Genomic DNA, 56,463 nt, shown 5'->3' on the forward strand with positions numbered 1-56,463 from the left:
CGGGTTCGGCCGCAGGGTTTGACCTGTCCAACGCGCCGGGCGGCCCTGCCACGGCGCTCCCACTCACCCCTGTCACCCAGTTGATCGACGCCTATCGCGAGCACGGGCATCGGCGCGCGCGGCTGGACCCGCTCGCACGCGTGCCCCTGCCCGACGTGCCCGAGCTTCGCCTGCGGTTTCACGGCCTCGACCCGGCGCAGAAGCGCGATCCTGCCAGCGCGGTTCTGCCCACCGCGACGACGATGCAGGAACTCGAATGGCAGCTCAAGCGCGTGTACTGCGGCACCATCGGCCTCGATTGCGGCAGCGTGCGCAAGCGCCAACGCCGCGCATGGCTCTACGCGCGCATGGAGGCAGAGCTGCCGGCACCGCCGCTCGCACCTGACCAGAAGCGCTCGCTGCTGCGCCGGCTGGTGGCGGCAGAGATGTGGGAGCGTCTTGTTGGCGGCACGTTCGCGCATGCCAAGCGGTTCTCCCTGGAGGGCTGCGAGAGCCTGGTGCCGCTGCTCGATACGCTGGTGGAGGAGGGTGCCGGCCACGGCGTGCGGCAGGTGTTTGTCGGCATGCCGCATCGCGGGCGCCTGAATACACTTGTCAACGTGATGGGGTTTGGGGCGCGCGGCATGCTCGATCGGCTCGATCCGGATTCGGACATCGCATTCACCCAGCGGGATCTGCCGTATCACCTTGGTGGCGTTGCGCGCCGGATGGTGGGCGGCGACGAGGTGGCGCTGGTGCTGGCGCCGAACCCCTCGCATCTGCAGAGCGTGTACCCCGTGGTGTGTGGCATGGCGCGCGCGCATGTGGACGAGCACCCCGGCACACCGTGCCTGCCCGTGATGGTGCATGGCGATGCGGCGTTCGCGGGGCAAGGCGTTGTCATGGAGACACTGAACCTGACCCGCCGCAGCGGCTACACGGCAGGCGGTGTCGTGCACGTGATCGTCAACAACCAGATCGGCTTTACAACGCCCAACCTGATGGACGTGCGTGCGCACGACTACTGCACCGACGTGACGCGCATGGTTGACGCGCCGGTGCTGCACGTCAACGCTGACGACCCGGAAGCCGTCATGCGTGCCGCACGCATTGCCATTGCGTACCGCATGGAGCATGGCGCCGATATCGTCATCGATCTGATCGGCTATCGCCGCCTTGGACATTCGGAGCACGACACGCCCGCCGTGACACAGCCCGCGCTGCACGCGGCCATTGCCGCGCATCCGACCGTCACGGAGCTGTATCACGCGGCCAGCGCGGAACCCGCCCGGCTGGCCGATCTGCGTGACGCGGCCGTGCGCGATTTGCACGCGGGCCCCGGTGCCGCCTGGGGTGAGGCCGACGCTTCGCTGCCGCACGGTGCGGCGCGCCGCCAGTTGCAGCCGTTGTCATTGCAGCGCGTGCAGGCATTGACGCAGACGCTGACCACGCCCCCCAACGGCGTGCTGCTGCACGATGTCGTGCGCGGATTGTGCGAGCGCTGGCGCACGGCGGTATCGAGCGACACACATACGGTGGATTGGTGCCTCGCTGAAAACCTGGCCCATGCCACGCTCCTGGGAGACGGGCAGAGCATCCGGTTGTCCGGCATGGACGTCGGACGCGGCACGTTCATGCATCGGCACGCGGTGTGGCATTCCCAAGCAACGCTGTCCAACGAAGGCCGACGGTACGTTCCGTTGCAGCACGTGGCGCCGTGCCAGGGCACGTTCGACATCGTCAACTCGCCGTTGTCGGAAGAAGCAGCGTTGGGCTTCGAATACGGCTACAGCGTGCAGACCCGGTCGCGGCTGACGTTGTGGGAGGCCCAGTTCGGCGACTTCGTCAACGGTGCGCAGGTCTTCATCGACCAGTACATCGCTTCGGGCGAATACAAGTGGGGCTGCCAGTCTGCATTGGCGATGTTGCTGCCGCATGGCCACGAAGGTGTCGGGCCGGAGCATTCCAACGGATTCCTGGGGCGTTTCCTGCAGCTTTGCGCGGATGACAACATGCGCGTGGTCATGCCGTCGACGTCGGGCCAATGGTTCCACCTGCTGCGCGAGCAAGCCGCGCTGGCAACGCCCAAGCCGCTGATCGTCATGTCTCCGAAGACGCAGCTGCATGGCAACGGGCGTTCGCATTCGCGCGTGCAGGACCTGATCGACGGGTGCTTCATGCCGGTGCTGACGGATGCCTCGGTGGTCGACGGGCAAACCGTTACGCGGGTGGTGCTGTGCAGCGGCAAGTTCTTCTACGAACTGCAGGCGCAGCGCGAGCGGGAGGCTCGTACGGATGTGGCGCTTGTCCGCGTGGACCAGCTCTATCCGTTTCCGCAGGAGGCGCTCGCGGCTGCGTTGGCCGCATTCCCGAATCTGAAGGAAATCGTTTGGGCCCAGGAGGAGGATGCCAACCAGGGCGCATGGCGCTTCGTGCGCGAGGCGCTGGAGGCGTGTGTTCCGCAGGGGAGCCGACTGACCGGTGTGTGCCGCAGCGCGACACCATCGGGCGCGCATGCGTCGGTGCGCGCGCATCAGGCGGAGCAGCGTCGCCTGGTGGCTGCTGCGTTGGGCGCGTTGGGTTAGCCGGAAGCTGATGCGGGAGGCCCGACCGCGACCACCGTTTCAGACATCGGAGGTCGCGGTATGGGCGCGTGGTTGAAACGCCGGGCCGCGATTACGGCTCGTGGCGCAGATACCCTTCCTTGCTCGGATCGGGCATGAAGTACGTCACGATGAAGGACACCGCGCACAGCGCCGTCACGTACCAATAAAACGTCGATTCACTGCCGGCTTGCTTGAACCACAGCGCCACGTATTCCGCCGAGCCGCCGAACACCGCATTCGCAATTGCATACGACAGGCCCACGCCCATGGCGCGCACTTCGGGCGGGAACATCTCAGCCTTGATCAGGCCGCTGATCGACGTATAGAAACTGACGATGGCCAGCGCCAGCGTGATGAGGCCGAAGGCAGCAAGCGGCGTCGACACCGTGGCCAGCGCCTTCATGAGCGGCACTGTACCCAGCACCGACAGGGCGCCGAACAACAGCATTGAATTACGGCGGCCGATGCGGTCGGACAGCGCGCCAAATACGGGCTGCAGGATCATGTAGACGAACAGCGCGCCCGTCATCACGTTGGACGCAGTCTTGGTCTCCATGTGCGCCGTGTTGACGAGGTACTTCTGCATGTACGTCGTGAACGTGTAGAAGATCAGTGAGCCGCCGGCGGTAAAGCCGATCACGCGCAGGAACGCGCCCTTGTGCTGCCACGCGCCGCGGATCGTGCCGGCGTGCTCGACCTTGCGCGCGGAGGTCGTCTGCGTTTCGTGCAGCGACTTGCGCAGGTACAGGGCGATCAGCGCAGTGAGGGCGCCCACCACAAACGGAATGCGCCAGCCCCAGGCTTTCAGCTCAGCCGTCGTCAGCAGTTGCTGCAGGATGACGAGCACGAGGACGGCGCACAGTTGGCCGCCGATCAGCGTCACATACTGGAACGAGGCAAAGAAGCCGCGCCGGCCCTGCAGCGCCACCTCGCTCATGTAGGTTGCGCTGGTGCCGTATTCCCCGCCCACCGACAGGCCCTGGAACAGCCGCGCCACGAGCAGCAGGAACGGGGCCAGCGCACCGATCTGCGCATACGTCGGCAGCACCGCGATCAGCAGCGAGCCGCCGCACATCATCAGCACGGAGATCATCATCGCTGTGCGGCGGCCGTGCCTGTCGGCAATGCGGCCGAAGAGCCAGCCCCCGATGGGCCGCATCAGGAAGCCCGCCGCAAACACGCCCGCTGTGTTCAGCAGTTGCGTCGTGCGGTCACCGCTTGGGAAGAAGGCCGGTGCAAAGTACAGGGAGCTGAACGCGTAGACGTAAAAGTCGAACCATTCGACGAGGTTGCCCGACGACGCGCCGACGATGGCAAAGATGCGGCGACGTGTGTCGTGCGGGTCAACCGCATGCGGGGTGGCAGTGCTATCCATGAGGGCGTCTCGGTGTGGTTGTTCTGTGGGCAGCCTAAGCTGACCCTCAGAATTGTAGCGACATGTCGCAGGTTGTCGCGCCCCGGAGTTGCCCCGATGGGTGAGATGGTGTGTTGCGTCAGGCGTGCGGCAGGCGTGTAGAGGTCACGCAGAAACGGGTACGCTCCGGCCTTTTACACCGCGACCGCATGCAAGCGGATACCCAACGCCCGCATGACTTTGAGCACGGTGGCAAAGCTCGGATTGCCTTCTTCAGACAAGGCCTTGTACAGCCCTTCGCGCGTCATGCCGGTGTCACGGGCGAGTTGCGTCATGCCGCGCGCTCTGGCCACTACGCCCAACGCATGCGTGATGAATGCGGGGTCGTCGGCCGCTTCCTCCAGGCACGCGTCCAGATATGCGGCCATGTCGGCTTCGGTCTTGAGATGCTCTGCGGAATCCCACGGGCGAGTTTTGACGGGTTTGTCGGTAGGCATGGTCACTCCACGTCGAGATGGCGCGACAACTCAATCGCGCGTCGGATGTCGGCTTCCTGTGTCGACTTGTCACCGCCACATAACAGGATGATCAGCACTGCGCCACGCTGGGCGAAATACACCCGGTAGCCGGGGCCGTGATTGATGGGTAGCTCAGTGACACCCGCTCGGACAGGCTTCACATCACCCGGATGACCCAGCTGTAAGCGGTCGATGCGTACCTGGATACGGCGCTGCACAGTCTTGTCACGCAGCTTCGAAAACCAGGTGTCGAAAGCGTTGGTAGTGCGGATCGTCAGCATGCGGGGATGCTAAGGATCGCACTTCGATCTGTAAACTATAGTTCACAAATGGTCACAGCCGCAATGCCGAGCAGACTTGTTACCGCGCCCCCTGCCGCGCGTTGAACATCACGCGCAACCCGAGCGCCACCAGCGCCGCCGCCGTGCAAAACGCCATCAGGCCGGTCCAGCGGCCGTTCGTCCACGCCAGGCTTGCGCCATACGCGCCCAACGACATGCCGATAAACAGCGCCGTCATGAACACCGCGTTGATGCGGCTGCGCGCTTCCGGTGCCAGTGCATAAATGATCGTCTGGTGCGAAACCAGCGCGGCCTGCACGCCCACGTCAAAGACGAGCGTGCCGATCACGATGGCGATGAGCGATTGCGGAAACAGCGCCATCGCGGCAAACGTCACCGCCATGAGCAACGCGCCACCCGCTGCGATGTGGCCGGGCGCAACGCGGCCCGACAGTCGCCCGGCAATGCTCGCGCCCAGTGCGCCTGCGGCACCGGCAAAGCCGAGCAGCCCGGCTTGTCCCGTCGATAGCCCGAGCGTACCCGTCAGGTGCAAGGCCACGGTGGACCAGAAGCCCGAGAACGCGATGCCGATGAACGCCTGCGTGATGGCGGATGCGCGCAACCGCGGGTGCTGCGCGAACAGCGTGCCGAGCGAGCGCAGCAGCACAAGGTACGGCTGCCGCATGGTCGCGGGAGGTGCCACACCAAAGTGCGCGGCGCGCACGGCAATCGCCAGCCCGACGATCGCCACTGCCGATACGCCAAAGGCTGCGCGCCAGCCGAAGTGGTCCGCCACGATGCCGCTGAACACGCGCGAGCTGACGATGCCGATCAACAGCCCCGTCATCACCGTGCCGATGTTGCGATTGCGGTTGTGGTCGGTGCTGATGGCGGCGGCGCTGGGCACGAAGTCCTGCGCGATGGTGGCGGAGAGCCCCACCGCAAAGCCGGCCGCCGCCAGCAGTGGCAGATTCGGCGCGAGGCAGCTGGCGATGAGCGCCAACGTGAGCAGCACCGCCTTCCATAGGATGACGATGCGGCGGTCGTAGCGGTCGCCCAGCGGGCCGAAGAAAAAGATGCCGCTGGCGTAGCCCGCCGCCGTCAGCGTGGGCAGGACGCCCAATGCGTGCGGTGCGATGGCGAGGTCGCGGCCGATCAGGCCCAAGAGCGGGTGGTTCAGGTAGATGCACGCCACGCTGATGCCTGCACCGGCGGTCAGCAGGCGGATCAGCCCTTTGGTGTCAGGTGCGGCGGTGGCAGTGGCGGGCGTTTGGGACGCAGGCGAGGTCGACATGGGAACCTCATGGAGGAGATTGCTGCATCGCAGCGAAGCGGCGATGCTAACAACTTTCCTCTGCGCCTGCTGAGGGCCAATAACCTTGCTGTGGGTGGTGTCAGGCGCGCTGGCTGGCCGGGGATGCGGACGACGTGGGCGCCTCTTCCACGTCTTCGCTGTGACCGCCTTGTACGTCATGACCGGCGTTGTCGATCCACAGGCGGGCGCGGTCTTCGCCCACGCGCGACAGCTCCATGCGGTATTCGTAGCGGTCGGGCCGGTAGAGGCCCTGCAGCAGCTGCACGGGGCGCCCGCTCATCTCCCGCACGATGCGCTGGACGGACAGCAGCGGCGCGCCCACCGACACATCCAGATACTGCGCCGTCGCCACATCGGCCAACCGTGCAGACACCACCTGCGATGCACGATCGATCCGCACGCCCGAGCCCTCGATCAGCCGCAGCAGCGACTGGTTCGCCAGGCGGTCCAGCGTGAGCTTGCTCGTCACGTCCAGCGGCAGCCATGTGGTGATGAGTGCCATGGGTGTGTCTTCCAGGTGGCGCACACGCACAAGTTTCTTGATGGGCGTGCCGGGGGCGACTTCCAGGCATTTGGCTTCGTCGGGCGGGGCCAGTACATCTTCAAATTCGACGACGACGGCGGAAGTGCGCTCGCCCACGTCGATGATGTTCTGCAGCAGCGTCTGGGCGCCGCCGCCCATCGTCACCGGGTCATCGGGCTTGACGACAAACGTCCCCATGCCACGATGGCGGCGCACCAGACCTTCCTTGACGAGGTAGTCGAACACGCGCCGCATCGTGACCCGCGACGCGCCGAACTGGCGGGCCAGCTCGATCTCGCCCGGCATCGGGCCGTCGCTGAACCGGCCCTCAAGAATCTGTTGGCGCAGGACGACGTAGATCTGGTGGTAGAGCGGTACCACGGCATCAGGCATGGCAGTCGTGGTTCCGGGCGTGAGCAGCGTGGTCGAGGGCGAAGTCGGGAGGGGCGGCCATCAGGCAATGGCACATAGGCGCGGATGCGTCGGAAAGCCGGGTCGTACGCGGCCGTTTGCCCATTCATCCGCGACGATAGGGGGTTTTGCCGGACCTGTAAAGTTGTGTGTTACCCGTTGGCCGGCGGCGTATCCGCGGCCGTGGCGGCGGGCTTTTGCCCCTGGCCATAACGCGGATTGCGCTCGCGCATCGAGTTCTTGGGCGCAACCGGCTCGCCCAGCGCATTGACCAGCGCGACGTGGATCGGCGTGCCGCTTTCCCGGTCGCGCAACAACATGGGGCCCTCGCCATCGGGCGTGAGGTAGCGGTCGCCCCATTGCATGAGCGCGACGATGGCGGGCAGCAGGTCGACGCCCGCCCGTGTCAGCCGGTAGGCATCGCGCACGCGGTCGCCCGGCTCCTGGTACGGCACGCGCCGCAGGATGCCGTACGCCACCAGCGCCTTGAGCCGCGACGACAGGATCGCCGACGAGCACCCCGTGCGGCGCAAAAACTCATCAAACCGCGTCACGCCCGAAAACGCCTCCCGCAGCACGAGCAGCGTCCATTTCTCGCCGACGATCGAAACGGCCGCCGCAATCGAGCAGGGCTCTTCCATCGATGTCACGACCTCGGAGGCTGCTGGGACGGGGAAGGGTTCCGGAATTCTCATGGCAAAAGCATAGTCAATTCTGACTTTACTTGCAAAAGTCAGGGTTTCTGCTAATCTAGCTTCAAATTAGAAAGTCAGACGGCGATCCCGTACTGGCGGTCAATAACAACGATCCATCGCGTGAGGAGATCCCCATGCTTTACACCATCCACCGTTACCCCGCCGAATGGATCGACCGCTGGACCATGCACGACGGCTCCATCGCCACCGTGCGCCCGATTCTGCCGCAAGACGCCCCGCGTGAGGCCGCCCTGGTCGAGGGACTGTCGTCCGAGTCGCGCTATGCGCGCTTCCTCGTGGGCGGCGGCCGGCTGACCGACGAGATGCTCGCCGCCTATACCCAGATCGATTACGTGAACCACATGGCGCTGGTCGTGAGCGTTGCGCGCCCTGATGGCACCGGCGAAGACCTGATCGCCGACGGCCGCTTCGTCGTAGAAGACGGCGTGGCCGAGTTCGCCATCCTGGTGGCGGACGCGTGGCAGGGCAAGGGCGTCGGGCGACGCCTGTTTGCCACGCTGATCCGCGCAGCGCGGGTGTCCGGCGCGCGGGAAGTCTTCGGCGAGGTGTTGTCCATCAACCGCCGCATGATCAGCCTGGCGCGCGATGCGGGTTTCCGCGTGGCCAATGTGCCGGGCGACGCCACGGTCTGCACCGTGCGCCTGCCGCTCGCCCAGGCCGAAATGGCCGTGACGCCGTTCGCCTTCGCCTGATATTCGTCTTCGCGCGCCTGCACGCGATGCAGGTGGGCTTACCGTGTGTCTCTTTCGCCGCCGTTGGGCGGCTTCTTTTTTGCCTGATTCATCAAATCTAATGTTGCTCAGCGCAAAAAAACATCGCTTTTGTGCATCAGTGGATGCGCATAGACTCGTTCGCGTGGCCCGGTGCGTAAGCGGCCCCCCCGCTGCGTGCCGGTGCTGCCTGATTCCAACTCTTCGCGACCTGCGCCCCCACATGAGCAACGTCACGCCTGTGCTTGCCCCATTCCACCTCGCCTTTCCCGTGCACGACATTGCCGCGGCCCGCGCCTTTTACGGCGGCATCCTCGGCTGCCCGGAAGGCCGCAGCTCGCCGGACTGGGTGGATTTCAATTTCTACGGCCACCAGATCGTCGCCCATCTCGCGCCGGATGAAGTCGGCCACCGCAAGACCAGCGCCGTCGACGGCGACAACGTGCCCGTGCGCCACTTCGGCGTGGTGCTTTCCATGGCCGAGTGGGAAGCCGCCGCCGATAAGCTGCGCGCCGCCGGCATCGAGTTCATCATCGAGCCGCATATCCGCTTCAAGGGCGAAGTGGGCGAGCAGGCCACGATGTTCTTCCTCGATCCGTCGGGCAATGCGATGGAGATCAAGGCGTTTGCCAACATGGCATCGCTGTTTGCCAAGTGATGCGGCGCGGCGCGCGTATCCTTGCGCTTCTTCACTGATCCGCGTGCCCCATGCTTCGAGAACTCAAGACTTTCATTGCCGTCGCCCGGCATGGCACGTTTGCGGGTGCGGGCGAGCGCATCGGCCTCACGCAGTCGGCGGTGAGCGCGCAGATCCAGCGGCTGGAAGAATCGCTCGGCTTTCAACTCTTCGATCGCACGGGCCGCTCGGCCACGCTCAATGCCGCCGGGCGCGATACGTTGGCCTTGGCCGAACACATCGTCACGCTGTATGAGCGCCTGGGCGACCAGGCTGGCGGCAACGAGCAGCGCGGCCTCGTGCGCATCGGCGCGATTGCCTCAGTGCAGACGTCGTTCCTGGTGGATGCGCTGGTGCAGTTTCGCAGCGAATTCCCGCATTGCCGTGCGCGCATCGTGCCGGGTGTCTCGCTGGATCTGCTCGGCCTGGTGGATGCCGGCGAGATCGACCTCGCGGTGCTGATCCGCCCGCCGTTTGCGGTACCGGCCGATCTGGAATGGCGCACGCTGGTGGCCGAGCCCTTCGTGCTGCTGGTGCCTGCCGCCGTGCCCGGCGACGACTGGCGCGCGCTGCTCGCCCATCAACCGTTCATCCGCTATGACCGCCGCTCGTTCGGCGGCCGCCGCGTCGATCAGTTCCTGCGCGACCAGCGCATCACCCCGCACGACGTAATCGAACTCGACGAGCTGCAAGGCATGACGCAACTCGTGGCGCGCGGGCAGGGCGTGGCACTGGCCCCGCAGACCGCTGCGCAAGCCGCCTGGCCACCCGGCACGCGCGCCGTCAGCCTGGGCGACGCCACGTTCTACCGCGAGATCGGCCTGATCGAGCGCCCGCGCCATAGCCGCCAGCCCATTGCGGGGCGGCTTGCCGACTGCATTGACGAAGCCGCACGCGCCGAACGCACCTGAAGTCTCCATGGTGAGCGCGTGATATCCGGCATTCAGATCGCGCGTTGACCAAGCGTTATATCGGCTCGTATATTACGCCCGGTCATTCATCCACTTCCGGGTCTTTCATGCAACGTTTCTCGGTTCGTGCGCACGTGCGCGCCATTGGCCTGGTCGCTGCACTGTCGATGGGTTTTGCTGCGCCAGCACGGGCGGCGGACCTCGTTGTCTCTGCCGCCGCCAGCCTGACCAACGCCTTCAAGACGATCGCCCAGCAGTACGAAGCGCTGCATCCGGACACCAAGGTCGTGCTCAACTTCGGCGCGTCGGACGTGCTGATGCAGCAGATCGTGAAGGGCGCCCCGGCTGACGTGTTTGCCTCCGCCGACCAGGAAGCGATGAACAAGGCCGCAGCGGAGAAAGTCATCAAGACGGAGACGCGCCACGACTTTGTCGCCAACCAGTTGGTTCTGATCGTGCCGGCCGCGGCCACGGTGCCCGTGCACGCGCTGGCCGATCTGACGAGGCCCGAGGTGAAGCGCGTGGCAATCGGCAATCCGGCGTCGGTGCCGGTGGGCCGCTATGCCAAGCGTGCGCTGGAAGCGGCCAAGCTGTGGGAGCCGGTGGAGGCCAAGGCGGTGCTGGCGCAGAACGTGCGCCAGGCGCTGGATTATGTGTCGCGCGGCGAGGTCGAGGCCGGCCTGGTGTTCTCCACCGATGCCGCCATCGCCGCCGACAAGGTGAAGGTGGCGAGCCCCGTGCCGCTGAATGTGCCGCTCACCTACCCGATCGCTGTGACATCCGGCACGAAGCAGCCACAGCAGGCGGCCGACTTTGTGGCCTACGTGCTGTCGCCGGCGGGCCAGGCGGTGCTGGGTCAATACGGTTTCTTGAAGCCGTAATCACTCACGCCGTGGCGGGTTGGCCTGCGCGCTCGGCGTCTTTCTTGGGCGTGCGGTGAATGCGCAGCACCAGGAAGGCGCCCGCCACGCACAGCCCACCAGAGATCATCGAGGCAAGCGTGTAGTTGCCCAGCGAGGCGCGCATCATGCCTGCACCCAGCGTGGCGAATGCCGCGCCCAATTGGTGCCCCGCGACGATCCATCCAAACACGATGGGCGCGGCGGCCTTGCCGAACACGTCGTTGGTCAGGCGCACGGTGGGCGGCACGGTGGCAATCCAATCCAGGCCGTAGAAGACGGCGAACACCGGCAGGCCGAAGAACTCAAAGCCGAACGCATACGGCAGGTAGATGAGCGACAGCCCGCGCAGGCCGTAGTACCAGAACAGCAGCACACGGCTGTTGTAGCGGTCGGACAACCAGCCCGACAGCGTGGTGCCGACCAGATCGAAGATCCCCATCGCAGCGAGCAGGCTTGCGCCCTTCACTTCGGAGAACCCGTGGTCTGCGCACATGGCGATGAAGTGCGTGCCGATGTAGCCGTTGGTGCTCGCGCCGCAGATGAAGAAGCTCGCAAACAGCAGCCAGAAATCGCGCTTGCGGGCCGCCTGCACAAGCGTCTGCATGGCTAGCGTGATCGGGTTGGCGCGCGGGCCGTGATCGGCTTCCGGCGCATCGGCGGGTTCGCCATACGTGCGCAGGCCTACGCTCTTGGGCGATTCCGGCAGCAGCAGCCATACGACCGGCAACAGCAGCGCGAGTACGCTGGCCACGATCAGCACCACCGGGCGCCAGCCGTAATGCTCGACCACCGCCGCCATCATCGGCAGGAACACGAGTTGCCCCGTGGCCGAGCTGGCCGTCAGGATGCCCATGGCCAGGCCGCGATGCGAAGTGAACCAGCGGTTGACCACCGTGGCGCCCAGCGTGATGGCCGCCACGCCCGTGCCGCCGCCCACCATCACGCCCCACAGCAGCACCATCTGCCAGGGCTCATGCATCATCGCCGAGAGTGCCGTGCCCGCCACCAGCACCGCCAGCGCACCGAGCACCGTCGGGCGGATGCCGAAATACTGCATCGATGCCGCCGCGAACGGCCCGGTCAGCCCGTACAGCGCAATACCGATCGAGATGGCCAGCGAGATCGTGCTGCGGCTCCAGCCGAATTCGTGCTCGAGCGGCAGCATCATCACGCTGGGCGTGGCGCGCGTGCCGGCGGCGCACAGCAGGATCAGGAACACCACTGCGAGCGCAAGCCAGCTGTAGTGGAAACGTGGGGCGATGAGGCGGGCAAGTCGCTGCATGAGGTGTCCGATTCGTTCGATTCGTTCGATTCGATTCTTGTGGGGGCAACAATATCGCATTCGTTACCGGTCGGTAACAACGTGGTTGCGATAGTAGGTACCGCTCGGTAACATGTCAAGCAGCATTCGAATGACACCGGCGTGGCTGGGGGTTTGCCTCCCGCCGCGCCTGCAGGAGTATCACCATGGCCACCGCTGCCCGTCGCGGACCCCGCGCACTTTCCACCGTTTCCACCGCCGACACCGTTGATCAACCCAAGCCGACGCCGCGCCGCATCAGCGGTGAGGACGCGCACGCCAGCCTGCTCGAGGCGGCGCGTCAACTGTTTTACTACGAAGGCGTGCGGGCTGTTGGCGTAGAAGCCGTGGTGGAGAAGGCCGGCGTCAACAAGATGAGCCTCTACCGGCAGTTCAAGTCGAAGGACGATCTCGTCATCGCGTACCTCGAGCGCAGCGAAGAGAGCTTCTGGGGTTACTTCAACGCCAGCGTGGCCAAGCATCCCGACGATGCGCGCGCGCAATTGCTGCAGTTCTTCATCGACGTATCCGAACGCGCCTCACGCCCCGGCTACCGGGGCTGCCCGTTCGTGAATGTGGCGGCGGAGTTTCCGGACATGACGCATCCGGCGCGGCAGTTTGTTCAGCGCAACAAGGCGCTGCTGCTCGCCCGCCTGCGGGACCGCGCCCAGGCCGCCGGCGCGACCGACCCCGATGCGCTGGCCGACGACCTCGCTTTCCTGATCGAAGGCGGCTATACCGCCAGCCAGACCTTCGGCGCCGATGCACCGCGCCTGATCAAGAGCCTGCCGCGCACGGCACGCGTGTTGCTCGATGCGGCTATCCCCGCGCGCAAACCGGACTGATGTTGTAGCGCGCTCACGCAGACAAGACATGGGCGCGCGGGTGTCGTGCGATGCCGCTACACTCGCTGGCATTGTTGCCTCGGCTGCACCCCGATGACGCCCAACCAAGTCCCGCTTTCTCCCGTTCGTACGGCGCCCTCCACGCCGCTGACCTTGCCCGCCGCTTTGTCGCAGGCGCAGCGCGCGCTCGATCGCATCGTGCTGGGCAAGCCGCTGCAGATCCGTTTGGCGCTGGCGTGTCTGCTGGCACGCGGGCATCTGCTGCTGGAAGACCTGCCGGGCGTGGGCAAGACGACGCTCGCGCATGCGCTGGCCCGCACGCTCGGCCTGCAATATCAGCGCGTGCAGTTCACGAGCGACTTGCTGCCGACTGACCTGATCGGCGTGTCGATCTACGTGAAAGAAAAGGGCGCTTTCGAATTCCACCCGGGGCCGCTGTTCGCGCAGGTGGTGTTGGCGGACGAGATCAACCGCGCGACGCCCAAGGCGCAAAGCGCGCTGCTCGAAGCGATGGCCGAAGGGCAGGTCACGCATGACGGGGCGACGTATCCGCTGCCCGAGCCGTTCTTCGTAATCGCCACGCAGAACCCGCTCAACCAGATCGGCACGCATCCGCTGCCGGAGTCGCAGCTGGACCGCTTCACGATGCGGCTGTCGCTGGGCTATCCCGATCAAAGCTCGGAGCGTGCGCTGTACCTGGGCGGCGGTGCGCCGCAGGACATCGAAGCCGTGCTGACGGCTGCGCAAGTCGTGGCGCTGCAGACGGCCGCCGATGCCGTCCACGTGGCGCCGGCGCTGGTCGACTACGTGCTCGCGCTCGTGAACGCCACGCGCACCGATGCGCAGGTGCAGATGGGCCTGTCGCCGCGTGCGGGGCTGGCATTGCTGGCCGCGGCGCGCGCGTGGGCGCTCATTGATGGCCGCGACGCCGTGTTGCCCGAAGATGTGCAAGCCGTCTTCAAGGCCGTGGCGGCGCATCGCCTGCTCCCAACGGGCGGCACGCTGTCGGCGACCGCGCTGGCGCAGCGGCTGCTCGATACGGTCGCCATTCCCTAAGTAGGCTGCGCCATGGCGCGATTGCGTTCTCTGCTGCTCGCGCCGTTGCGTCTGCTCGGTACGGGCCTGGCGATGCTGCCCGGCATCAGCTTTGTGCGGGCGCGCGTGCAACGCTTTCTGCAGCGGCCGCGCACGCCACGCGAAGGCCGCATCCGCCTGGACCGCAATCACGTCTACATCCTCCCCACCGCGGCCGGCGGCGGCTTTGCGCTGTTGCTGGTCGTGATGCTGCTCACGTCGCTCAACTACAACGTGAGCCTGGGCTTTCTGCTGACCTTCGTGCTGGCCGGCGTGGCGGCGTCCGCCATGTGGCAGACGCATCGCAACCTCGTCGATCTGGAAGTGCGCGGCGCGGCGGGCGAAGCCGTGTTTGCCGGGCATGCATTGAATGTGGGTGTGGCGTTGGCCAACGTCACCCCGTGGGCGCGCGTGGGGGTGGATGTGAGCGCCGCGCAAGCCGCTGCCGTGGAAACCTCGCTCGACGCGCAGGACGCCATCGTGGCCGCGCTGTCTTTCGCCGATCAGCCGCGCGGCTGGTTCAAGCTGCCGCGCCTGACGGTGTCGACGCGTTTTCCGCTCGGCCTGTTTCGCGCGTGGAGCTATGCGGATGCGCCGCTGACCGTGCTCGTCTATCCCGCGCCGGAACCGTCAGCACCGCCGCTGCCCGCGAGCTTTGCGCCCGACCCTGGCGACGAAGACGACACGCGCGCCGCGCGCACCCATGTCGAAGAAGCTGCAGACCAGTTGCGCACCTATCGCCCCGGCGACGCACTGCGCAGCATTGCGTGGAAACACAGCGCACGGCTGGACACCTGGATGAGCCGCACCGGCCAGCAAGTGCGTCACGCGCAATGCGTGCTCGCCTGGGAGGCGCTGCCGCCGTCGATGAACGTGGAACAACGCCTGTCGCGGCTGTGTGCCTGGGTGCTGGCCGCCGAGCACGCGCCCGCCGGCGATGAGCCCGAATACACGCTGAGCCTGCCAGGCGTTGTCATGGGCCCGGCGCGGGGTGCTGCGCATCGGGATGCGTGTCTGCGTGCATTGGCGTTGTGGGGCAAGCCTGCGATGCCGGAAGGCGAAGCCGCATGACGACCACTGCCACCATCGGCACCGAAGCAGCCGCCTTCGGCTCCGCCCGCGCGCTGACTCATCGCGAACACGGCTGGCTGATTGCGCAGCTTGCCGTCGTGCTCGCGCCGCTGCTGCGTGCGCTGCCGCTTGTCACGTGTGCCGTGTTCGGCGTGCTGCTGCTCTGGCGCGCGCTGTTGTGGGTGCGGCGTGCGCCGTTGCCCGGCAAGTGGGTGTTGGGGCTGACGGGCGTGGCCACGCTTGTCGTGACGCTGGCGCTCGCCATGCGTACCGGCGGGAACATCGGGCGGGACTTGTCGGTGGCGCTGCTGGGCGCGTTTCTCGTGCTCAAGCTGATGGAATCGCACACGGTGCGCAACGGTGTGTTGGTTACGCAGCTGTGCTGTTTCCTGCTGCTCTCGCAAGTGCTGTTCGACCAGCCGCCGTGGCTGGCCGCGACCATGCTGGGGACCGTGGCGCTGCTGTTGCGCAACTGGCTGTTGCTGCTGCATCCGCAGGCGCGTGCGCGGGTCTCGCCGGCGCGCGTGCTGGCACGCCTGGTGCTCATGGGTTTGCCGTGCGCGGCGGTGCTGTTCCTGTTGTTTCCGCGGCTCGATCATCCGCTATGGCGCCTGCCGCAAACGGCCGACACCGCCGTCAGCGGCCTGTCCGACCGCATGGCGCCCGGCTCCGTCGGCCAGTTGATCCTCTCGGACGATCTGGCCTTCCGCGTTGATTTTGTCGGTGCGCCGCCACCGGTCGACACGCTCTACTGGCGCGGCATGGTGCTGTGGCGTTTCGATGGCCAGACGTGGACGGCTGCGTCGATGCGGCAGCGTCCCGCGCCGGAAAGCGTACCCAATTCTGCGGACGCAATCCGCGGTGCGCCGGGCGTGTTCGACTACAACATCACGCTCGAACCGACGCGCCAGCGCTGGCTGTTTGCGCTCGATCGCGGCCAGTCGATCGAGGCACGCGACGGCACCGGCCGCAGCGTCGACGGCGAGTTCATCAGCACGCAACCGCTCGACCAGCGCGTGCGCTATCACGCGCGCTCGCGGCTGCCCGGGCGCAATCGCGCGGAAGACGCGGCCGCGCTTGACCCGCTGACGCAGCAGATGGCGCTGGCATTGCCGGCGGGCAACCCTCAGGCGCGCGCACTGGCGGCGCAATGGGCAGAGCTGCCGCCGGCCGAGCGCGTATCGGCCGCGCTCAAGCTGTTCGGTCGCGCTCCGTTTGCCTACACGCTTGAACCCGAGCCGCTGCGGGATCAGCAGATCGACGATTTCCTCTTCCGCACGCACCGCGGCTTCTGCGAGCACTACGCGGGCAGCTTCGTCTTCTTGATGCGCGCGGCGGGCGTGCCGGCGCGTGTGGTGGTGGGCTATCTCGGCGGCGAGGTGAATGCCGTCAGCGGCGACATCATCGTGCGCCAGTCCGATGCGCATGCCTGGGCCGAGGTGTGGCTCGACGGGCGCGGCTGGGTGCGTGTAGACCCGACTGCAGCCGTCGCGCCGCAACGCGTTGAACGCGGCCTGGCCGCCGCGGTGCCTGCCAGTGAATTCCGTTCGCGCCGTGCCGAAGAACCCAGCTGGCTGCGCAGCGTGCGCTGGGGGCTGGATGGCCTTGTCAGCGGCTGGAACAGCTGGGTGCTCGGCTACGACCGCAACCGCCAGGCACGCCTGTTCGCCTGGCTGGGGCTGGACGCAGCGGACCCCCGCGCGGTGCTGTGGGGCGTGTCAGGCCTCTTCCTGCTCGCTGCGCTGCCGCTTCTGTGGCAGCAGCGCAAGCCCAAGCCGGACCCCGTGCAGGCCCAGTGGCAGCGCCTGTGTGATCGGCTGGCGCGGCATGGCTGCACGCGTGGGCCGGCGGAGGGCCCGATGGCCTACGCCGAGCGCGCTGCCGCGCAGTTTCCGCAAGCGGCGCAGGCATTGCGCAATGCCGCCGCCGGCTACGTCGCCCTGCGTTACGGCCGCGACGACGGCGACGCACAGGCGCGTGCCCGCCGCTTCACGCAATGGCGCGAAGCCGTTGCGCAAGTTCGCCTGAGCTGAACGCCCAAGCTGTTAATCGGCTTAAAGAACGTGCCCCAAAAGCGGGCGCCTCGGCGGTTTATCGAGCGTGCGGTCATTCACCTGTGATGGAATATTTTCCGGTCCCTAGTTTAAATATTTCGGATAGATAACTCGGCCCGTGCAATAACTGCACGCACTTTCCCGATTGAAGATAATCGGTGCGCCACAATTATGCAGGGCATGCGCATTATCGGTGCATATTCGATCCGGTTTAACGTGGATGCCCGCACTGGCACTGCGGGAACCTTTCTCATACGATGGTTTTCGTAACGTTTCCGCTGCACTGCAACGTTGCCGAAAACGCCAACCCCGACTGGGTTTCCGGCTTGCAGCGGCTTCGCAGATTCCGCAGGAGCCATACCAATGCATCGACCGAAACGCATGCTTGTCGAGAATGTCGCGTGGGCGCATGAAACCGCTGCGCGCGACCCTGAATTCTTTTCGCGTTTGGCCCAAGGCCAGCAACCGCAAGTGTTATGGATCGGCTGCGCAGATAGCCGCGTGCCCGCTGAAACCATTACCTATTCCAATCCGGGCGATTTATTCGTTCATCGCAATATCGCCAATCTCGTTTGCCCGGCGGACGACAACACGATGAGCGTGCTGGAATATGCGGTGCGGGTGCTGAAGGTCGCGCACGTGATCGTATGCGGGCATGACGGCTGCGGCGGCGTCCGTGCATCGCTGCTGCCGCCGCCCGACGGACTGCCGCACGTGGCGCGCCGCATTGCGCCGCTGTGTGCGCTGGCGGGTCACCACCGTGCAGAACTCGATGCCGTTCCCGATCTGGACGCGCGCGTCAATCGCTTGGCCGAACTCAACGTGCTCGAACAGGTGCGCTGTCTGCGCGAGAGCCCCATCGTGCGCGAGGCCGAGCGACCGCCGCGCGTGCACGGCTGGATCTTCGGTCTGGCCGACGGGCATATCCGCGTACTGGCTTCGGGCGACCCCGATGCGGAACATGCCCCCCGCGGCGACATCCTGATGCCCGCCGAGGCCATCGCTTAACCCAATCGGCGGTAGCCCTTCCGGCCGCCGCCGTTTCCCGACGTTTTCTCTCCTCACGCATGCCGGCGGTGCCCCCGCCCGCAGGCAGGCGTTCGCGCGTGCGCAGTGCATACATCTCCAATGACCATGCAGACACCAACTTCACCGGCTTTCTTCCCGCGCGACATGCTCGCCGGGCTCATCGTGTTCTTTGTCGCCCTGCCGCTGTGCCTGGGCATTGCCAATGCGTCGGGCGTCGACCCGCTCGCGGGGCTGCTTTCCGGCATGATCGGCGGCCTGGTGGTGGCGTTGTTCAGCGGCTCGCAGCTGAGCGTGAGCGGCCCGGCTGCTGGCCTCGTCGTGATCGTCGTGGATGGCATTGCCAAGCTGGGCGGCTTTTCGGCGTTTCTGGTGGCCGTGGCGCTGGCGGGCGCGCTGCAGTTTGTGTTCGGCATGCTGCGCGCCGGGCGCTTTGCGGCGTATGTGCCGTCGTCGGTCATCAAGGGCATGCTGGCGGCGATCGGGCTGCTGCTGATCATCAAGCAGGTGCCGCTCGCGCTTGGGCTGGCAGGGGCCGACGGCGCGGTCAGCGCGGCCGGTGCGGGCATGGTCGCCACGCCGGTGGGGCCGATGTCCGTGGCCGCACTCTTGGTGACGCTGTTGTCGGCAGCCGTGCTCATCGGTTGGGACACTCCGATGCTGCGGCGTTTCACAGTGGTCCGCGCACTGCCTTCGCCGCTCGTCGTGGTGGCACTAGGCATTGGCGTGACATTGCTCCTGGAAGGCGTGGCGCCGGGCATCGCAGTGCCGGCCGAACATCGTGTCGATCTGCCGTCGCTCGCGTCGTTCGGGGCGTTTCTCGATGCGCTGGAGTCGCCCACGCTCGGGGCGCTGGGTAATCCGGATGTCTGGCGCGTGGCCGTGGCGCTGGCCATCGTGGCCAGTCTGGAGACGCTGCTGTGCCTGGAAGCCGTTGAGCAGATCGACCCGAAGAAGCGGGCCGCGTCGCCGGACCGCGAGCTGAAGGCGCAAGGCGTGGGCAACCTGGTGGCCGGCCTGCTGGGCGGGCTCCCTATCACGTCCGTCATCGTGCGCAGTTCCGCCAACGTGCACGCCGGCGCGCAGAGCCGCTGGTCGGCCGTCGTGCATGGCGCGCTGCTGCTGGCGAGCGTGTTTGCGCTGACCGCCATCGTCAACCTGATTCCGCTGGCGTGCCTGGCCACCATCCTCATCTTCACCGGCTACAAGCTGGCCAAGCCGTCGCTCTTCGTGGCGGTGGCGCGGCAGGGCTGGGACCGCTTTGGGCCGTTCATTGCCACCATCGTCGGCGTGCTGCTGACGGACTTGCTGATCGGCATCGTGATCGGCATTGCGCTGAGCATCGCGCTGGCGATTCGCGCCAACCTGCGCCGCACGATTGTCATGGCGCGCCATCACGACCACTTCCTGCTGACATTCCGCAAGGATGTGTCGTTCATGGGTAAGGTGCCGCTCAAGCGCTATCTGGCCCAGGTGCCCGATCACGCCACGCTCATCGTCGACGCCGCCCGCGCGGATTACATCGACCCTGACGTGCGCGAGATGGTCGAGCACTTCATCGAGGCAGCGCCCGCACGCGGCATCGTCATCGAACGCCATCACTTTGATGCGACCGTGCCGCAGCGCACCCAGGGGCTTTCAATGCCGCGCTTGCCATTTTTGCGAACGGCTGCCCGATAACGTAAGGCTGGGATTTAACTCATTTTGGGTAATTTAGAGCGCGACCTCCAAACATAATCTGCGCATTACGAAAGCGCGCGAACGTTTGCGCACCGGGAGGACTGCATCCCGGTGGTCATCTTCTGACGTAAATCGTTGTAATGACGCGGGTTTCCGGCGTTTGACAATGTTTGCAATTGACACGGCATCGGTGAATAGACTTAATTTCAACGTGCTATCCATTTAATCCGGAAATGCACCGATAAAACACCGAGTCGGGCGGGGCGGCGCATTATCAAGCGCATATTTGAAACGGGAGACAGACATGAAGACAATTCAACGAGGGACCCTGGTTTCGGCGGCCTTGGCCGGGCTGCTTGTGCTGGGCGGTTGCGCCAGCTCCGGCTCGGGCGACATGAGCGGCACCACCGGCAGCGGCGGCAGTTCGGCCAATAACGGTGGCGGCTCAGGTTCCAACGGCTCGGGCGGCACGACGACCACCGCATCGACCACACCCACCGGCGACGTGGCCAACAAGGGCGGCGGCGTGCTGACGGCCACGGGCGGTGCGGTCAGCGGGCTCGGTTCGACCATCGGCGGCAGCAATCTGCCCGGGGCATCGGGGTTGGGCAACGTGGTCGACAACGCAGGCAAGACGGTGTCGGCGCTGGGCACCGGCGTGCAGTCGGGCCTGGGCAGCATCGGTACCAACCCGAACCCGATCGGAACGACGGTATCGAGCACCGGCAACGTGGTGACGCAAGTGGGCAACACCGTCGATGCCACGGGCGGCCTCGTCAGCAGTCTCGGCACCGGACCGCTGCAGCCGCTGTCGCCGGTCACGGCACCGGTCGGCGGTGCGGTTTCGCAGGTGGGGCAGGCGGTGGCCGGCGCGGGCGGCACGCTCGGCACGGCCTTGTCGACCGGGCCGGTGGAACAGGTCACGCAGCAGCTCAGTTCGACCGTGGTGCCGCTCACCTCGCAGGTGACGACCGCCACGCAGACGCTGGGTAACGCGACGGGCCTGGGCGCTCCGGCAACCAATCTGCTGCAGACGGTGGGCGGCGGCGTGGCGAATGTCGGTACGTCATTGACGGCGACCAACGCGCCGGTCGTCTCCGGTTTGGGCGGTGTGGTTACGGCCACGGGCAACACGGTGGCTGCGTTGGGCGGCGTGACCTCCACGCCGGGCGGCGCAACGTCGGCCAACCCGCTGGCACCGATTACCGGTGCGCTCGGCGGCGTGGGAAGCGTGGGCGGCGGCAGCAATCCGCTGGGGAGCGTGACGGGCGCCCTGGGCGGTGCAGCCGGCGGCGGCACGACGGCCGGGGGTGCGACTGCGCCGGTCGGCTCGCTTGTCACCACCGTCGGCACGTCGCTCACGTCCACTGGGGCTGCGACGCCGCTGGCGCCTGTCACGGGTGCGGTGGGTGGCGCACTGACCACGGTGGGCGGCGCGTTGCACCACTGAGCGCAGGCAACACGGCGGGCCGGCCTGTGCGCCTGGCCCGTCTTCGAGCCGTTTCCGCTGCGTGCGGAACGGCGCGTACGCGTGTTCGTATGACGCGGCCTGCCGCTTTGCGCATACAGTAAGCCTGACCGCGCAGCCCCCCGCGCGTATCAGGAGACTTCAATGATCCAGCACGCATTGTTTGCCCGGCTGATTGCCAAACCGGGCAAGGAACAGGCCGTCGCCGATTTTCTTTCGGCGGGTCTGCAAATGGCCAACCAGGAAGCAACCACACCCATCTGGTTTGCGCTGCGCATTGCGCCCAATGTCTTCGGCATCTTCGATGCCTTTGCCAGCGAGCAGGATCGCCAGGCACATCTCGACGGCCCGATTGCCAAGGCGCTCATGGCAAATGCGGCCGAGTTGCTGGCCTCACCGCCCGAGATCGCGCCGATCGAGGTGCTCGGCATGAAGAACACCGGCGCAAGCTGATTCCGAGAGAAAAAAAGAAACCGCCGCATCCAGCCCTCAGCCGGATGCGGCGGTTTTGCTTTGCATGTGCGGTCCGCCGTTTCAGCCCGGCACGCGCACCCAGCCTTCCATCAACACGCGCGCGCTGCGGCTCATGATGGCCTTGGTGACCGTCCATTCGCCGTCCACGCGCTTGGCCTCCGCGCCCACGCGCAGCGTGCCGGACGGATGCCCGAAGCGCACCGCGCCACGTTCTCCACCGCCCGCTGCCAGGTTGACCAGCGTGCCCGGAATGGCCGCCGCCGTGCCGATGGCGACCGCTGCCGTGCCCATCATCGCGTGGTGCAGCTTGCCCATCGAGAGCGCGCGCACCAGCAAGTCCACATCGCCTGCGCCGACCTTCTTGCCGCTGGATGCCACGTAGTCCTTCGGCGGCGCGACGAACGCCACCTTCGGCGTGTGCTGCCGCGTGGCGGCTTCTTCAATGCTCTTGATCAGGCCCATGCGCACCGCGCCGTGCGCGCGGATGGTCTCGAACATCGCCAGCGCCTTCGCATCGCCGTTGATGGCGTCCTGCAGCTCGGTGCCGGTGTAGCCGATGGCCTCTGCGTTGATGAAGATCGTCGGGATGCCCGCGTTGATCATCGTCGCCTTGAGCGTGCCCACGCCGGGCACCTCCAGGTCGTCGACGAGGTTGCCGGTGGGGAACATCGCGCCGCCGCCGTCGCCTTCCTCTTCGGCAGCCGGGTCCAGAAATTCGAGCTGCACTTCCGCCGCCGGAAAGGTCACGCCGTCCAGTTCAAAGTCGCCCGTCTCCTGCACCGCGCCGTTGGTGATGGGCACGTGCGCAATGATGGTCTTGCCGATGTTGGCCTGCCAGATGCGGATGATGGCGACACCGTCTTGCGGCACCCGGCTCGCATCGACCAGCCCATTGCTGATGGCGAACGGCCCGACCGCCGCAGAGAGGTTGCCGCAGTTGCCCGACCAGTCGACAAACGGCTTGTCGATGGAGACCTGGCCGAAGAGGTAATCCACGTCATGGTCGGGGCGCGTGCTCTTGGCGAGGATGACCGTCTTGCTGGTGCTCGACGTGGCGCCGCCCATGCCGTCGATCTGCTTGCCATACGGGTCGGGGCTGCCGATCACGCGCATGAGCAACGCGTCACGCGCAGCGCCGGGCTGTTGCGCGGCCGGCGGCAAGTCCTGCAGACGGAAGAACACGCCTTTGCTGGTGCCGCCACGCATGTAGGTGGCGGGAATCTTCACTTGCGCGGGGTGGCTCATGCTGCTTCCTTGTTCGATTCCAAAAAGTCCTGCGCAAAGCGCTGCAGCACACCGCCGGCTTCGTAGATCGATACTTCCTCGTCGCTGTCCAGGCGGCACGTGACGGGCACTTCCACGCGTTCGCCGTTCTTGCGGTGGATGACGAGCGTGAGGTCGGTGCGCGGTTTGCGCTCGCCGATCACGTCAAAGGTTTCGGTGCCGTCAATGCCGAGCGTGAGGCGCGTGGTGCCCGGCTTGAACTCCAGCGGCAGCACGCCCATGCCGATCAGGTTCGTGCGGTGAATGCGCTCGAAGCCTTCGGCCACGATGGCCTCAACGCCGGCCAGGCGCACGCCCTTGGCGGCCCAGTCGCGCGAGCTGCCCTGGCCGTAGTCGGCGCCGGCAATCACGATCAGCGGTTGTTTCCGGTCCATGTAGGTTTCGATCGCTTCCCACATGCGCGTGACCTTGCCTTCCGGCTCGATGCGCGCCAGCGATCCCTTCTTCACCACGCCGTCCACCACAGCCATCTCGTTGATGAGCGTCGGGTTGGCAAACGTCGCGCGCTGCGCGGTCAAGTGATCGCCGCGGTGCGTGGCGTACGAGTTGAAGTCCTCTTCCGGCAGGCCCATCTTGGCGAGATATTCACCGGCGGCACTGCTGGCCAGGATGGCGTTGGACGGCGAGAGGTGATCGGTCGTGATGTTGTCCCCCAGCACCGCCAGCGGGCGCAGGCCCTTGAGCGTGCGCTCGCCGGCCAGCGCGCCTTCCCAATAGGGCGGGCGGCGGATGTACGTGCTCTGCGGGCGCCAGTCGTACAGCGGGCTCACGTTGGCAACCGACGCGCTGCGCTGCTCGAACATCGGGATGTACACCTTGCGGAACTGCTCGGGCTTGACCGATGCACGCACGATGGCATCGATTTCTTCGTCGGTCGGCCACAGGTCTTTCAGCAGGATCGGCTTGCCGTTGGCATCGGTGCCGAAGCTGTCGCGCTCGATATCGAAACGCACGGTGCCCGCAATCGCATAGGCCACCACCAGTGGCGGCGATGCGAGGAACGCCTGCTTGGCATACGGGTGGATGCGGCCGTCAAAGTTGCGGTTGCCCGACAGCACGGCCGTGGCGTACAGGTCGCGGTCGATGATCTCTTGCTGGATCTTCGGGTCCAGCGCGCCGCTCATGCCGTTGCAGGTGGTGCAGGCAAACGCGACGATGCCGAAACCGAGCTTTTCCAGTTCGTGCTTGAGGCCGGCTTCTTCCAGATACAGCTCAACGGCCTTGGAGCCCGGCGCCAGCGAGCTTTTCACCCACGGCTTGCGGGTCAACCCCAGGCGGTTGGCATTGCGTGCCAGCAGCGCCGCGGCAATCACGTTGCGCGGGTTGCTGGTGTTCGTGCAGCTCGTGATGGCCGCGATGATGACCGCACCATCGGGCATCTGGCCCGGCGTTTCTTCCCACTTGGCGGCGATGCCCTTGGCGGCCAGGTCGGTTGTTGCCACACGTGCGTGCGGGTTGGACGGGCCGGCCATGTTGCGCACCACGCTGGACAGGTCGAAGCGCAGCACGCGTTCGTATTCGGCGTGCTTGAGCGTGTCGGACCACAGGCCGGCGGTCTTGGCATACGTCTCGACCAGCTTGACCTGCTCGTCGCTGCGGCCGGTCAGGCGCAGGTAGTCGAGCGTGTTGTCGTCAATCGAGAACATTGCCGCGGTGGCGCCGTACTCGGGGGCCATGTTCGAAATGGTGGCGCGGTCGCCCAGCGTCAGCTTGGATGCACCTTCGCCGTAAAACTCGAGGTAGGCGCCCACCACCTTCTGCTTGCGCAGGAATTCGGTCAGCGCCAGCACGATGTCGGTGGCGGTGATGCCGGGCTGGCGCTGGCCGGTCAGTTCCACGCCGACGATGTCCGGCAGGCGCATCCACGAGGCGCGGCCGAGCATCACGTTTTCGGCTTCCAGGCCGCCCACGCCGATGGCGATCACGCCGAGTGCGTCGACATGCGGCGTGTGGCTGTCGGTGCCGACGCAGGTGTCGGGGTAGGCCACGCCGTCGTGCGCCTGGACAACGGGCGACATTTTCTCCAGGTTGATCTGGTGCATGATGCCGTTGCCCGCCGGGATCACGTCGACGTTCTTGAACGCGAGCTTGGTCCAGTCGATGAAGTGGAAGCGGTCTTCGTTGCGGCGGTCTTCAATGGCGCGGTTCTTGGCGAAGGCATCGGGGTCGAAGCCGCCGCATTCCACGGCCAGCGAGTGGTCGACGATCAGCTGCACCGGCACGACAGGGTTGACCTTGGCGGGGTCGCCGCCCTGGTCGGCAATGGCGTCGCGCAGGCCGGCGAGGTCGACCAGCGCGGTCTGGCCCAGGATGTCGTGGCACACCACGCGCGCTGGGAACCAGGGGAAATCCAGGTCGCGCTTGCGTTCGATGAGTTGCTTGAGCGAGTCGGTGAGGGTGGCTGGATCGCAGCGGCGTACCAAATTCTCGGCGAGGACGCGGGAGGTGTAGGGGAGCTTGTCGTAGGCGCCCGGTTGGATGGCTTCCACAGCCTCACGTGCGTCGAAGTAATCGAGCTTTGTGCCGGGGAGCGGTTTGCGGTGGGTGGTGTTCATGGTAGTGGTACATCCCTTGTTTCATCCCCTGCCGGGGCTGACTCACTTTCTTTGTCTTGCCAAAGAAAGTAAGCAAAGAAAGGCGCGCCCGAGATGGCGACTTCCCCTTGAATTTATGTAACCGTGCGGAGAAGGAGGCAAACTCGCTTCGCTCAAACAAGCCTCCTTCTTTTTTCCGCCCGCTTACAGAAATTCAAGGCGCCATCTAGGGCAGGAACGTCAACGGCCACACCGTCGGTGGGTTTGTGTTGACGTTCCTTTCTTCTTTCCTACTTCTTACGGGCGCTTGCCGATCGGTACGAACTTCAGGTCATCCGGGCCGGTGTAGTTGGCGCTCGGGCGGATGATCTTGTTGTCGATGCGTTGCTCGATGATGTGCGCGGCCCAGCCGGACGTCCGTGCGATCACGAACAGCGGGGTGAACATCGCGGTCGGTACGCCCATCATGTGGTACGACACGGCGCTGAACCAGTCCAGGTTGGGGAACATCTTCTTGATGTCCCACATCACGGTTTCCAGGCGCTCGGCAATGTCGAACATCTTGGTGTTGCCGGCTTCCTTCGACAGCTTGCGCGCCACTTCCTTGATGACCTTGTTGCGCGGGTCGGACACGGTGTACACCGGGTGGCCGAAACCGATCACGACTTCCTTGGCTTCCACGCGGCGGCGGATGTCGGCTTCGGCCTCGTCCGGGGTGTCGTAGCGCTTCTGGATCTCGAAGGCGACTTCATTGGCGCCGCCGTGCTTCGGGCCGCGCAGTGCGCCGATCGCGCCGGTGATGGCGGAGTAGATGTCCGAGCCCGTGCCGGCAATCACGCGGCCGGTAAACGTCGATGCGTTGAATTCGTGCTCGGCATACAGGTTGAGCGAGACGTGCATGGCATCGACCCACGACTTGGGCGGCTCCACGCCGTGCAGCAGGTGCAGGAAGTGGCCGCCGATGGAGTCGTCGTCCGTTTCGACTTCGATGCGCTTGCCGTTGTGGCTGTAGTGATACCAATACAGCAGCATCGAGCCGAGCGAGGCCATCAGGCGGTCGGCGATGTCGCGTGCGCCGGGGGTGGCGTGGTCGTCCTTTTCGGGCAGCACCGTGCCCAGCACCGACACGCCGGTGCGCATCACGTCCATCGGGTGCGCGGAGGCGGGCACCCATTCCAGGGCGGCCTTCACATTGGCGGGCAGGCCGCGCAGGGCCTTCAGCTTGGCCTTGTAGGCAGCCAGCTCGGCCTTGTTCGGCAGCTTGCCGTGCACCAGCAGGTGGGCGACTTCTTCAAACTCGCACGCGCCGGCCAGGTCGAGGATGTCGTAGCCGCGGTAGTGCAGGTCATTGCCGGTGCGGCCAACGGTACACAGCGCGGTGTTGCCGGCCGTCACGCCCGACAGGGCCACGGATTTTTTCGGCTTGAAGGCGCCTGCGTTCGGCGTGCTGTTATCGGCTTCGCTCATGGTGTGGTCTCCTTGGATGCGTTGAATTGGTTTGGATGCGGAGGCGTTATTTCTGTGCGGCAAACAGCGCGTCGAGCTTGTCTTCGTACGCGTGGTAGCCGAGATATTGATACAGATCGGCGCGCGACTGCATGGTTTCCACGGCCGCCTTCTGCGTGCCGTCACGCATCACCGTTTGATAGAAGTTGAGCGCCGCTGCGTTCATGGCGCGGTAGGCGCCGCAGCAGTACAGCGCGATGTCGACGTTGGCGCTACGCAGCTCGTCGGTGGTAAAGAGCGGCGTGCTGCCAAACTCCGTCAGGTTGGCGAGGATGGGCACCTTCACGGCGGCCTTGAAGCGGCGGTAGTCGTCCAGCGTCTTCATGGCTTCCGGAAAGATCATGTCGGCGCCCGCTTCCACGTAGGCGACGGCGCGCTCGATGGCGGCGTCGATGCCTTCGGAGGCGGCTGCGTCGGTGCGGGCCATGATGACGAAGTCGTCATCGGTGCGGGCGTCCACGGCGGCCTTTACGCGGTCGACCATTTCATCGGTGGAAACGACTTCCTTGCCCGGGCGATGGCCGCAACGCTTCTGGCCGACCTGGTCTTCCAGATGCACCGCGGCCACACCGGCCTTGATGAACGAGCGGATGGTGCGGGCGATGTTGAAGGCGCCGCCCCAGCCCGTGTCGATGTCGACCATCAGCGGGATCTGCACGGCGTCGGTGATGCGGCGGGCGTCGATCAGCACGTCTTCCATCGTGCTGATGCCCAGGTCCGGAATGCCCAGCGAGTTGGCCGCCACGCCGCCGCCCGACAGGTACACGGCCTTGAAGCCGGTCTGCTCGGCCATCTTGGCGGCGTAGGCAGTGATGGCGCCCACCACTTGCAGCGGTTGAGATTCAGCCACCGCAGCACGGAATTTGGCGCCGGCGCTGGTGGGGTGTCGTTGCGTTGTGCTCATGTGTGGCTCCAGAAAGAACGGCCTAGGAGAGCAGGAAGCGGGCCACCCTTGCAGGCCGACGTAACCCGTTGATTTGTATGGGTGTGACGTTGCCGCCCGCGCGCACTCGATTTCAGAAATGAAACTTGCGATTTCAATATGGAAACGCGCGGCGCATAATGCCCGGACTGCTGTTGTTCCCTGCCGCGCCGCACCATGAGCCCCACTGCAACCGACCTGACCGACCGCCCCCGCATCTGGGCCTGCGGCATCAGCCGCCTGAGCGATCTATTCCTCGACATTGCCGCCGAGTACAACGACCGCGCCGAGCTGCGCGTCATCACACGCGGCTTTGAAGACATCGTGCGCGAGATCGACGCCGCCGGCACCGACCGACCCGACGTGGTGGTGGCGGGCGGCTCCAACGGCGCCTATCTGAAGCCGCGTCTGTCGTTGCCCGTGGTCGTTATCAACCCGACGGGTTTTGACGTGATGCACGCGCTGGCCCGCGCCCGCCGCGATGCGGAATCGGTGGCGCTCGTCACCCATGGCGACACGCCCGAGGAGGTGCGCCGCTTTGTCGCCGCCTATGGCATGGACGTGGTGTTTGCCTCGTACACCTCGCGCCAGGGTGCGGAGAGCTGCGTGTTGGACCTGCGCGACCGCGGCGTGGGCGTGGTGGTCGGCCCCGGCCTGGTGACGGACCTGGCAACGCAGGCCGGCATGAACGCCGTGTTCCTGTATTCGCGCGATTCGGTGCGGGCTGCGTTCGATACCGCGCTGGAAGTCGTACAGGCCACGCGCCGCGAAACGCTGCGCCGCCAGCGGCTTGACAACCTGCTGCAGCACCTGCGCGACGGTGTGGTCGCACTGGATGCGCAGGGCCGCGTAGAAGCCATCAACCAGCGGCTGGCTACGGCGTTGGGTATCGAGGCCAAGCAGGCCATCGGGCAACCGCTGCTCAGCATCGCCCCCAACCTGCTGGGCTTGCTGCCCGATAGCGATGGCGACACGCTGGGCACCGTGCAGGGCGTGAACTACGTCATCCACCGCGGCCCGCTGGCGAGCGCTGGCGCGGGCGCCGCTGAAGGCACGGTCTTCACCTTCCAGGAATCCCGCGCGGTGGAGCGGCTGGACCGCACGCTGCGCTCACGCCAGCGCCCGCAGCAGTTCAGCGCGCGCTACCGTCTGGAAGACCTGGTGGGCGAATCGCTGCCGATGGAGCGTGTGCGTACGCTGGTCCGCCGCTATGCCAGATCCGACGCCACCGTGCTCGTGCTGGGTGAATCGGGCACGGGCAAGGAGATGGTCGCGCAGGGGATGCATCAGCTCAGCGCGCGGCGCGATTTTCCATTCGTCGCCATCAACTGCGGCGCGTTTCCCGAAGCGCTGCTGGAAAGCGAACTGTTCGGCTACGAAGAGGGCGCTTTCACCGGTGCGCGCAAGGGCGGCAAGACCGGGCTGATTGAAGCGGCGCACCGCGGCACGCTGTTCCTCGATGAAATCGGCGAGATGCCGCTGCCGCTGCAAAGCCGCCTGCTGCGCGTGTTGCAGGAGCGCGAGGTGGTGCGGCTGGGCTCCACCGAGCCCACGCGCGTCGATATCCGCGTGGTGGCCGCCACGCACCGCGCGCTGACGGATGCGGTGGAAGCCGGCACCTTCCGCGCAGATCTGTACTACCGCCTCAACATCCTCAGCATTGCGCTGCCCCCCCTGCGCGAACGGCCTGACGACGTGATGCCCCTGGCCGCGGAACTGCTCGTGCAGGCGGCGCGCCGCGAGCCACGTTTGCTGCTGCGCATTGCCGACACCGAAGACGCCGCCCGCGTGCTGGCCGACATTGCCGGGCCGCTGCGGCGTTACACCTGGGCCGGCAACGTGCGCGAACTACAGAGCGTGGTTGAACGGATTGCCGTGGAGCTGGCTTACACCGATGACACCGACACCATCACGCAAGATGTGCTGCGGTTGATTGCACCCGAAGTGTTTGCCCACGCCACGGCCGGCAAACCGGCAGCCCAGACGCTGCGCGAGCGCAGCCGGGGTGTTGAGGCGGAAGAGATCCGCGCAGCGCTGGCAGCCCACGGCGGCGATCGGGATGCCGTCTGCGCAGCCTTGGGAATCAGCAAGACGACGTTGTGGCGGCGGTTGCAGATGGGGTAGATCAAACATGAGCGCCGCGGGCGGTTGCGGTCGACCGGCGTGATGACTATCGTGCAGTCCTCCATCGAGCCTCACTGCGTGCCGACAGGCGCGCGACCAAGAAGGTCAACACCATGGCACAACAAAACCGCCCCCACATCATGCTCGCCAGCCTGACGCTTGCTGGCGCATCGCGTTATCCCTCGGCGCTTGGGCACCTCGTCCGGACAGCGGCCCTTGCGGCCTACCTGGCAAACGTTTTGGAACTGGACGACGCCGAGCAGGAGCGCATCTACCTGGTGGCGCCTGTGCATGACATCGGCAAGCTGGGCATTCCCGACGACGTGCTGTTCAAGCCCGCCTCGCTGACCGACGCAGAGCACGAGATCATGCAGCGGCACTCGAATATCGGCGCCGACCTGCTTGCCGGGACAGCCGATCCGCTGCTGCAAATGGCAGCCAGCGTTGCGCGCCATCATCACGAGCATTTCGACGGCAGCGGCTATCCGGATGGCCTTGCGGGGGAAGGTGTTCCGCTTGCCGCGCGCATCGTCGCCGTGGCCGACGCATTCGACGCCATGCTGGAGCCGCGCGTTTACCGCCCCGGCATGCCGGAAGACAACGCACTCCAGGCACTGGCAGACCAGAGCGGCCGCTACTTCGACCCTGCGGTGGTGGATTGCTTCCTGAAGAACGTATCCCGGGTGCGGCGCATTCGTGCCGCGACGGAAGACCTGGTACAGCAGTACGGCGACGTATCGGGTGTCATCCGGTTTTATGGCGGGCGGGGCCAATCCCCCGGATTTTTCCGGCATATCCAGGCGCTTTGATAGCGACGGCCGTGCGGCGCATTGCCCGGACACGGCGACACGCACAAGGCCCACAAAAGGCCTTTTCGAACGGTCATTTCAAACAGGATCGGGCTCTTCGGGCAGATGCTTGCCGCAACACCCAATTTGGCGGGCGTCAACCCTGCAGCGCAATGCCCACATAACCCTTCGGACGGCTTTCCGGTCGGCCCGGAACCGTGGAAAATCGCGCTCCAACCCCGCTCGCCAACCTGTAGTTCGGAATGACAGAAAACAATCCCTCGGAGACCGCCCGGCACGCCCTCAAGCTGCTGGCCTCACGCAGGTTGGCGCCCACGCCAGACAACTTCGCCTCGATCTATTACGAAATCGCTGGCGGCAAGCCCGACGCAGACGCACAGGATGCCGAGCGGGCGGCGCTCGTGCGTGAGTTGCGCGAGCAGCTGGCGCGCACGGTCGAATGCTGCCTGCCGGTGCTCGGCGAAGACGACGCCAGCGTCGGCCCCGCCGCCTGGGCGTTGATCCGGGCCTGCCGGTCCGAATTTGAAGGCCTCGGCAGCCTGAACAGCAAGCTCTCCACGTTCAACCACCGGTTGTCGCTGGCGGCGGAAGACCAGAGCGAGATCCGCCGGGCGTTGCTGAGTCTGCTGCAACTGGTGTTCGAAAACATCGCCGAGCTGTCATTGGACGACCGCTGGCTGCGCGGCCAGATCGAAGTTTTGATGAAGGCCAGCGAAGCGCCCGTGAGCCTGCGCCGGCTGGATGACCTGCGGCGTCGCCTCATGGAGGTGATCCAGAAGCAAAGCTCCCTGAAGAGCAAGTCGCTCGAAGCCCAGGAGGAAATGAAGCGGCTGCTGGCGGCCTTCATGGAGCGCCTGTCGGCCGCCGCCGAAACCTCCGGCGAGCATCACCGCCAGATGGAAGCCTGCGCCAAGAAGATCGAATCGGCCAACAGCATCGCCGACATCGCCCCGGCTATTCAAGACGCGCTGTCGGCCACGCGCTGGATGTCGCTGGAGTCGGCGCGCAATCGCGATGTGCTGTCGGCAATGAAGGTCAAGGCCGAAGAGGCGGCTGCCGAAGTGGCGCACCTGCGCAAGGCGCTCGACATGGCATCGGCGTCGGCGCGTCACGACCTGCTGACGGGCGCGCTCAACCGCAAGGGGCTGGAAGAAGCGCTGGAACGCGAAGTCGCCCGCGCGGCGCGCCAGAACAGCGCGCTCTCCATCGCCTTTCTGGACATCGACGACTTCAAGTCGATCAACGACACGCATGGCCATGGCTTTGGCGACGATGCGCTGTCGCACCTGGCCCAGGTGGCCCGCGAATCGATGCGCCCGCAAGACACGCTTGCCCGCTTTGGCGGCGAGGAATTCGTGATCCTGATGCCCGACACGCCGCTGGAAGAAGGCGTGCAGACCATCGTTCGCCTGCAGCGCGCGCTCACGCAGCGGTTCTTTGCCTCGGGCGACACGCGCCTGTTCATCACCTTCTCTGCCGGCGTGGCGGAAGTCGGCAAGGACGAACCGCCCATGGCGGCCATCCATCGCGCCGACCGTGGCATGTATCAGGCCAAGCGGGCCGGCAAGAACAAGGTGGTCAGCGCCTGAGCGCGCCGACCGCCCTTCGCCATTTACTCCAGCATCGATAGCGCATCGGCCAGCGACAGCACCGTCGTGCGCGACTCAAACGCCGTGGCAAACAGATGGTCGTGCACGACCGGGTCCGGGTCGTAGCAGCAGTCCTTCACGGTGAACAGGCGGTAGTCCGCATCGCTCGCATGTGCAATGGACGACAGCATCACGCCCGTTGATGCCACCCCCACCATGATCAACGTGTCGATGCCCTTGGCGGATAACCGCACCTGCAGATCGGTGCCGTAGAACACGCTGGCGCGGTGCGCGATGATGATCGGCTCATCGGGCTGCGGGCCGAGTTCCGGTGATATGCGGTCTTCAACGAACAGCCCCAGTTGCTTGACGCCTTGCCCGTTCTTGTTCAACGGGCTGACTTCCGGATAGCCGGGGCTGAAGTGGAACTTCGCAAAGTAGACGCTGATGCCCTTTGCCCGCGCCGCGTCGCACAGCGTGCGGGTGTTGGCGAGCAGCGTGGGCGCGACCGACGGAAACAACGCCATGATGTCGGTCTGGTAGTGCATGACCAACAACGCCGTTTGTTTGGGAACCAGCGCGAATGTCGACATAGGGCTACGCGGTGAGGGAAGGGAGGGCGGTCGACTCTATCACGCGCACCTGTGTGGATGCGCCGCAGCCGCAGGCCGGAATGCGCGGGTTTGGCGGACGTTCGTAGTCACCCCGCCGAAGGCTGGCTCAACCCCGGTCCTATAATCTCCGCTTCCCCCAAATCCCCCCTTCAGCCCCATGTTTTCTCCTCTCCACATCGCAGATCAATCCGTGCGTCGGGCCAGGAGACTCTGGGCAAACTACGGCATCTTCTGGCTCGGTGCCGTTCTGGTGGGTCTGGTGTCCGTCGCTTATGCAAAGGTCATCGATCTTGGGTTCGAGCTGTTTCGCGGCATCGTCTCGCACGCGTTCTGGCTGCCCATCGTCATCACCCCCCTGGGTGCGGCACTCGCCATCTGGCTGACGCGCCGGTTCTTTCGCGGTGCCGAGGGCAGTGGCATTCCGCAAGTCATTGCGGCGTTGGAAGATGGGCGGCTATCCAGTTCGCTGCTTTCGCTGCGGATCATGTTGGGCAAGATCGTCGTCTCGTTTCTGGGCATCCTGTGTGGCTTCACGATCGGGCGAGAAGGCCCCACGGTGCAGATCGGCGCCTCGCTCATGTACGCCATGCGGCGGGGCTATCGCCGAAGCAGCCAGCACATCGAGCGGCAACTTGCACTGGCCGGAGCAGCGGCCGGGCTTGCGGCTGCGTTCAATACGCCGCTGGCGGGTGTCGTGTTTGCCATTGAAGAGCTGACGCGCAGTTTTGTGGCGCGCAACAGCGGCACGCTCATCACCGCCATTATTTTTTCTGGCGTGGTCGCGCTGGGCCTGCAAGGCAACTACCTGTATTTCGGGCGCATCCAGGCGATCGGGCAGTTTCATCTGGCGTTGGTGCCCGTGGTGATTGGCGCCAGCGCCCTCTGCGGCGTGGTGGGCGGCGTGTTCTGCTGGCTGTTGCTCAACATACCCCGCTGGATGCCTGCGCGGCTGGTGGACATCCGGCAAAGGCAGCCGGTCTGGTTTGCCTTCCTGTGCGGTGTCGTCATCGCGCTGATTGGCCTGGTGTCAGGCGGCACCACGTTCGGCAGCGGTTATGCCGAAGCGCGGGGCCTGCTCGAAACGCATCAAGCCCTTTCACCGTTCTATGCGGTGCTCAAGTTCGGGGCGCTCATTGCGTCGTACCTGTCCGGCATTCCGGGCGGCATCTTCGCGCCGTCGCTGGCGATTGGGGCGGGGCTGGGCAACGTCATGTCGCTCGTGACATCGGCGATCCCGCTGCCGAGTCTGGCGGCGCTCTGCATGGTCGGCTACCTGGCGGCGGTTACGCAGTCGCCCATCACATCGTTTGTGATCGTGATGGAGATGATCGACGGCCACGAGATGGTCTTGCCGCTCATGGCCGTGGCGTTGTTGTCCAGCCAGGTTTCCAAGGCGTTGACGCCGTCGTTCTATCACACGCTGGCGCATCGGTTTCGTGCGGCGGTGCCGCGCCCGGCGGCGTAGGAAACCCGAGCCGGAGAGGCGCCGCGCAGTGTCCCTGCACGGCCTTCGGCACCCGGCAACGTCACCCCCGCCGCGCCGCCTCAATCGTGGCGATGTCAATCTTGCGCATCGTCATCATGGCGTCGAAGGCGCGCTTGGCCGCTGCGCGGTCCGGGTCGGTAAAGGCCGCGGTGAGCGCGCGCGGCGTGATCTGCCACGACAGGCCCCACTTGTCCTTGCACCAGCCGCAGGCGCTTTCCTGCCCGCCGTTGCTGACGATGGCGTTCCACAGCCGATCGGTCTCGGCCTGGTCGTCCGTGGCAATCTGGAACGAGAACGCCTCGCTGTGCTTGAACTGCGGGCCGCCGTTCAACCCCAGGCACGGAATGCCCGCCACGGTGAACTCCACCGTCAGCACGTCGCCCTCCTGGCCGGCGGGGTAGTCGCCCGGCGCGCGGTGCACGGCGGTGACCTTGCTGTCTGGGAAGGTCTTGGCGTAGAAGTTGGCCGCGTCCAGCGCATCGCGGTCGTACCACAGACAGATCGTGTTCTTGCTGACCATGCATGTCTCCTCAAGGGGCGGGCGCCGGCATGTGCGGTCGAGGCATTCCACAGGTTGCGCGCGCCCCTGATGTGACGTGGATACCATTGCCGTTGCGATTGCCGTGGCTTGCACTCTCTCACATTCCTACGGGTGCGCCGGGTACTGATTCTCGTAGGTTTGGCGCCCGCGTCATGCCGGCTCGGGCAGCTTGGCAATCACCTTGATCTCGAACTGGAAGCCGTACAGCCACGTCACGCCAATGCCTGTGAGCGTGGGGTAGGGCGCCTCGCCCCAATGCTCCCCGACCACCTTCCAGATCGGCTCGAACTGCGTTTCGGGGTTCACGATAAAAACCGTCACATCGATCACGTCTTGGAACGTGCAACCGGCGGCGGACAGGATCGCATTCAGGTTGTCGAAAGCCAGCCGCACCTGCTTCTGCAGATCGGGCTCGGGCGAGCCATCCGGCCGGCTGCCGACCTGGCCCGACACAAACAGAAAACCGTTGGAGCGGATGGCCGGTGAATAGCGGTTTTGCTCATACAGCGCTTGGCGCGCGGCCGGAAACACAACATCGCGTGCAGACATGAATCGCTTCCTTGCTGGGTAAAAAGGGTTGGGCTAATGGGCTGCGCAGCCAGGGCACTGTATGCATTCGCACCCCGCGAATAAACCACCCATGCCTACAATCACTGTTTGCCGTTGCCAAACAATCTTCCGAGTCAGGAGCCGACGTGGACCGTTTCGATGCACTGCAGGCCTTCGTCCGTGTGGTGGAGGCCGGCAGCTTTACCAAGGCTGCGCAGACGCTGGAGATCAGCAAGACCACCGTCACCCAACTCGTCCAGCAGTTGGAGGCCCGCTTGCGCGTGAAGCTGCTGAACCGCACCACGCGCCAGGTCAATGTCACCGCCGATGGCGCTGCCTACTACGAGCGCGCCGTGCGCCTGCTGGCCGACCTTGAAGACGCCGACACCAGCCTGTCCACCGCATCCGCCGCCCCGCGCGGGCGCCTGCGTGTGGATGTGCCCACCCCGTTTGCAAGGTTGATCCTCGCGCCCGCCTTGCCCGAATTCCACGCGCGGTATCCCGACATCCAACTTCACATTGGCGCGAGCGACCGCATGGTCGACGTGATTGGCGACAACGTCGATTGCGTACTGCGCGGCGGCGACCTTGCCGACTCTTCCCTACAGGCCCGCCGCGTGGGCGCGTTGCAGCTTGGCGTGTATGCGGCACCGGGCTATCTGGAACAGGCCGGCACGCCCCTGCACCCCAGCGAGCTGGAAGACCCGCGCCACCGCGTCGTTGGTTTTCTGAGCACGCTTAGCGGCAAGCTCCGGCCGCTCACGCTGCAGCGTGACGACGAAACCTTCAACGTGAGGGCGCGCTATGTGGTGGCGCTGGATGACGGCAATGCCTACCTGGCGGCCGGCGTGGCCGGGATGGGCGTGGTCTGGTTGCCGCACTACATGGGCGAGCCGCACGTGGCGCGCGGTGAACTGGTACCGCTGTTTGCCGATTGGCACCTCACCCCCATGCCGATGTATCTGGTGTTTCCGCCCAACCGGCATGTCAGCGCCAAGCTGCGGGCGTTCATGGGCTGGGTGGATGCGTTGATGGCGCGTCATGCGCCGTTGGTGGGTTGATTCCGGCCGCTAAGGCTTGTGCACACTAAACAATCAGAATCCACCCAATTGAAACTATACGCAAGGAACGTATAGTTTGTGGCATCATGGAAGCCACCTTCATAGAGTTGCCGCCGTTTCAGCGGCTACGAGAGCACTACCTCTCGGATGACGAGTACAGAGCACTGCAATACACCCTGCTTGCCCAGCCGGATGTCGGCGATGTGATCAAGGGAACTGGGGGTTTGCGCAAGATGCGGTTTTCAGACAAGCGACGCGGCAAGGGCAAACGCGGCGGTCTGCGCGTTATCTATTACTACTGGGATGCGGGCGGGCAGTTTTGGATGTTCGCCGTCTACGACAAAGACGAAGCGAGCGACCTTTCCAGCGAAGAGCGCAAAAGCCTCGCGCAGTTGCTGGAACGAGAAGTCAAAGCAAGGAGTCGGCGATGAAACGAAACCTGTTTGCTGAACTGAAAGAGGGTATGGACGCGCTTGCCGCAGAACGCGAAGGCAAGGCGACCCTGCGCAAAGTCAAAGCAATTGCGCCAGAGCCTGTGGACGTGAGCGCCGAAGAGATCAAGGCAGTCCGCGCGGCTGCACATGCCTCGCAGGCTGTGATGGCGCGGCGCTTGCGCGTGAACGTGCGGACGTATCAGAACTGGGAGCAGGGCACCGCCAAACCGAATACACAAGCGGCGGTACTGATCAAGCTGGTAGAGAAGCATCCGGAAACCCTGCAGATGCTCGAAGCGCTTTAATACGACGCCCAACAAAAAAGCCGCCCCAAAGGCGGCTTTGTTTTTTGATGGAGCCCCTCAGCTCGCCCCACCCGTCGTCGAACTGGCGGGTTCAGACGCAGGTGCCGCTGCGGGCGCGGGTGCTGGCGGCGCGGTCACCGCAGGCGCCGATGCCGGTGCAGCCTCAGCAGGCGCCTTCGGTGCCGGCGCAGCCGCCGGAGCCGAAGCTGGCGCAGGGGCCGCTACCGGCACAGGCGGCGCGGCCGGGGTGGGCACCACGGGCGTCGTCATCTTCATCGGCTCGCCTTGCGGGGTGGGGGCGGGCTCGGGCAGCGGGGCCACGTGTTCCTTCTCCGCCGCCTTGGCGACCTTCTGATCCTTGCGCGCCGGGTCGACCTTCAGGAAGTGGTCGACCAGGTTGAAATAGCGCTCGTAAAACACCCCGGCCGGAATCGTCTCGCTGGCCACCTTGACCATCGAATCGTCCCCCGAGCCGATGGGCAGCGACACCGAGCCCAGGATGCTCAGGCCCACGCTGGCCGACGTGCTCGTCTTCTTGAGCGCGTAGCGGTCTTGCACCGCGTTCACATAGGCCGTGCTGGAGGTGCCGTCTGCATTGGCCTCTGCGCACACCACGTGGAACGAGATCACCACGTGCGAATCGTTGCTCGGCTGGAAGTTCTTGCTGCCGTCGATCGTGTCCGGGCGCGGCGAAGTCGACACATAGCCCTGGCTCAGCAGCGCGCGGCGTGCCGCCTCGCACGTCGCATCGGACTTGGCGTGGAAGGTGCGCGCATAGGGGCTTGCCGCCGCATCGAACTGCTCCTGCTGATAGAGCGGCGTGGGCGCAGAGCTGCACGCCGCCAGCGCGGCAGCGATGCTGGTAGCAGCACACAAAACGGACAACGGACGGAAGCGGTAGGGCATGGCGTTGGGCAAAAGGGGCTCGGCCGGATGGTGGAGCGGGCCGGTGGCGCCACTGCAGGTGCGGCGCAAGTTTCATGCGCGGCAGGCGGTGGCGTGGGCGGGTGGCCGGGCGTCATTATAAGTTTGTCGGGTGACACCTCGCCGCATTTGCAAGCGATGGCCGGAGCAAATGACGTTCCTCAAACACGCCGGAGCAGCGTCATCCCCTCCAACCGGCTCACCCCCGCAAAACCCATTGGCACACTAGAGAACAACGGCGTTGGCCCGGCCAGCCAGCGGCACAGCGGAAAGTCTGTGAAGCTGCCCCGCACCACGTCTTGCGGCTGCAAGTCCACGTCCAGTTCAAGCTCCCAGCCTGCGGCAATGGCGAACCTGTCAGCCGCACGGCTGACGGCTTTGGCTGCGTCCACTAGGTGGGGCTCCAGTTGTGCGAGCGGCAAATTCAGTGGCACAGGCAGCGACACCACATAGCTCGCCCGCAGGCCGTTGCTTTCCGTATGGATGCTGCTGCGGGTGCCGTCGAGCACTGCCACCCGGTCGCCATACACGAAGAGCAGTTCGTGCTTGCCGGCCTGTTCTTCAAGCAGGCGCGGCGCTGCGGACCACGCTTCGCATTCCGATGCCCCGGTCGCGTAGTTGATGCGGAAGACCTCCTGCGGCTCGCCAAAGAACCGGGCGAAGGCCGTCGCCAATGCGGAGACGGTCGTCAGCCGATCTGCGGGCGATGTCGCGCGCTCCAGCACGATGGCGACATTCATGTGCTCGGGCATGGCGTGGGAGATTGGGTGGGCGTGTGTGGGACGTTGTTGGTGGCGGCTTACTTCTTCTCGTATTTCTCGTACGGCGCTACGTACTTCTCATACGACGTAAAAACGTCTTCGATCATGGAAAGGTTCGGTACGAAGACATAGCCGATCACGCCCAAGATGCATCGGCCGATATTGCCCGTGTGTTGCCAGATCATGTAGGACGCGATCGCAAACACGACCCACGCTACCAGCATCCACACGAGGCGCCATCGATACGCCGTGTATTGCTCGCGCCTCATCTTGGACGTCGGTGGCAACTTCTCCATCAGGGCTTTGAGCATGGTTGCCTCCGCACCACTGCTGATTCAAACGGTGATTCCCCGCTATTACGCAGAGGGAGCAACCGGTGTTTGGTCTCCGTCTGTTGAACTCGCAGGACCCGCAACCAACGCCCGCCGCCGCAGCAAGAACACGATGGCCCCGACCGGAATACCGAAGCTCAAGATGAGCGGTGCGTACGGACCCGCGGTATAGGCGCCGGCGCCCGGTATGGCGAAGCTAAAGAGTTGGAAGCTGAGGTCGCCGGTTGTCCAGTTGAAGAAGAACCGCGTAATGCCGAGCGCAACGAACAGCAGCCAAAGCCACTTACGCTTGGCAATCGGTGTGCGGAAGCAAAGCACTAGCACGTAAAGCTCGAACAACGCGATGCCAATCACCAGCCCGAGCACGAAGTAGTGCGCAAAGCCTTTGCCAGCGAACTTGAAGGCATTGGTTTCGCGCAGTGACTGCTTTTCGAGATAGGCGTGCATGCCAACAATGCGGAGTTGCGCATCCTTCCTTTGCAGCATGACGTTCGTGAGCAGCCACGCGTTGGGGTACTCGTATTCGTAAGTCAGGTTGTAGGTCGTAACGCCGTTGCGCGTGTTGGTCTGTGTGCCCACGAGGCTGACGCTCTTGGGCTGGGCCGATGGAAACGCATTGGCCATCTTTTCTAGCGTGTCTCGCGTGTCCGGCGTTTTGAGGCCGGGATCAAGTTGGCTATCGAGCCAGCCGAAGTTTTTGGCAATCAGCTCAGAAAGCGCGCGTTGAGCGATGGCGGATTCCTCTTTTGGAGCGAACTTCTCAATCATGGCTTGCTGGTTGCAGCCTGCAAACAGCGCGAGCACAATGAGTACGAGCAAGAGTTTTTTGTAGAGACGCATATCAAGTTTCCTTAGCCCTTTACCCTGCCCGTGCGCAACGCAACCGCCCAATCCGGCCGGCCCCGCTGCTCCGCAATTGCCGCCGCGTCGTCCCACGCGTATTCAACCGCACGGAACTCGGCCGTCCATTCACCTGCCTGTTCAGTCACGATGGCATAGCGCGCATGCGGGCTGCCGGTTTCAATCGTGTGGGCAAACGGATAGGCATCGCTGTAGGCCTGCAGGCCGACGCTGCCCGGGTTGACGATAAAGCGGCCGTCCGCCAGCTTCATCGCGCGTGGCATATGGGTGTGCCCACACAGCACGAGCTTTGCGTCGACATCTTCGGCGCGAAAGAGCACTTCATCGTGCGTTGCCGCGCGGCAATCTTTCTCAGAAAGCGATTCGAGAAAGTAGGTCTGGTCGTCCTGGGCCGACCCGTGAACGAGGAGAACATCGTCTTCGATGTACCGGAGCACCGGCAGGCGTGCAAACCACGCGAGCTGGTCGGGCCTCAACTGCTCAAATGCGTATCGGTCGGACGCGCCCATGCGTGATGGGTCGCCCGCCAGAACCTGCCTTTCATGATTGCCGCGAATGGTCGGCAGATTCAGCGCCATCAACCGATCCACCGTTTCGCGCGGTTGCAGCGGGCCAGACGCAATATCGCCCAAGTTCACGATCAGATCGACGCCCTGGGCCTGAATGTCTTCCAGCACTGCGTCCAGCGCAGCGAGGTTGCCGTGAATATCGGAGAGGGCGGCGATTCTCATGGGATGCCCTACTCGAACTTCACATCATGAATGACGATTTCGTTCTTGCCATATTGGTTCTGAACGGAAAGGACGGATTCCAGCTGATAGTCCGTCAACCAGACGGTATGGAGTTCTGTGACCCCACCTTTAGCGGAGGTCATCTTGCAATGCAGGTCAATGGCCGCGCCAGTCAGCTTTGCAAAAACGGTCGAGGCTTGTCTCTCTCCCCCGACGGTGCAGACACGCTCTTTTTCGCCCCGGAAGTCCGGCTGAGGAAATGGGACGCGCAGCGTCATGCCTTCCTTGAGCGGCGTGTTTGCCGCCACGACCGCGGCTTGCTCCAGCTGGTTAGCCTGAGATGCGTTGATTCTCGACTCCACGAAGTGCGACCGCAGTGTTGCCAGGCCATAACCGAGCCCAAGCTCGGTCCAGTCGACGTCACCTGACGCCACAGTGGGAGCCGTAAATGCAGCCAAGACGCCATTGTTTCGCCGGTTGATGACCGTGCTGGTCAATCGTTGCGAGGTTGTTGTCTCTCCCTTGCTGATGACTTCCAAATCAAACACCGCACGTTTGAACGGAAGCGGCCGGCTGCCATCCGCTGGCAGGCTGCTGCGAATTGACTCAGGCAGAACGCGCTCGTCAAAGGCTTCGTTCAAATACGTCTCGGGTTGCCGGAGCACCATTCGTGGGGCAGAAGGGTGCAGGTCCAACACGCGAAGCAAGGCTAGCGATGCCCGGTCTTGCTTCGGCTTGGGCGTGGCCAGCACGTGGTCGATCATCAGCGGAATCTGCTCGCATAGCGTCGGGGGAGGCGTGCGCACCCCGTTTTCGTCGAGCTTGAACGCCGTACGCAAATACTTGTGGGTTTCCAGCTTTTCTTCGATCGTGCCCCCGGTGTCCGTTTCGTCATCGGACGCCTCGTGTAGCGCCCTGATCTCAATTGTGTCGAGCATGGCCTGCAGCGCTTGGGGCGACATCTTGTGCATGAACTCCATGGAGCCGTCTTCCTTCATCGCGTCCAAATACACCTTGCAGTCGGTGGGTGTGGCCGTGACCATGGTTCTCATCAACGCCAAGGTGCGCAACCGCTCGGCGGCTGACAGCTTTTCCTCCGCCATGGACGGCTCACTGAAGCTCTGTATCCGCTCGCTCAGCTTGGAGTTGCTCGACATTGCTCTCTTCACGAACCGCAGCATGATTTGACCTTGCTCGGATGCTGGGTCGAAGCCCAGCGAAGAGACCACCTTCTCCTGAACGGCGGAGCAATCGCATTTGCTCCGCTTTTTTACTGGGCTGGGCGATGGTTTGTTCGGGGCGGATGGTGCGTTGTCAGCTGCATAAGCTGAAACAGAGAGGGCGCAGACCAGCGCCAGGACAGATTTCTTGTAGAGGTTCATCAACGTTTGGGCCGTCTTTTTATTGGTGGGTTGGTTGATGCGCCGGATTACCTGCCTGTGTCCGGTCGTTGTGTGCAAATGCGGTGCCGCATCGTACCCGAGAGTATTTGCGGGAGTAAGTGCAAACCATCGCGACCAAGGGCCTCCGCTCGCCCATCCATATGCGCAATTTTTAATTCAGATTTTTACCAAATATAAATCTGGCTCCGGGCTTCGATATTGATCGGCCCCCACCTCAAAATCCACCAAAAACCCCAACCAAACGGGGGCAGCACAATCCCGGTGCATCGCTTATGCTGTTTCCCAATAAAAAACGGCGCTCCGATTTGAAGCGGATTATCAGAGAAAGCGCCTAGTCCTAAATATCTAAAAGCATTAGGCCGGGGGCAGTGCATGGGGCGGAGGAGAAAACAACCATCCACCAGCGACGTACTCCTGTCGCTGCCATGGTGGGTGCTGGCGATTGGCGCGGGCGCCAGTTACCTGATTTTTCACAACATCCTTCCGGGCGCGTTTGCGGCCAACCCGATATTGAGCGGCGTCGGCATGCTGGCGCACGGGCTGGCCTGGATGCCTGCGTTGCTGCTCGGCTTCTTTGCCGTGCTGTCGTACCTGCGGGAGCGCAGCCAGCAGGCCGATGCCCGGCTCGGCCCCCCGCGCACGGAGCCCACCGGGCGAATCCGCCCGCCAAAGGCGCCACCCCAGGCCGCGCGCAACGTTGCGGGCAGCAACACGCCCAACCCGCCTCATCCGCCCAATCCCACTCGCAATCCCCCCACGCCCTCACAAGCCGCCACGCCGGCAGAACCCGCCGCGCCCCAAAGCTGGACGCTGGAGGCCATCCAGTCGCTCGAGTGGAAGCGGTTCGAGCTGCTGTGCGTGCAGTACTACGAGCAGATGGGGTTCACGGTGAAGACGGTGCCGCACGGCCCAGACGGCGGCATTGACGCCACGCTGTACAAGGCTGGCCTTGACGCGCCCGTGGCGGTGGTCCAGTGCAAGGCGTGGTCCAAGCCCGTGAAGGTGGAGCAGGTTCGGGCGCTGGGCGGCTCCATGCTGGCGCACAAGGTCAAGCGGGGCGTGTTCTGGTCTTTGTCCGGTTATATCGGCAACCCGGTGCAGGAGTTTTCCGAGCTTGCCGGCATCCAGCTATTGGACGGGCCGGCGGTGCTGGAGCGCATCCGCGCGCTGGCCGAAGACAAGCAGGCTGCGCTGCTGGCCAAGGCGTTTGAGGGGGATTACCGGACGCCCTCGTGCCCCGCTTGCGGCGTGAAGCTTGTGGTGCGGAATGGGAAGAGTGGGGCGTTTTGGGGGTGCAGCAATTACCGGACGGGGTGTCGGTATACGTTGCAGATGCCGCAAACAGAATTGCTGAGGTAATGTACTCTGCGTGAGAAGCAAGTCAGGAAATTGGAGCGAATGTGAATCTAATTGATCTCAAAGAACTAGCCACACGTGAAAGCGAGCGTGTTGAATGGAAGGAAAACGTAGCCGATATACCGGATCTCGTTAGGACTGCCTGTGCATTTGCAAATGATTACTCCAATCTTGGTGGCGGATACATTGTTTGCGGTGCGGCAGAAAAAAAGATGAACATGGATTCCAATCGGTCGATCTTGTCGGATTGACTTCCTCTAGGCTGCGAGAAATCGAAGGCCAATTAATGGCACATTGCCGCGAGAAAATTGACCCACCTGTTACGCCGGTCGTACGCGAAGAGCGAATCGATGGTGCTGAAGATCGGCGGGTACTGATTTTCGTCATTCCTTCAACGGGTCATGCCCATTCCTATCGATCTGATGGAAAGGACTCGTCACGCTATTGGGTCCGTATTGGGCGCGAGACTCGTGAGGCACGAGACGCGCTATTAAGGGAATTGCTGGTCAGTAAAGGCCAGTTGCCCCCTTGGGATCGCAGAGCTGCGCGAGATGCTGATAAAGAAGAAATTGACTTGGTTGCTCTCCGAGACACGTTTCAGAGAATGGGGTTATGGGATCCGCAAAGATCAATTGAGGACTTTCTATCCTCGAAAGAAGCGGTGTCCCCCTTCGTCCCTCCGTTGCTGACTCCGGATGAAGGTAGAGGAGAGAGGCCGAGAAACTTTTCTCTTTTATTATTTGGTAGAAACATTCTTAAGTATATTCCTGGCGCACATATCGTTTTCTCTGTTTATAGGGGAAAGGATAGGAGTGAACCCACGGCAGAAAGATACGAGATGATCGGTAATGTCGTAGACCAAACTAGAAAAGTTATTGAGCAATTGAATGCCGAGGCTTATGTAGCATATGACAAAGAAAGCGCTGTTCCAAATCAAAGCAAGTACCCAATTCGGGCGTTGCAAGAAGCGGTTGTGAACGCAATTGTTCATAGAGATTATGAAGTCGATCAGCCGGTTAGAGTCACGGTATTTTCGGATCGTGTCGAGATCGCTTCTCCAGGGGCATTGCCAAGAGCTATAGACGAGGAACGGTTTAGGAGCGGACGCGCAGCGCCATTTTGGCAGAATCAAGCGCTTGCTTATTTCTTCTCTAAGTTGCAATTTGCGCAGGCGGAAGGCCAGGGTATTCCGACAATTATTCGGACAATGCACGAAGAAGGGTGCCCTCCGCCATCATTTGTAATAGAGCCGGGGAGGGTAACTTGTGTTCTTCCGGCGCATCCACGGCATGCGATTCTTCGAGAATTGAAGGCCATCGAGAATAAGATAATTATTGGTAGAAACGACGAGGCAATGAATCAGTTAGAGGCCTTGTTGGATGCTGATCCAAGCAACTTTAGAGCGCTGGAATTGTTCAGCCAGGCATCGATTGCGGAGGGGAGTAGCCGCCGTTTTCTAGTTTTCATAAAGAAGCATCTTGAAACTATCAAGAACACAAGTAATGCGTCTACTCTTCTAACTATCTCGGAAGCTCTGATTGCATTGGATGGCGATTCGGATGCTCACAAGGTCGCTGAGCTTTTGAACTCCATCGCTGGTAGCAGAAGTCTTGAGGCTAATGAGGTGCGTAGGGCGGCAATAAATCTTCGAAAGCTAAAAGATGACGATAAGGCGATTGATTTGATAGAAAGGATGTTTCAGAAAGAGCCCTCTCTCAGGCGAGACGCTATGCTTTTGCAGTTGTGTGGAAAGGCAAAAATTGATCTGGCTAAAAAGTGCATAGAAAAAGCAAGGGACCGTGATGCTCCAAAAAATCTTAAATCCCGTGCTTGGGATTTGTGTAGAGATTATCTTTCGCAGGCAGAAAGGGATTTTCATGCTGCGATGGAGTTTGCTAGTGGCACCGAGCGCGAGTATCTGGAGAGAGATTTGGAGTTTTTGAACTATATGCAGCAGGTTTCCAAAAAGCCGGTTCAGCCGGCCTCAAACCGTCCAGACGGGAGGAGTGTGGAACAAAGGCTCGCGAGCAGATTTAAGGTAAAGAACGCAGGAAGAAACAAGTAAATCTACTTTGGTTTAAGAGGGCTTGTCACCATAGTCGGGCGGATGTTGCCCGATTATTGCTTGCCCGCTAAACTCCCCCCCGCTGCGGCAACAACCGCAGTCGAGACTGCAATCTCGATCGATCCGTCCGGAAGAAACATCAAGTTTCTACCGCTGCTGTCGTTCGCCCCTACGGGCGGGCCTCGGCAGGGAGGGCTTAGGCCCTGCCGTCTTGATGGATCGTCGGTATTGCAGACCTTGTCGTGTGCCCGCCCACCCTCACAGGTGGGTGGCTCCTCACTCAAACCAGAGGGCAAGACAATGGATCAACCGACCCAAGCTGTACCCATCCCACGCGGGCATCGCCCCGCACACTGTCAGTTCACCAGCATCGCGCAGCGGCCTCCGTCCGGAGGTGTCCGATGAAAGTGAACATCAATGAGAACCTCCTGTACGCACAGGGCGCCTTGGCCGCCAAGGAATATCTGCACAAAGCGCAGATGGATATGAAGATGCACCGCAGGTTTCAGCCACCGACGTTGCGCCTTCATCAGCAGTTCTACTTGAAGGACAAGGCCCTCGAATTCCAGGCCGGCTTTATGGACGCGATCGGGGCGTTCATTCTCAGCTCGCTGGATGGCATCACGGTGGATCTGTTCCGGTGGGATGTTCTGAGCGTGCTTCAGCGCGCAAACCGTAAGAAATAACTAAAACAGCAGTAACGCGACCCCGAGACGGGCGGGGGCGCTATGTCGGGGCACAACGCCCAACCCTTCGCGTACCGAGCCCAAAGGGCCGAACGTGACTCTCCAAGGCCCGACCGCCGAGGTCTGAGGCCCAAACGCCGAGCGCCAACATCCAAGCGCCGCTCGCAGACATCCAAATTTTCGACCTCAAACACGCGCGCGCCGAGCGTAGACACCCGCGTGCCGACCTCAAACAGTCGAACGCCGAGGTCAGAAGGCCATGCGCCGCTGTCCGAGGCCCGATACATCGGAGCTTTGAGACCCGAACGCCGAGCTCAGAGCTCGGAACGTGGAGCTCAGAGCTCGGAACGTGGAGCTCAGAGCTCGGAACGTGGAGCTCAGAGCTCGGAAGGTGGAGCTCAGAGCTCGGAACGTGAAGCTCAGAGCTCGGAGGATGGAGCTCAGAGCTCCGAACATGAAGCCCAGAACCCCGCGCCTGCAGTTCTGAACGCCGAAAAAGCCGCCGCAAGCCCCCGCGCCAACAGCGGTCGGCGTAGTTCCCCGGAAGACACAGCCGCAGCTGCCGTGTAAGCGTCGCGTAATGTTATATAGCGCGCTATTTGTTATGACGGCCCGAAAGTGCGCCAGGCAGCCCAGCGTTGCGCCGCGAAAACGTTCTCTATGGACCCGATACGCAGAATTCATCGCCGGCCTCTACCTTAAATGGAGTAGGTGGAGTCCCTCGCCGCTGCCCGCTGCACCGGCTTTGTGCCAAAAAACCCAGGCTAACCCCCGCGCCAGGGGGGTGCAGGAAACGACCGCCCGGCCGTAGCGCCCGCCGCAGATCGTTATAGACCGCAACAAAACGCGCGTACGTGTTCTGGTCGTGCTCGCTTTCCGCAAGGATTAACTATTTCGGAGTAGACAACTTTGCCCGAACAACCATCACGGAAGCCCTTTACGCTCCAGCAAAACAAGCTTCATACAGAAGCACTTTTGAGCGGGGAGCTCCATGACGGTAAAGGCAAAACTCATCAGCGCATTCGGTGCGCTGGCACTCCTGGTGGCCGTGGTGGCCGGCATCAGTTGTTATCAGCTGAATGCCCTTGGCGGGCAGTTCGGAGATTTTGAAAGCGGCGTGTACCGCAGAACAATGCTCGCGCATTCGGTCAGGGCGGCGGTGGAGGCCCGTGCCGTTGCGGTGCGCAACTTGGTCTTGGCGTCTAACGAACAAGATCGGCTGAAGGAAGCGGACGCCGCTGAAAAAGCGCATGCCGACGTGCAGCAACGGCTCGCGCAGCTGGAGTACGAAGCCAAGACCAGCACCACCTCAACGGATGAGACCCGACGCTTTGTCGAAGGCATCCGCGCGGTGGAAAACAAGTACGGCCCGGTTGCCGTAGACATCGTGAAACTCGGCCGTGCCGGGCAGCGCGACGCCGCTATCGACAAGATCAATCGCGATTGCGTGCCGCTGCTCGCCGCGCTCGGCGAGGCCGTTCGCGCTTTCGACGAGTTCGTGGTCAAGCGGTCAAGCGAAGCCGTGGAGAACGCGCGGTCCTATGCGGTGGCTGGTGTGCGGGTCGGCATTGGCGCGGGGCTGTTTGGCCTGGTGTTGGCCAGTGTGCTGGGGTTCGCGATTGCCCGCAGCCTGCTCCGCCAGCTCGGCGCAGAACCGGTGGCGCTGGCGGACGCTGCAACGCGCATCGCGGGCGGTGATTTCCGCGCAAAGGCGGGCTTTGAAGATGCGCATCCGGGCAGTGTGCTGGCCTCCATGAAGACGATCTGCGATGGTCTAGGCACGCTCATCGGCCAGATTGGCGAAGCGGCGCACTCCGTTTCGGCAGGCTCCACGCAAATTGCCAGCGGCAATGTTGATCTGTCAGGCCGAACGGAAGAGCAGGCCTCCGCGCTTGAAGAGATGGCTTCTAGCATGGAAGAACTGACCACCACCGTGCAACAGAATGCGGCCCACGCGCAGCAGGCGGCAGCGCTGGCAACCAACGCGTCGAGCATCGCGCAACAGGGCAGCGCAGACGTGGGCGATGTGGTCAGCGTCATCAACAAGATCAGCGACGGCTCTGCCCGCATCGGCGAGATCACGGGCCTCATCGAGGGCATTGCCTTCCAGACCAACATCCTGGCCTTGAACGCAGCGGTGGAAGCAGCGCGCGCCGGCGAACAAGGGCGCGGCTTTGCCGTGGTGGCAAGCGAGGTGCGCGCGTTGGCGCAGCGCTCTTCCACGGCGGCCAAGGAAATCAAGGAACTCATTGAATCGTCGCGCGCGCACGTCAAGGAAGGCGCCATCGTGGCCGACCGCGCCGGCAAGACGATGGAATCGGTCACGACTTCCGTCGCCTCTGTGACCACGCTGATCGAAGAAATTGCAGCGGCGTGCACGGAGCAAAGCCAAGGCATCGCACAGGTTCACATTGCCGTGTCAGAGATGGATGAAATGACACAGCGCAACGCCGCGCTTGTTGAGGAGGCTGCGGCCGCGTCGCAAGCGCTTGAAGAACAGGGTAAGGCGCTCGCCCAATCGGTGCAGAGCTTCCAGGTCGCATAAGAGACCGCCCCAAGGAGACACGAATGACTGACCATTCAGCAGACGCACGTGAAAGCGCGCGCGTAGAAGCGGTGTTGGCCTGCGGCATTCTCGACACCGCAGACGACCCCAAATTCGACCGGCTTACGCGGCTTGCCTGCCATGCGTTGGGCGTACCGATGGCGCTGGTTTCGATTGTTGACGACCGGCGCCAGTGGTTCAAATCCCGCCACGGATTGGACGCACGGGAGACACCCCGCCAATGGGCGTTCTGCAACTACGCCATCCAGGGCACGGAGCCGTTCATCGTGGAAGACGCGGCAGCTGATCCGCTGTTTGCGAACAACCCATTGGTGACGGGCCACCCGTTCATCCGCTTTTACGCGGGCGCACCGTTGTTCGATCGATCTGGCTACGCGCTGGGCACGTTGTGCGTGCTCGATGTCGTGCCCAGGCGCATCGACGCCGCACAGATTGCTGTCCTTCAAGACCTCGCCCACTTCTGCTCGCACATCATCACGTCGGATGCGGACGCCAGCGCGTCGGCCGTGGCGGCGTAGTGAGTGCCTGATCCGTTTTCAGAATTTTCCCGCGGTCCGCTCGGCCCCACCGGTGTGGACCTTCCGCTCGCCAACGTCGCGAGCTTTTTTTTTGGATGCGCGATCCGTGCGTCCGCGTGGCTTACCTCGCCTACCGGCTCCGCTGATAAATCGTCGCCAGCTCAGTGCGGTTTCGCGCCCCCATGCGCACGAGCAGTTGGCGCATGTGGCTTTTGACGGTTTCCACGCTGATGTGCAGCCGTTCCGCAATCTCGGAGTTCGACCGGCCGCACACCACCTCTTGAAGCACGTCGCACTGGCGGCGGGTGAGGGGCCTGGACTGAGGCTTGGGCTCCCGCGCGGCGGGCGATGTGCTGGCTGCCATGCCGCTTGCCAGCATCGGCCCTTGCAATGCGCCGCTCAGCATCTGCTGGACGTCTTCCAGCGCCATCGGCTGCAGCTTGGGCTGTGAAGGCAGCCAGTTCCAGGTGCAGTCGTTGAGGAGCGATGTGTCCAGGAAGATGACGGCCAGCGATGAGGAGGGAACCGAGTCCCAACGCGCAACCATGGCAGTCGATGCAAGGCCGGGGCGGCATAAGTCCGGCGGACTGGTCGACGTGAGTAGTGGCGCTGGCATGTGGGTCCCCCGGAAAAACACAATGCAACTTCAACAGTTAAAGCGGCGGGGTGCCGGCTCGTAGCCGCATGCATTCCTCCGCAGGCGCACTATCGCAAAACCCGGCGGCGGGCAACCATCGCTATCCTTAGCGATGGTCAGCGGGGTGCCGGTGCGCTACGTGGGTGGGCCAGATCCTGCTTTGGGCTGAAACCGGCCGCGCTTGGCACCACGTCAGTGCATCGGCTATAGCCCCGCGCCGTCATGCCGATAGAGCTCCGATAGAGCGGTTTGGTTTTGCACGGACATGCGTGACCGGATCAGCACAACGAATTCGCAGACTCAAGACCCGGCAGCAAGCCGGCCCAGCGATTGATGGATCTCTCCACAGCAGAATTGCGCGCGCTGCTCGATATCACGGGGCGTCTTCACGAGCCCTCGAGCCGCAGCCTTGTTGAACGCCCCGAACTGGCCCAAAAGCTCGGGGCGCTGCTGCATGTGGATCTGATGGCGCAGTTGTTCTGGTGGCCGGGCGGCGCACATCACCCGCATTCCAGCGCCTTGTGGGGCCGGGACCAGGGGATGCGCGTGGAATATCGGCACTACTTTCACGCGGTCGATTGCATTGCGGAGCTGCTGCAAGACAGCGTTGAACCGGTGGTGATCGAACGGAAGATCGCCCGCTCGGAATGGGGCCGCTCGGAGTACTTCACCGACTATCTCTGCCGGCATCAGGCGTATCCGGGCATCAGCCTGCGCCTGCCCGATGCCAACGGCATGCTGCTCGACTATCGATTCAGCACCAGCGACCCGAAGAAGCAGTTTGGCGACCGAGAGACCTTGCTGCTCAACCTGTTGAAGCCGCATCTGCTGAATGCCCAGCAGCTGCGCGTGATCCAGGAAGAGGCGGACGTTGTTGCCGATGCCGAGATGCACATGCCGACGTTTGTGCTGGACGGCACGTCGCCACCGCAGCCCAACACCAAGGCGCGCGCCATCATGGCCGGCGTCAGCAGTGAGGAGCGTGACGCGCTTTATGCCGAATTGGCCGCAGTGGCCAACGGGGCGCGCGGCGGGCAGTGGAACGGCTTCGGCTTGTGTGTGGAACGCCCGGCCGAGGACGGCAACGCCGCGCCGGTGGTTCGGGTGCATCTGCTCGCGCGCGTGGTGGGCTCGTCTGCGTGGTTCCAGCAGCGGTTTGGCGTGACTGCGCGCGAAGGCGAGGTCTGCCACCTGATGCTCAAGGGCATGTCAGACAAGCAGATCGCCCTGGCGCTGAACATCAGCTACTGGACGGTGCGCACGCACGTGGGCCACATCATGAGAAAGGTGGGCGTGGACTCGCGCTGCGCCATCGGCCTTGCCGCGCTCAACGCCAACGCAAGCGACACACCCAAGTAATCGGCGCGCATGCAGCAAGGTGTCTGCAAGGTGGCGGCAAGGTGTGCCGCGCAGGCAACAGTGTGTTGGCCGGAAATTCAACCATCCTCAAAGGCCGGCCGGTGCCGGGGTGGCGCCGAGCATTGCCCGCCGCTGATGTCCGGCAACCCCCAAACAAGAAAAGAAAAAGCCCCGAGGTGGTCAATCCCCGGGGCTCCCGACCACTTTCTTCACGGAGGCTCGTGAACAGATGGCTACGGGCGAGTCTACCGATGTGCCTCAAGCCGGCATGCGTTGGTGAGAATAATTGAGGAATGCGTATCGCCGCGCAGCGTGGCAGTCAGCGCCTCACGCACCGGCGCGCTGCAGCGCATGGGCATGATGGTTGCGGCACCTCCAGCGCTTCTCACAGCAAGCAAAGCGAGCACAGGAGGATACGCAATGCATTGGATCGATCCTGAAAGTCTTCCGGAAGTCCGCGGCACGGTCCGCAACTTCCTTCTCAACCCTGAGGGCGATGTCGACGGTTTTGTGCTGGGTGGCCGCACACTTCGGCAGGTTCACGTGCCGCCGCATCTGTCGCGTCATCTGGCCCGGCATGTCGCGCCGGGCGACAAAGTCCGCATACGCGGGGTGAAGCCGCGCGGCGCCGACATGATCGCCGCGATCTCGCTCACCACAGAGAGCGGCAAGGTCATCCTCGATGAAGGCCCGCCGGCCAAGGGTGATAAGCCCGCCAAACGCACCGGTGCGCGCCGGCCGATGGAAGCCACGGGGCAGGTGAAGCTGTCGCTCTTTGGCCCGAAGGGCGAACTGCGCGGCGCGTTGCTGGACGACGGCACCTCGTTGCGCATGCCACCCCATGCGGCAGCAGAGCTGGCGTCTTACCTCACACCCGGTGCGCACGTGCATGCGTGGGGGCAGGGCTTGAAGAACAAGTTCGGCCGGACACTCGAAGTGGACGAGATTGCCGAAGTGGTGGAGTGAACGGCTCGCAAGGCGGCGCTGGCTTTCTTTTGCTGGGTGGGCCCTGATCCCTGTGATGCCTTGCACAGTGCACCTGCCGACGAAGACTCAAAAATACTCACCGACTGGGCGATTGCGTTGACGCGCATTCGCTGCGTGGCCTACGGTTGCGCCACCTATAAAAAACAGTCGGGTCAATAAGATGTCCAAAAAGTCAGTCGAGCACGCGCGCCTCAACGATTTACCCAATCCCGTCCGTCGGGCGTTGTCATTCGGTCTGGGTCTGTTCCCCATGTTGCCGCTGCTGCCGGGGTGCGGCGGGGGAGTGGACGATGCCTCCGCAACGGGGGTCGGCCAGACACAGGAGAAGACCGGAGGAGGGCAAGCGCCGACCGCGCCTGCACCCGCAACGCCCGCCCCCGCACCGGCGCCGGCGCCTGTGCCGGCTTCGGAAAGCGGCGTCTTCGGCCACCCGGGGCTGCTCGCCACCGAAGACGATTTCACCCGCATCCGCGCGCTCATCAAGGCCGGGCAGGAGCCGTGGGCGCACTGGTGGAGCATGCTGTGCGCCGAGCGCATGTCCTCGCTGGACGCCAAGCCCTTCCCGCTGCCCGCGGTCTACCGCGCAGATGGCAGCAAGAACAATCTCTACGTTGATATCTGGCGCGCGTGGTCTCTGACGTTGCGCTGGAAGCTGTCTGACCCGCAGGACAACCGCTATGCCGACAAGGCGGTGGAGTTCCTGGACGCGTGGGCCACCACCTTGAAGGAGGTCGGCACGGTGCCCCCGGGCTCGACCGCGCATGACGATCACACCTTCATCATCCTGGCCGGCATCCAGGGCCACCAGTTGGCGCAGATTGGCGAAGTCCTGCGCACGTACCCGGGCTGGGCGCCGGCCAGCCTGAAGCGCTTTCAGGACATGCTGCTCAACGTGTTCGTGCCGATCTCGTCGAGCTTCCTCAGCGACGGGCGCATCGGGTCGCATGCGAACTGGGACATGGCCTCGATGGTGGGCGCCATGGCCATTGGCGTGTTCTGCGACCGCCCCGACCTGTACCGCCTTGCCTACGATTGCTACGCAGGCAACAACCGCGGCAAGCTCCGGAACTTCGGCAACGGCGCCATCGGGCATGGCGTGTACTTCATGCACCCCGGCCATTTCGGGCAGTGGGAGGAGAGCGGCCGCGACCAGGGACACTCGACGCTAGGCATGTCGCTGGGCGGCGACCTGCTGGAGATCGCCTGGAACCAGGGCGACGATCTGTACGGGATGTACAACAACCGCTTTCTGGCGGCGGCGGAGTATGTGGCGCGCTCCAACCTGCTCGACGAGAACGGCAAGAACTACGTGCTGCCCTATGTGCGCGAGAACAATCCGTCGCAGCCGCACCCGTCTTTCTGGACGCAGGTGAACTACGGCAACCAGGATCGCAACTGCTGGGAGCCGATCTACAACCACTACGTCAACCGCATGGGGCTGGCGGCGCCCAACGTGGCGCGCAACGTGAAGTTGCGCGAGCCGAAGTACGGCGGCAGCAGCGACGACGTCTGGTGGCCGACGCTGATTCATCGCCGCCCGGACTATGCCGGGCCGGTGAAGCCGCCATCCGGCCTCACGGCCAATTTGCGCGGCGACAACGTTGTGTTGTCGTGGTGGGGCGGTGTTGGCACGACCTCGTATGCGGTCAAGCGCGCCAGCCAGGCCAGCGGCCCGTTCACGCAGCTGGGCACGGTGTCGGCCAGCGAGCTGCTCACCTACAGCGATACACCGCCCAGCGGCGTCTGGTTCTACCAGGTCACCGCCCAAGGTAACGGTGCGCCGAGCGCGGGCTCCAACGTCGTCCGCATCGCCGTGCCCGGCGAGCAGCGCCTGGTCATGCCGCTGAACGCCCCGAACGGCACGGGCACCGTCGGCACGCTGTTGACTGCGGCCGGCACGTCGACGTCGATACAGGGCACGCTGCTGGACGGCGCAACCTGGGGCGACGGGCGCAACAACGACAAGGCCATCGCGTTCGACGGCCTGAAGGCCGGCCTGCAGTTGCCGTCGGGCATCTTCAGCGACCTGGACGACTTCAGCCTGTCTTTCTGGGCCTACGCGAATGCGTTGCACTGGGACAGCTGCGTGTTCTATGCGGGGCTGGACGCGAACGCAGCCATGTGCATCGCACCGCAGGCCGGCAATCTGACCTTCTCGATCTTCGGCGCGACCTTCAAGGATGCGCAGGTGGTGGCGGCACCGTGGCCCATGCCGACTCGCCGCTGGGTCCACGTGGCGGTCACGCTGCGCGGCAACACTTGCCGCCTGTACGTTGACGGCACCGAGGTGGGGCGGTCCGACGAGATCTGGCTGTCGCCGCGCCAGGTGGGCGATCAGGTCACCTTCCTGGGCCGCAATTGGGCGCACCCGTCGTTCAATGGCCGCATTCAGGATTTCCGCGTGCAAGCGGGCGCATTGCGCGCGGCGGAGGTGGCGGCGCTGGCCGCCATGTGATGCGAGTTGAGATGAGGTGAGGCCGCAGTGCTTGGCGGAGGTCTCAGCCGCCGCCAAGATACGTTGTCAGCGAGGGCGCCGAGCCGGGCGCCCGCGCTTCAACCGATATTCCACTGCGGCGCAATCGCCAGCAGTTGCCGCCGCAGGTTCTCGATCTCGCTGGCAAAGCCGTCGGCCAGCGCGCTTTCCACGGTGGGCGTGCCGGGGGCGTGGCTGACGTCGGCGGAGTCGGCGGCGCGCGGCCGTGCCAGACGCGCCAACGTGCCATACCGCAACGCGCGCGACATGCCGATCAGCGTGTCGCGAATGCGTCGGGCGCCGGCACCGGCGGCGGGCAGTGCGGCTGGGCTCGGTTGGCCCGGCGCGCCGCGCGTCGCGTTGAGCAGTTCCAGCGTGCTGATGCAGATGCGCAGGCTGCGCTGGATGTTCTCCAGGCGCTCAAGGGGCACATCAATTTCTTTCGATACCGATGGCATGAGCGAGCGCAGCTGCACCAGCAGCGTATTGAGCTTGCCGAGCTGCTTGCTGCGCTCGTTGGACGCTTCTCCTGCCTGGCCGAGGTTGGCATACGCCCGGGCGCATTCGCGCAGCGCATCGGCCAGCCGGTAGCGCCACGAATACGTGGCATACAGCGGCAGCGCAAACGAGAACAGCAGCGCAATCGCAATCCCCACCAGCACGTTGAGCGTGCGCCACGCGCCGTCGAGCAGGTTGTTGTCGCCATGGCCGACCACGATGACGAGCGTGATGGCGGCCAGCAGCGCGATATAGCCGCCCTTGCCGATGGCGTGATACGCGCAGATGCCGCACGCGATGGCCGTGAGCGCATACGTGAGCGGCAGGTGCCCCAGCCACGTCTGCTGAACGATGATCAACAGCCCCGCCACCGCGCCGATGAGCGTGCCCCAGGCGCGCTCCGCTGCGCGCTTGCGGATGTTGCCGTGATGCTGCAGGCCGGCAATGACAATCAGCAGCGAGATGGTCGCCCACTCCCCATGCGGCCAACCAAAGCCCGCCGTGACGGCAATGGAGAGCAGCACGCCCAGGCCGACGCGCGTGGCATGGATGTACCGCGCATGCCGATAGCGCCGGTGCGGATCGCGCACGAGGCGGAGCAGGGACAAAAAGGGTGCAGGCAGTTTCACAGTGCGGGGCGCACGAAGGGAAATC

Annotated in this window: 51 protein-coding genes (2 of these 51 running past the window's edge); 29 read left to right on the forward strand and 22 right to left on the reverse strand. The window is 64.2% G+C overall.

Annotated elements, in window-relative coordinates:
• Window positions 1-2,564: the 3' portion of a 2-oxoglutarate dehydrogenase E1 component gene (locus tag R2676_RS04465; RefSeq protein ID WP_316856895.1), read on the forward strand. The gene continues 31 nt to the left of window position 1, outside the view; the window shows 2,564 of its 2,595 coding nt (coding positions 32-2,595); its start codon lies beyond the left edge, outside the window; it ends in the stop codon at window positions 2,562-2,564.
• 91 nt (window positions 2,565-2,655) lie between these two features.
• On the opposite strand, the gene R2676_RS04470 is transcribed toward R2676_RS04465, so the two are convergent.
• The 6 genes from R2676_RS04470 to R2676_RS04495 all read right to left on the reverse strand — a co-directional run bounded on the left by R2676_RS04470 (window position 2,656) and on the right by R2676_RS04495 (window position 7,628).
• Window positions 2,656-3,960, reverse strand: coding sequence for an MFS family transporter (locus R2676_RS04470; RefSeq protein ID WP_206273930.1), 1,305 nt, complete (start codon window positions 3,958-3,960; stop codon window positions 2,656-2,658).
• A gap of 173 nt (window positions 3,961-4,133) precedes the next feature.
• A complete protein-coding gene (locus R2676_RS04475; protein WP_037026632.1) occupies window positions 4,134-4,436 on the reverse strand; it encodes an addiction module antidote protein in 303 nt (100 codons plus the stop codon).
• Between the two features lie 2 nt (window positions 4,437-4,438).
• Entirely contained in the window at window positions 4,439-4,738 is a 300-nt protein-coding gene (locus R2676_RS04480) for a type II toxin-antitoxin system RelE/ParE family toxin (protein WP_206273931.1), read from the reverse strand.
• A 79-nt stretch (window positions 4,739-4,817) separates the two neighbouring features.
• Window positions 4,818-6,032: an MFS transporter gene (locus tag R2676_RS04485; protein WP_206273932.1), complete on the reverse strand. Its 1,215-nt coding sequence runs from the start codon at window positions 6,030-6,032 to the stop codon at window positions 4,818-4,820.
• A gap of 100 nt (window positions 6,033-6,132) precedes the next feature.
• Complete coding sequence (locus R2676_RS04490) at window positions 6,133-6,969, reverse strand: GntR family transcriptional regulator (protein ID WP_206273933.1); 837 nt, start codon at window positions 6,967-6,969, stop codon at window positions 6,133-6,135.
• 170 nt (window positions 6,970-7,139) lie between these two features.
• Window positions 7,140-7,628, reverse strand: coding sequence for a winged helix-turn-helix transcriptional regulator (locus tag R2676_RS04495; protein ID WP_410482515.1), 489 nt, complete (start codon window positions 7,626-7,628; stop codon window positions 7,140-7,142).
• Window positions 7,629-7,816: 188 nt separating this feature from the next.
• Between R2676_RS04495 and R2676_RS04500 the strand changes: the two genes are divergently transcribed.
• The 4 genes from R2676_RS04500 (at window position 7,817) to modA (ending at window position 10,881) form a co-directional block, all read left to right on the forward strand.
• Window positions 7,817-8,395 (forward strand): GNAT family N-acetyltransferase, encoded by a 579-nt coding sequence (locus R2676_RS04500; RefSeq protein WP_206273935.1) that lies wholly within the window; start codon window positions 7,817-7,819, stop codon window positions 8,393-8,395.
• A 241-nt stretch (window positions 8,396-8,636) separates the two neighbouring features.
• Window positions 8,637-9,071, forward strand: coding sequence for a VOC family protein (locus tag R2676_RS04505; protein ID WP_027679550.1), 435 nt, complete (start codon window positions 8,637-8,639; stop codon window positions 9,069-9,071).
• A 50-nt stretch (window positions 9,072-9,121) separates the two neighbouring features.
• Window positions 9,122-10,000 (forward strand): LysR family transcriptional regulator, encoded by an 879-nt coding sequence (locus R2676_RS04510; RefSeq protein ID WP_206273936.1) that lies wholly within the window; start codon window positions 9,122-9,124, stop codon window positions 9,998-10,000.
• A gap of 107 nt (window positions 10,001-10,107) precedes the next feature.
• Window positions 10,108-10,881 carry a molybdate ABC transporter substrate-binding protein gene (modA, locus tag R2676_RS04515; RefSeq protein WP_206273937.1) on the forward strand — a complete coding sequence of 258 codons (774 nt, stop codon included), beginning with the start codon at window positions 10,108-10,110 and terminating at the stop codon, window positions 10,879-10,881.
• A gap of 4 nt (window positions 10,882-10,885) precedes the next feature.
• On the opposite strand, the gene R2676_RS04520 is transcribed toward modA, so the two are convergent.
• On the reverse strand, window positions 10,886-12,184 hold the full coding sequence (locus R2676_RS04520) for an MFS transporter (RefSeq protein ID WP_027679547.1): 1,299 nt from the start codon (window positions 12,182-12,184) through the stop codon (window positions 10,886-10,888).
• Between the two features lie 185 nt (window positions 12,185-12,369).
• Here R2676_RS04520 and R2676_RS04525 point away from each other — a divergent pair, with 185 nt between their 5' ends.
• The 8 genes from R2676_RS04525 (at window position 12,370) to R2676_RS04560 (ending at window position 21,873) form a co-directional block, all read left to right on the forward strand.
• On the forward strand, window positions 12,370-13,047 hold the full coding sequence (locus tag R2676_RS04525; protein WP_206273938.1) for a TetR/AcrR family transcriptional regulator: 678 nt from the start codon (window positions 12,370-12,372) through the stop codon (window positions 13,045-13,047).
• A gap of 93 nt (window positions 13,048-13,140) precedes the next feature.
• Window positions 13,141-14,103: an AAA family ATPase gene (locus R2676_RS04530; RefSeq protein WP_206273939.1), complete on the forward strand. Its 963-nt coding sequence runs from the start codon at window positions 13,141-13,143 to the stop codon at window positions 14,101-14,103.
• Window positions 14,104-14,115: 12 nt separating this feature from the next.
• Window positions 14,116-15,192 (forward strand): DUF58 domain-containing protein, encoded by a 1,077-nt coding sequence (locus R2676_RS04535; RefSeq protein WP_206273940.1) that lies wholly within the window; start codon window positions 14,116-14,118, stop codon window positions 15,190-15,192.
• On the forward strand, window positions 15,189-17,225 hold the full coding sequence (locus tag R2676_RS04540) for a transglutaminase TgpA family protein (protein WP_206273941.1): 2,037 nt from the start codon (window positions 15,189-15,191) through the stop codon (window positions 17,223-17,225). Before R2676_RS04535 ends, R2676_RS04540 begins: the two co-directional genes overlap by 4 nt.
• Before the next feature lie 384 nt (window positions 17,226-17,609).
• Entirely contained in the window at window positions 17,610-18,254 is a 645-nt protein-coding gene (locus tag R2676_RS04545) for a carbonic anhydrase (protein WP_206273942.1), read from the forward strand.
• Window positions 18,255-18,380: 126 nt separating this feature from the next.
• Entirely contained in the window at window positions 18,381-19,952 is a 1,572-nt protein-coding gene (locus tag R2676_RS04550; RefSeq protein WP_206274002.1) for a SulP family inorganic anion transporter, read from the forward strand.
• A gap of 304 nt (window positions 19,953-20,256) precedes the next feature.
• Window positions 20,257-21,402, forward strand: a complete 1,146-nt coding sequence (locus tag R2676_RS04555; RefSeq protein ID WP_206273943.1) for a collagen-like triple helix repeat-containing protein — start codon at window positions 20,257-20,259, stop codon at window positions 21,400-21,402.
• A gap of 162 nt (window positions 21,403-21,564) precedes the next feature.
• On the forward strand, window positions 21,565-21,873 hold the full coding sequence (locus R2676_RS04560) for a putative quinol monooxygenase (RefSeq protein ID WP_027679539.1): 309 nt from the start codon (window positions 21,565-21,567) through the stop codon (window positions 21,871-21,873).
• 81 nt (window positions 21,874-21,954) lie between these two features.
• On the opposite strand, the gene prpF is transcribed toward R2676_RS04560, so the two are convergent.
• From prpF to prpB, 4 genes are all read right to left on the reverse strand, one after another.
• A complete protein-coding gene (gene prpF / locus R2676_RS04565) occupies window positions 21,955-23,139 on the reverse strand; it encodes a 2-methylaconitate cis-trans isomerase PrpF (protein WP_206273944.1) in 1,185 nt (394 codons plus the stop codon).
• Window positions 23,136-25,733 carry a Fe/S-dependent 2-methylisocitrate dehydratase AcnD gene (gene acnD / locus R2676_RS04570; RefSeq protein WP_206273945.1) on the reverse strand — a complete coding sequence of 866 codons (2,598 nt, stop codon included), beginning with the start codon at window positions 25,731-25,733 and terminating at the stop codon, window positions 23,136-23,138. The genes prpF and acnD overlap by 4 nt, the downstream gene beginning before the upstream one ends.
• Before the next feature lie 276 nt (window positions 25,734-26,009).
• Window positions 26,010-27,179, reverse strand: coding sequence for a bifunctional 2-methylcitrate synthase/citrate synthase (gene prpC, locus R2676_RS04575; protein WP_065859522.1), 1,170 nt, complete (start codon window positions 27,177-27,179; stop codon window positions 26,010-26,012).
• 46 nt (window positions 27,180-27,225) lie between these two features.
• Entirely contained in the window at window positions 27,226-28,122 is an 897-nt protein-coding gene (gene prpB, locus R2676_RS04580) for a methylisocitrate lyase (protein WP_027679535.1), read from the reverse strand.
• Between the two features lie 195 nt (window positions 28,123-28,317).
• On the opposite strand from prpB, the gene prpR reads away from it, so the two are divergent.
• From prpR to R2676_RS04595, 3 genes are all read left to right on the forward strand, one after another.
• Entirely contained in the window at window positions 28,318-30,264 is a 1,947-nt protein-coding gene (prpR, locus tag R2676_RS04585; RefSeq protein ID WP_206273946.1) for a propionate catabolism operon regulatory protein PrpR, read from the forward strand.
• Window positions 30,265-30,404: 140 nt separating this feature from the next.
• Entirely contained in the window at window positions 30,405-31,073 is a 669-nt protein-coding gene (locus R2676_RS04590; RefSeq protein WP_316856889.1) for an HD-GYP domain-containing protein, read from the forward strand.
• 242 nt (window positions 31,074-31,315) lie between these two features.
• The gene (locus R2676_RS04595; RefSeq protein WP_206273948.1) at window positions 31,316-32,662 is read left to right on the forward strand and encodes a GGDEF domain-containing protein; all 1,347 of its coding nucleotides are present in this window, start codon (window positions 31,316-31,318) and stop codon (window positions 32,660-32,662) included.
• Window positions 32,663-32,685: 23 nt separating this feature from the next.
• Here the strand turns inward: R2676_RS04595 and R2676_RS04600 are convergent, their stop codons facing one another.
• Window positions 32,686-33,255 (reverse strand): cysteine hydrolase family protein, encoded by a 570-nt coding sequence (locus tag R2676_RS04600; protein WP_206273949.1) that lies wholly within the window; start codon window positions 33,253-33,255, stop codon window positions 32,686-32,688.
• A 178-nt stretch (window positions 33,256-33,433) separates the two neighbouring features.
• Between R2676_RS04600 and R2676_RS04605 the strand changes: the two genes are divergently transcribed.
• Window positions 33,434-34,741: a chloride channel protein gene (locus R2676_RS04605; RefSeq protein WP_206273950.1), complete on the forward strand. Its 1,308-nt coding sequence runs from the start codon at window positions 33,434-33,436 to the stop codon at window positions 34,739-34,741.
• Between the two features lie 61 nt (window positions 34,742-34,802).
• On the opposite strand, the gene R2676_RS04610 is transcribed toward R2676_RS04605, so the two are convergent.
• Together R2676_RS04610 and R2676_RS04615 are read right to left on the reverse strand one after the other, a co-directional pair.
• Window positions 34,803-35,282 (reverse strand): VOC family protein, encoded by a 480-nt coding sequence (locus R2676_RS04610; RefSeq protein ID WP_206273951.1) that lies wholly within the window; start codon window positions 35,280-35,282, stop codon window positions 34,803-34,805.
• 171 nt (window positions 35,283-35,453) lie between these two features.
• Window positions 35,454-35,852, reverse strand: coding sequence for a RidA family protein (locus R2676_RS04615; protein ID WP_027679525.1), 399 nt, complete (start codon window positions 35,850-35,852; stop codon window positions 35,454-35,456).
• A 146-nt stretch (window positions 35,853-35,998) separates the two neighbouring features.
• Between R2676_RS04615 and R2676_RS04620 the strand changes: the two genes are divergently transcribed.
• The 3 genes from R2676_RS04620 (at window position 35,999) to R2676_RS04630 (ending at window position 37,652) form a co-directional block, all read left to right on the forward strand.
• Complete coding sequence (locus R2676_RS04620; protein WP_206273952.1) at window positions 35,999-36,913, forward strand: LysR family transcriptional regulator; 915 nt, start codon at window positions 35,999-36,001, stop codon at window positions 36,911-36,913.
• An 86-nt stretch (window positions 36,914-36,999) separates the two neighbouring features.
• A complete protein-coding gene (locus tag R2676_RS04625; protein WP_206273953.1) occupies window positions 37,000-37,344 on the forward strand; it encodes a toxin in 345 nt (114 codons plus the stop codon).
• A complete protein-coding gene (locus tag R2676_RS04630; RefSeq protein WP_206273954.1) occupies window positions 37,341-37,652 on the forward strand; it encodes a helix-turn-helix domain-containing protein in 312 nt (103 codons plus the stop codon). Before R2676_RS04625 ends, R2676_RS04630 begins: the two co-directional genes overlap by 4 nt.
• A gap of 57 nt (window positions 37,653-37,709) precedes the next feature.
• On the opposite strand, the gene R2676_RS04635 is transcribed toward R2676_RS04630, so the two are convergent.
• The 6 genes from R2676_RS04635 to R2676_RS04660 form a co-directional block, all read right to left on the reverse strand.
• Window positions 37,710-38,558 carry a DUF2242 domain-containing protein gene (locus R2676_RS04635; RefSeq protein ID WP_206274003.1) on the reverse strand — a complete coding sequence of 283 codons (849 nt, stop codon included), beginning with the start codon at window positions 38,556-38,558 and terminating at the stop codon, window positions 37,710-37,712.
• Window positions 38,559-38,737: 179 nt separating this feature from the next.
• Window positions 38,738-39,316 (reverse strand): hypothetical protein, encoded by a 579-nt coding sequence (locus R2676_RS04640; RefSeq protein ID WP_316856887.1) that lies wholly within the window; start codon window positions 39,314-39,316, stop codon window positions 38,738-38,740.
• Between the two features lie 59 nt (window positions 39,317-39,375).
• A complete protein-coding gene (locus R2676_RS04645; RefSeq protein WP_206273956.1) occupies window positions 39,376-39,648 on the reverse strand; it encodes a hypothetical protein in 273 nt (90 codons plus the stop codon).
• A 45-nt stretch (window positions 39,649-39,693) separates the two neighbouring features.
• Complete coding sequence (locus R2676_RS04650; protein ID WP_316887226.1) at window positions 39,694-40,509, reverse strand: hypothetical protein; 816 nt, start codon at window positions 40,507-40,509, stop codon at window positions 39,694-39,696.
• An 11-nt stretch (window positions 40,510-40,520) separates the two neighbouring features.
• Complete coding sequence (locus R2676_RS04655) at window positions 40,521-41,261, reverse strand: metallophosphoesterase family protein (RefSeq protein ID WP_206273957.1); 741 nt, start codon at window positions 41,259-41,261, stop codon at window positions 40,521-40,523.
• Between the two features lie 8 nt (window positions 41,262-41,269).
• The gene (locus R2676_RS04660; protein ID WP_316856884.1) at window positions 41,270-42,643 is read right to left on the reverse strand and encodes a hypothetical protein; all 1,374 of its coding nucleotides are present in this window, start codon (window positions 42,641-42,643) and stop codon (window positions 41,270-41,272) included.
• Window positions 42,644-43,036: 393 nt separating this feature from the next.
• Here R2676_RS04660 and R2676_RS04665 point away from each other — a divergent pair, with 393 nt between their 5' ends.
• The 6 genes from R2676_RS04665 (at window position 43,037) to R2676_RS04690 (ending at window position 49,855) form a co-directional block, all read left to right on the forward strand.
• On the forward strand, window positions 43,037-44,023 hold the full coding sequence (locus R2676_RS04665) for a restriction endonuclease (RefSeq protein WP_206273959.1): 987 nt from the start codon (window positions 43,037-43,039) through the stop codon (window positions 44,021-44,023).
• Window positions 44,024-44,064: 41 nt separating this feature from the next.
• Window positions 44,065-44,271 (forward strand): AlbA family DNA-binding domain-containing protein, encoded by a 207-nt coding sequence (locus R2676_RS04670; protein ID WP_316887227.1) that lies wholly within the window; start codon window positions 44,065-44,067, stop codon window positions 44,269-44,271.
• A 35-nt stretch (window positions 44,272-44,306) separates the two neighbouring features.
• Window positions 44,307-46,085: an ATP-binding protein gene (locus tag R2676_RS04675; protein ID WP_316887228.1), complete on the forward strand. Its 1,779-nt coding sequence runs from the start codon at window positions 44,307-44,309 to the stop codon at window positions 46,083-46,085.
• Between the two features lie 401 nt (window positions 46,086-46,486).
• Entirely contained in the window at window positions 46,487-46,771 is a 285-nt protein-coding gene (locus R2676_RS04680) for a hypothetical protein (protein WP_316856883.1), read from the forward strand.
• 991 nt (window positions 46,772-47,762) lie between these two features.
• Complete coding sequence (locus R2676_RS04685; protein ID WP_206273961.1) at window positions 47,763-49,316, forward strand: methyl-accepting chemotaxis protein; 1,554 nt, start codon at window positions 47,763-47,765, stop codon at window positions 49,314-49,316.
• A 23-nt stretch (window positions 49,317-49,339) separates the two neighbouring features.
• Window positions 49,340-49,855, forward strand: a complete 516-nt coding sequence (locus R2676_RS04690) for a GAF domain-containing protein (protein ID WP_206273962.1) — start codon at window positions 49,340-49,342, stop codon at window positions 49,853-49,855.
• A gap of 130 nt (window positions 49,856-49,985) precedes the next feature.
• On the opposite strand, the gene R2676_RS04695 is transcribed toward R2676_RS04690, so the two are convergent.
• Window positions 49,986-50,402, reverse strand: coding sequence for a helix-turn-helix domain-containing protein (locus tag R2676_RS04695; protein WP_206274006.1), 417 nt, complete (start codon window positions 50,400-50,402; stop codon window positions 49,986-49,988).
• Between the two features lie 423 nt (window positions 50,403-50,825).
• Here R2676_RS04695 and R2676_RS04700 point away from each other — a divergent pair, with 423 nt between their 5' ends.
• The 3 genes from R2676_RS04700 (at window position 50,826) to R2676_RS04710 (ending at window position 55,293) form a co-directional block, all read left to right on the forward strand.
• Window positions 50,826-51,851 carry a helix-turn-helix domain-containing protein gene (locus tag R2676_RS04700; RefSeq protein WP_206273963.1) on the forward strand — a complete coding sequence of 342 codons (1,026 nt, stop codon included), beginning with the start codon at window positions 50,826-50,828 and terminating at the stop codon, window positions 51,849-51,851.
• A 420-nt stretch (window positions 51,852-52,271) separates the two neighbouring features.
• Window positions 52,272-52,817, forward strand: coding sequence for a hypothetical protein (locus tag R2676_RS04705; protein WP_206273964.1), 546 nt, complete (start codon window positions 52,272-52,274; stop codon window positions 52,815-52,817).
• A gap of 181 nt (window positions 52,818-52,998) precedes the next feature.
• Entirely contained in the window at window positions 52,999-55,293 is a 2,295-nt protein-coding gene (locus tag R2676_RS04710) for a LamG-like jellyroll fold domain-containing protein (RefSeq protein ID WP_206273965.1), read from the forward strand.
• A gap of 98 nt (window positions 55,294-55,391) precedes the next feature.
• On the opposite strand, the gene R2676_RS04715 is transcribed toward R2676_RS04710, so the two are convergent.
• On the reverse strand, window positions 55,392-56,463 hold the 3' portion of the coding sequence (locus R2676_RS04715) for an FUSC family protein (RefSeq protein WP_206273966.1). Its footprint extends 5 nt past the window's final position; only the last 1,072 of its 1,077 coding nucleotides appear in the window; the start codon falls outside the window, past its right edge; its stop codon occupies window positions 55,392-55,394.

The sequence above is a fragment of the Ralstonia flatus genome (genome assembly GCF_958439105.1).
Classification (GTDB): Bacteria; Pseudomonadota; Gammaproteobacteria; order Burkholderiales; family Burkholderiaceae; genus Ralstonia; species Ralstonia flatus.

What these genes read in the sequence shown, in the direction of transcription:
- R2676_RS04470 (WP_206273930.1), bottom strand. Translation starts at nt 3,960, where the DNA reads ATGGATAGCACTGCCACCCCGCATGCGGTTGACCCGCACGACACACGT.
- R2676_RS04475 (WP_037026632.1), bottom strand. Translation starts at nt 4,436, where the DNA reads ATGCCTACCGACAAACCCGTCAAAACTCGCCCGTGGGATTCCGCAGAG.
- R2676_RS04480 (WP_206273931.1), bottom strand. Translation starts at nt 4,738, where the DNA reads ATGCTGACGATCCGCACTACCAACGCTTTCGACACCTGGTTTTCGAAG.
- R2676_RS04485 (WP_206273932.1), bottom strand. Translation starts at nt 6,032, where the DNA reads ATGTCGACCTCGCCTGCGTCCCAAACGCCCGCCACTGCCACCGCCGCA.
- R2676_RS04490 (WP_206273933.1), bottom strand. Translation starts at nt 6,969, where the DNA reads ATGCCTGATGCCGTGGTACCGCTCTACCACCAGATCTACGTCGTCCTG.
- R2676_RS04495 (WP_410482515.1), bottom strand. Translation starts at nt 7,628, where the DNA reads ATGGAAGAGCCCTGCTCGATTGCGGCGGCCGTTTCGATCGTCGGCGAG.
- R2676_RS04500 (WP_206273935.1), top strand. Translation starts at nt 7,817, where the DNA reads ATGCTTTACACCATCCACCGTTACCCCGCCGAATGGATCGACCGCTGG.
- R2676_RS04505 (WP_027679550.1), top strand. Translation starts at nt 8,637, where the DNA reads ATGAGCAACGTCACGCCTGTGCTTGCCCCATTCCACCTCGCCTTTCCC.
- R2676_RS04510 (WP_206273936.1), top strand. Translation starts at nt 9,122, where the DNA reads ATGCTTCGAGAACTCAAGACTTTCATTGCCGTCGCCCGGCATGGCACG.
- modA (WP_206273937.1), top strand. Translation starts at nt 10,108, where the DNA reads ATGCAACGTTTCTCGGTTCGTGCGCACGTGCGCGCCATTGGCCTGGTC.
- R2676_RS04520 (WP_027679547.1), bottom strand. Translation starts at nt 12,184, where the DNA reads ATGCAGCGACTTGCCCGCCTCATCGCCCCACGTTTCCACTACAGCTGG.
- R2676_RS04525 (WP_206273938.1), top strand. Translation starts at nt 12,370, where the DNA reads ATGGCCACCGCTGCCCGTCGCGGACCCCGCGCACTTTCCACCGTTTCC.
- R2676_RS04530 (WP_206273939.1), top strand. Translation starts at nt 13,141, where the DNA reads ATGACGCCCAACCAAGTCCCGCTTTCTCCCGTTCGTACGGCGCCCTCC.
- R2676_RS04535 (WP_206273940.1), top strand. Translation starts at nt 14,116, where the DNA reads ATGGCGCGATTGCGTTCTCTGCTGCTCGCGCCGTTGCGTCTGCTCGGT.
- R2676_RS04540 (WP_206273941.1), top strand. Translation starts at nt 15,189, where the DNA reads ATGACGACCACTGCCACCATCGGCACCGAAGCAGCCGCCTTCGGCTCC.
- R2676_RS04545 (WP_206273942.1), top strand. Translation starts at nt 17,610, where the DNA reads ATGCATCGACCGAAACGCATGCTTGTCGAGAATGTCGCGTGGGCGCAT.
- R2676_RS04550 (WP_206274002.1), top strand. Translation starts at nt 18,381, where the DNA reads ATGCAGACACCAACTTCACCGGCTTTCTTCCCGCGCGACATGCTCGCC.
- R2676_RS04555 (WP_206273943.1), top strand. Translation starts at nt 20,257, where the DNA reads ATGAAGACAATTCAACGAGGGACCCTGGTTTCGGCGGCCTTGGCCGGG.
- R2676_RS04560 (WP_027679539.1), top strand. Translation starts at nt 21,565, where the DNA reads ATGATCCAGCACGCATTGTTTGCCCGGCTGATTGCCAAACCGGGCAAG.
- prpF (WP_206273944.1), bottom strand. Translation starts at nt 23,139, where the DNA reads ATGAGCCACCCCGCGCAAGTGAAGATTCCCGCCACCTACATGCGTGGC.
- acnD (WP_206273945.1), bottom strand. Translation starts at nt 25,733, where the DNA reads ATGAACACCACCCACCGCAAACCGCTCCCCGGCACAAAGCTCGATTAC.
- prpC (WP_065859522.1), bottom strand. Translation starts at nt 27,179, where the DNA reads ATGAGCGAAGCCGATAACAGCACGCCGAACGCAGGCGCCTTCAAGCCG.
- prpB (WP_027679535.1), bottom strand. Translation starts at nt 28,122, where the DNA reads ATGAGCACAACGCAACGACACCCCACCAGCGCCGGCGCCAAATTCCGT.
- prpR (WP_206273946.1), top strand. Translation starts at nt 28,318, where the DNA reads ATGAGCCCCACTGCAACCGACCTGACCGACCGCCCCCGCATCTGGGCC.
- R2676_RS04590 (WP_316856889.1), top strand. Translation starts at nt 30,405, where the DNA reads ATGCTCGCCAGCCTGACGCTTGCTGGCGCATCGCGTTATCCCTCGGCG.
- R2676_RS04595 (WP_206273948.1), top strand. Translation starts at nt 31,316, where the DNA reads ATGACAGAAAACAATCCCTCGGAGACCGCCCGGCACGCCCTCAAGCTG.
- R2676_RS04600 (WP_206273949.1), bottom strand. Translation starts at nt 33,255, where the DNA reads ATGTCGACATTCGCGCTGGTTCCCAAACAAACGGCGTTGTTGGTCATG.
- R2676_RS04605 (WP_206273950.1), top strand. Translation starts at nt 33,434, where the DNA reads ATGTTTTCTCCTCTCCACATCGCAGATCAATCCGTGCGTCGGGCCAGG.
- R2676_RS04610 (WP_206273951.1), bottom strand. Translation starts at nt 35,282, where the DNA reads ATGGTCAGCAAGAACACGATCTGTCTGTGGTACGACCGCGATGCGCTG.
- R2676_RS04615 (WP_027679525.1), bottom strand. Translation starts at nt 35,852, where the DNA reads ATGTCTGCACGCGATGTTGTGTTTCCGGCCGCGCGCCAAGCGCTGTAT.
- R2676_RS04625 (WP_206273953.1), top strand. Translation starts at nt 37,000, where the DNA reads ATGGAAGCCACCTTCATAGAGTTGCCGCCGTTTCAGCGGCTACGAGAG.
- R2676_RS04630 (WP_206273954.1), top strand. Translation starts at nt 37,341, where the DNA reads ATGAAACGAAACCTGTTTGCTGAACTGAAAGAGGGTATGGACGCGCTT.
- R2676_RS04635 (WP_206274003.1), bottom strand. Translation starts at nt 38,558, where the DNA reads ATGCCCTACCGCTTCCGTCCGTTGTCCGTTTTGTGTGCTGCTACCAGC.
- R2676_RS04640 (WP_316856887.1), bottom strand. Translation starts at nt 39,316, where the DNA reads ATGAATGTCGCCATCGTGCTGGAGCGCGCGACATCGCCCGCAGATCGG.
- R2676_RS04645 (WP_206273956.1), bottom strand. Translation starts at nt 39,648, where the DNA reads ATGCTCAAAGCCCTGATGGAGAAGTTGCCACCGACGTCCAAGATGAGG.
- R2676_RS04650 (WP_316887226.1), bottom strand. Translation starts at nt 40,509, where the DNA reads ATGCGTCTCTACAAAAAACTCTTGCTCGTACTCATTGTGCTCGCGCTG.
- R2676_RS04655 (WP_206273957.1), bottom strand. Translation starts at nt 41,261, where the DNA reads ATGAGAATCGCCGCCCTCTCCGATATTCACGGCAACCTCGCTGCGCTG.
- R2676_RS04660 (WP_316856884.1), bottom strand. Translation starts at nt 42,643, where the DNA reads ATGAACCTCTACAAGAAATCTGTCCTGGCGCTGGTCTGCGCCCTCTCT.
- R2676_RS04665 (WP_206273959.1), top strand. Translation starts at nt 43,037, where the DNA reads ATGGGGCGGAGGAGAAAACAACCATCCACCAGCGACGTACTCCTGTCG.
- R2676_RS04675 (WP_316887228.1), top strand. Translation starts at nt 44,307, where the DNA reads ATGGCACATTGCCGCGAGAAAATTGACCCACCTGTTACGCCGGTCGTA.
- R2676_RS04680 (WP_316856883.1), top strand. Translation starts at nt 46,487, where the DNA reads ATGAAAGTGAACATCAATGAGAACCTCCTGTACGCACAGGGCGCCTTG.
- R2676_RS04685 (WP_206273961.1), top strand. Translation starts at nt 47,763, where the DNA reads ATGACGGTAAAGGCAAAACTCATCAGCGCATTCGGTGCGCTGGCACTC.
- R2676_RS04690 (WP_206273962.1), top strand. Translation starts at nt 49,340, where the DNA reads ATGACTGACCATTCAGCAGACGCACGTGAAAGCGCGCGCGTAGAAGCG.
- R2676_RS04695 (WP_206274006.1), bottom strand. Translation starts at nt 50,402, where the DNA reads ATGGTTGCGCGTTGGGACTCGGTTCCCTCCTCATCGCTGGCCGTCATC.
- R2676_RS04700 (WP_206273963.1), top strand. Translation starts at nt 50,826, where the DNA reads ATGGATCTCTCCACAGCAGAATTGCGCGCGCTGCTCGATATCACGGGG.
- R2676_RS04705 (WP_206273964.1), top strand. Translation starts at nt 52,272, where the DNA reads ATGCATTGGATCGATCCTGAAAGTCTTCCGGAAGTCCGCGGCACGGTC.
- R2676_RS04710 (WP_206273965.1), top strand. Translation starts at nt 52,999, where the DNA reads ATGTCCAAAAAGTCAGTCGAGCACGCGCGCCTCAACGATTTACCCAAT.